50 protein-coding genes and 1 tRNA gene (2 of these 51 only partly in view) are annotated in these 57,671 nt (G+C 61.7%); 25 read left to right on the top strand and 26 right to left on the bottom strand.

All coding sequences use genetic code 11. The features are described 5' to 3' along the window. On the top strand, positions 1 to 1,772 hold the 3' portion of the coding sequence (locus EEB13_RS14055; RefSeq protein WP_141485617.1) for a penicillin-binding protein. Its footprint begins 571 nt before the window's first position; the window shows 1,772 of its 2,343 coding nt (coding positions 572-2,343); the start codon falls outside the window, past its left edge; it ends in the stop codon at positions 1,770 to 1,772. Positions 1,773 to 1,860: 88 nt separating this feature from the next. On the opposite strand, the gene EEB13_RS14050 is transcribed toward EEB13_RS14055, so the two are convergent. Further along, complete coding sequence (locus tag EEB13_RS14050) at positions 1,861 to 2,337, bottom strand: GatB/YqeY domain-containing protein (RefSeq protein ID WP_033235921.1); 477 nt, start codon at positions 2,335 to 2,337, stop codon at positions 1,861 to 1,863. A gap of 57 nt (positions 2,338 to 2,394) precedes the next feature. On the opposite strand from EEB13_RS14050, the gene EEB13_RS14045 reads away from it, so the two are divergent. The 3 genes from EEB13_RS14045 (at position 2,395) to EEB13_RS14035 (ending at position 3,901) form a co-directional block, all read left to right on the top strand. After that, complete coding sequence (locus EEB13_RS14045) at positions 2,395 to 3,363, top strand: metallophosphoesterase (RefSeq protein WP_033235920.1); 969 nt, start codon at positions 2,395 to 2,397, stop codon at positions 3,361 to 3,363. A gap of 54 nt (positions 3,364 to 3,417) precedes the next feature. Next, positions 3,418 to 3,491 (top strand) — tRNA-Pro (locus EEB13_RS14040). 86 nt (positions 3,492 to 3,577) lie between these two features. Continuing rightward, positions 3,578 to 3,901, top strand: coding sequence for a hypothetical protein (locus EEB13_RS14035; protein WP_045066546.1), 324 nt, complete (start codon positions 3,578 to 3,580; stop codon positions 3,899 to 3,901). On the opposite strand, the gene EEB13_RS14030 is transcribed toward EEB13_RS14035, so the two are convergent. Genes EEB13_RS14030 through EEB13_RS14020 form a run of 3 tightly spaced genes read right to left on the bottom strand, consistent with a single transcriptional unit; the run spans position 3,882 to position 8,422 of the window. Then, positions 3,882 to 5,195 carry a wax ester/triacylglycerol synthase domain-containing protein gene (locus tag EEB13_RS14030; protein ID WP_187328545.1) on the bottom strand — a complete coding sequence of 438 codons (1,314 nt, stop codon included), beginning with the start codon at positions 5,193 to 5,195 and terminating at the stop codon, positions 3,882 to 3,884. The two genes, EEB13_RS14035 and EEB13_RS14030, sit on opposite strands and share 20 nt — an antisense overlap. A gap of 59 nt (positions 5,196 to 5,254) precedes the next feature. Beyond that, positions 5,255 to 6,808 (bottom strand): SIR2 family protein, encoded by a 1,554-nt coding sequence (locus EEB13_RS14025; RefSeq protein WP_187328544.1) that lies wholly within the window; start codon positions 6,806 to 6,808, stop codon positions 5,255 to 5,257. A 57-nt stretch (positions 6,809 to 6,865) separates the two neighbouring features. After that, the gene (locus EEB13_RS14020; protein ID WP_141485487.1) at positions 6,866 to 8,422 is read right to left on the bottom strand and encodes an acyl-CoA synthetase; all 1,557 of its coding nucleotides are present in this window, start codon (positions 8,420 to 8,422) and stop codon (positions 6,866 to 6,868) included. A 168-nt stretch (positions 8,423 to 8,590) separates the two neighbouring features. Between EEB13_RS14020 and EEB13_RS14015 the strand changes: the two genes are divergently transcribed. Next, entirely contained in the window at positions 8,591 to 9,622 is a 1,032-nt protein-coding gene (locus EEB13_RS14015; RefSeq protein WP_141485486.1) for an ABC transporter substrate-binding protein, read from the top strand. A gap of 77 nt (positions 9,623 to 9,699) precedes the next feature. Continuing rightward, positions 9,700 to 10,266 (top strand): AAA family ATPase, encoded by a 567-nt coding sequence (locus EEB13_RS14010; RefSeq protein WP_141485485.1) that lies wholly within the window; start codon positions 9,700 to 9,702, stop codon positions 10,264 to 10,266. A 37-nt stretch (positions 10,267 to 10,303) separates the two neighbouring features. On the opposite strand, the gene EEB13_RS14005 is transcribed toward EEB13_RS14010, so the two are convergent. Then, positions 10,304 to 10,738, bottom strand: coding sequence for a MarR family winged helix-turn-helix transcriptional regulator (locus EEB13_RS14005; RefSeq protein WP_202026646.1), 435 nt, complete (start codon positions 10,736 to 10,738; stop codon positions 10,304 to 10,306). Between the two features lie 161 nt (positions 10,739 to 10,899). Between EEB13_RS14005 and EEB13_RS14000 the strand changes: the two genes are divergently transcribed. Beyond that, the gene (locus EEB13_RS14000) at positions 10,900 to 12,516 is read left to right on the top strand and encodes a DHA2 family efflux MFS transporter permease subunit (protein WP_141485483.1); all 1,617 of its coding nucleotides are present in this window, start codon (positions 10,900 to 10,902) and stop codon (positions 12,514 to 12,516) included. A 26-nt stretch (positions 12,517 to 12,542) separates the two neighbouring features. Here the strand turns inward: EEB13_RS14000 and EEB13_RS13995 are convergent, their stop codons facing one another. From EEB13_RS13995 to EEB13_RS13985, 3 genes are all read right to left on the bottom strand, one after another. Next, positions 12,543 to 14,288, bottom strand: a complete 1,746-nt coding sequence (locus EEB13_RS13995) for a cholesterol oxidase substrate-binding domain-containing protein (RefSeq protein ID WP_261984522.1) — start codon at positions 14,286 to 14,288, stop codon at positions 12,543 to 12,545. 122 nt (positions 14,289 to 14,410) lie between these two features. Further along, a complete protein-coding gene (locus EEB13_RS13990; protein ID WP_033235971.1) occupies positions 14,411 to 15,211 on the bottom strand; it encodes a metal-dependent hydrolase in 801 nt (266 codons plus the stop codon). A 269-nt stretch (positions 15,212 to 15,480) separates the two neighbouring features. Continuing rightward, complete coding sequence (locus EEB13_RS13985; RefSeq protein WP_033235913.1) at positions 15,481 to 15,945, bottom strand: hypothetical protein; 465 nt, start codon at positions 15,943 to 15,945, stop codon at positions 15,481 to 15,483. A gap of 167 nt (positions 15,946 to 16,112) precedes the next feature. Here EEB13_RS13985 and EEB13_RS13980 point away from each other — a divergent pair, with 167 nt between their 5' ends. Both EEB13_RS13980 and EEB13_RS13975 read left to right on the top strand, forming a co-directional pair. Further along, positions 16,113 to 16,817: a response regulator transcription factor gene (locus EEB13_RS13980; protein ID WP_033235912.1), complete on the top strand. Its 705-nt coding sequence runs from the start codon at positions 16,113 to 16,115 to the stop codon at positions 16,815 to 16,817. Then, positions 16,814 to 18,193, top strand: a complete 1,380-nt coding sequence (locus EEB13_RS13975; protein ID WP_141485481.1) for a sensor histidine kinase — start codon at positions 16,814 to 16,816, stop codon at positions 18,191 to 18,193. The genes EEB13_RS13980 and EEB13_RS13975 overlap by 4 nt, the downstream gene beginning before the upstream one ends. Here EEB13_RS13975 and EEB13_RS13970 read toward each other — a convergent pair. The 7 genes from EEB13_RS13970 to EEB13_RS13940 all read right to left on the bottom strand — a co-directional run bounded on the left by EEB13_RS13970 (position 18,090) and on the right by EEB13_RS13940 (position 25,968). Then, entirely contained in the window at positions 18,090 to 19,079 is a 990-nt protein-coding gene (locus tag EEB13_RS13970; RefSeq protein ID WP_033235910.1) for an LLM class F420-dependent oxidoreductase, read from the bottom strand. The two genes, EEB13_RS13975 and EEB13_RS13970, sit on opposite strands and share 104 nt — an antisense overlap. A 295-nt stretch (positions 19,080 to 19,374) precedes the next feature. Beyond that, complete coding sequence (locus tag EEB13_RS13965) at positions 19,375 to 20,826, bottom strand: catalase (RefSeq protein ID WP_095887735.1); 1,452 nt, start codon at positions 20,824 to 20,826, stop codon at positions 19,375 to 19,377. A gap of 52 nt (positions 20,827 to 20,878) precedes the next feature. Next, positions 20,879 to 21,367: a Fur family transcriptional regulator gene (locus tag EEB13_RS13960; protein ID WP_033235908.1), complete on the bottom strand. Its 489-nt coding sequence runs from the start codon at positions 21,365 to 21,367 to the stop codon at positions 20,879 to 20,881. Positions 21,368 to 21,619: 252 nt separating this feature from the next. Further along, on the bottom strand, positions 21,620 to 22,267 hold the full coding sequence (locus EEB13_RS13955; protein ID WP_141485480.1) for a hypothetical protein: 648 nt from the start codon (positions 22,265 to 22,267) through the stop codon (positions 21,620 to 21,622). Continuing rightward, complete coding sequence (locus EEB13_RS13950) at positions 22,251 to 23,966, bottom strand: GMC oxidoreductase (protein WP_045066534.1); 1,716 nt, start codon at positions 23,964 to 23,966, stop codon at positions 22,251 to 22,253. The genes EEB13_RS13955 and EEB13_RS13950 overlap by 17 nt, the downstream gene beginning before the upstream one ends. After that, entirely contained in the window at positions 23,963 to 25,447 is a 1,485-nt protein-coding gene (locus EEB13_RS13945) for a flavin-containing monooxygenase (protein WP_141485479.1), read from the bottom strand. Before EEB13_RS13945 ends, EEB13_RS13950 begins: the two co-directional genes overlap by 4 nt. Further along, positions 25,444 to 25,968, bottom strand: coding sequence for a TetR/AcrR family transcriptional regulator (locus EEB13_RS13940; RefSeq protein ID WP_261984548.1), 525 nt, complete (start codon positions 25,966 to 25,968; stop codon positions 25,444 to 25,446). The genes EEB13_RS13945 and EEB13_RS13940 overlap by 4 nt, the downstream gene beginning before the upstream one ends. Before the next feature lie 177 nt (positions 25,969 to 26,145). Here EEB13_RS13940 and EEB13_RS13935 point away from each other — a divergent pair, with 177 nt between their 5' ends. Continuing rightward, the gene (locus tag EEB13_RS13935; RefSeq protein ID WP_141485477.1) at positions 26,146 to 27,396 is read left to right on the top strand and encodes an oxygenase MpaB family protein; all 1,251 of its coding nucleotides are present in this window, start codon (positions 26,146 to 26,148) and stop codon (positions 27,394 to 27,396) included. Between the two features lie 10 nt (positions 27,397 to 27,406). Continuing rightward, positions 27,407 to 28,462, top strand: coding sequence for a lipocalin-like domain-containing protein (locus tag EEB13_RS13930; protein ID WP_095887731.1), 1,056 nt, complete (start codon positions 27,407 to 27,409; stop codon positions 28,460 to 28,462). A gap of 33 nt (positions 28,463 to 28,495) precedes the next feature. Here EEB13_RS13930 and EEB13_RS13925 read toward each other — a convergent pair whose 3' ends face one another. Continuing rightward, a complete protein-coding gene (locus EEB13_RS13925) occupies positions 28,496 to 29,047 on the bottom strand; it encodes a TetR/AcrR family transcriptional regulator (RefSeq protein ID WP_033235901.1) in 552 nt (183 codons plus the stop codon). Positions 29,048 to 29,434: 387 nt separating this feature from the next. On the opposite strand from EEB13_RS13925, the gene EEB13_RS13920 reads away from it, so the two are divergent. Continuing rightward, complete coding sequence (locus tag EEB13_RS13920; protein ID WP_315985026.1) at positions 29,435 to 31,063, top strand: multicopper oxidase family protein; 1,629 nt, start codon at positions 29,435 to 29,437, stop codon at positions 31,061 to 31,063. Between the two features lie 14 nt (positions 31,064 to 31,077). On the opposite strand, the gene EEB13_RS13915 is transcribed toward EEB13_RS13920, so the two are convergent. The 3 genes from EEB13_RS13915 to EEB13_RS13905 are packed head-to-tail and all read right to left on the bottom strand — an operon-like array spanning position 31,078 to position 35,004. Then, positions 31,078 to 31,974: a hydroxymethylglutaryl-CoA lyase gene (locus EEB13_RS13915; protein WP_033235900.1), complete on the bottom strand. Its 897-nt coding sequence runs from the start codon at positions 31,972 to 31,974 to the stop codon at positions 31,078 to 31,080. 1 nt (position 31,975) lies between these two features. Continuing rightward, the gene (locus tag EEB13_RS13910) at positions 31,976 to 33,190 is read right to left on the bottom strand and encodes a CaiB/BaiF CoA transferase family protein (RefSeq protein ID WP_095887728.1); all 1,215 of its coding nucleotides are present in this window, start codon (positions 33,188 to 33,190) and stop codon (positions 31,976 to 31,978) included. Between the two features lie 38 nt (positions 33,191 to 33,228). Continuing rightward, positions 33,229 to 35,004: a multicopper oxidase family protein gene (locus EEB13_RS13905; RefSeq protein ID WP_187328560.1), complete on the bottom strand. Its 1,776-nt coding sequence runs from the start codon at positions 35,002 to 35,004 to the stop codon at positions 33,229 to 33,231. A gap of 267 nt (positions 35,005 to 35,271) precedes the next feature. Here EEB13_RS13905 and EEB13_RS13900 point away from each other — a divergent pair, with 267 nt between their 5' ends. Continuing rightward, the gene (locus EEB13_RS13900; RefSeq protein ID WP_141485475.1) at positions 35,272 to 36,588 is read left to right on the top strand and encodes an HNH endonuclease signature motif containing protein; all 1,317 of its coding nucleotides are present in this window, start codon (positions 35,272 to 35,274) and stop codon (positions 36,586 to 36,588) included. Positions 36,589 to 36,671: 83 nt separating this feature from the next. Here the strand turns inward: EEB13_RS13900 and EEB13_RS13895 are convergent, their stop codons facing one another. Beyond that, positions 36,672 to 37,604: an oxygenase MpaB family protein gene (locus EEB13_RS13895; RefSeq protein ID WP_141485474.1), complete on the bottom strand. Its 933-nt coding sequence runs from the start codon at positions 37,602 to 37,604 to the stop codon at positions 36,672 to 36,674. A gap of 147 nt (positions 37,605 to 37,751) precedes the next feature. Between EEB13_RS13895 and EEB13_RS13890 the strand changes: the two genes are divergently transcribed. Together EEB13_RS13890 and EEB13_RS13885 are read left to right on the top strand one after the other, a co-directional pair. After that, entirely contained in the window at positions 37,752 to 38,393 is a 642-nt protein-coding gene (locus tag EEB13_RS13890) for a TetR/AcrR family transcriptional regulator (RefSeq protein WP_141485473.1), read from the top strand. A gap of 43 nt (positions 38,394 to 38,436) precedes the next feature. Next, positions 38,437 to 38,778: an Imm51 family immunity protein gene (locus tag EEB13_RS13885; RefSeq protein ID WP_033235895.1), complete on the top strand. Its 342-nt coding sequence runs from the start codon at positions 38,437 to 38,439 to the stop codon at positions 38,776 to 38,778. A 62-nt stretch (positions 38,779 to 38,840) separates the two neighbouring features. Here EEB13_RS13885 and EEB13_RS13880 read toward each other — a convergent pair whose 3' ends face one another. From EEB13_RS13880 to EEB13_RS13865, 4 genes are all read right to left on the bottom strand, one after another. Further along, positions 38,841 to 39,875 (bottom strand): aspartate-semialdehyde dehydrogenase, encoded by a 1,035-nt coding sequence (locus EEB13_RS13880; RefSeq protein WP_033235894.1) that lies wholly within the window; start codon positions 39,873 to 39,875, stop codon positions 38,841 to 38,843. A gap of 6 nt (positions 39,876 to 39,881) precedes the next feature. After that, positions 39,882 to 41,147 (bottom strand): aspartate kinase, encoded by a 1,266-nt coding sequence (locus EEB13_RS13875; protein WP_019746567.1) that lies wholly within the window; start codon positions 41,145 to 41,147, stop codon positions 39,882 to 39,884. 49 nt (positions 41,148 to 41,196) lie between these two features. Further along, on the bottom strand, positions 41,197 to 41,433 hold the full coding sequence (locus EEB13_RS13870; protein WP_233364838.1) for a hypothetical protein: 237 nt from the start codon (positions 41,431 to 41,433) through the stop codon (positions 41,197 to 41,199). Between the two features lie 112 nt (positions 41,434 to 41,545). Continuing rightward, a complete protein-coding gene (locus EEB13_RS13865; RefSeq protein WP_141485472.1) occupies positions 41,546 to 41,914 on the bottom strand; it encodes a hypothetical protein in 369 nt (122 codons plus the stop codon). A 271-nt stretch (positions 41,915 to 42,185) separates the two neighbouring features. Here EEB13_RS13865 and leuA point away from each other — a divergent pair, with 271 nt between their 5' ends. Both leuA and EEB13_RS13855 read left to right on the top strand, forming a co-directional pair. Then, positions 42,186 to 43,994: a 2-isopropylmalate synthase gene (gene leuA, locus EEB13_RS13860; RefSeq protein WP_033235892.1), complete on the top strand. Its 1,809-nt coding sequence runs from the start codon at positions 42,186 to 42,188 to the stop codon at positions 43,992 to 43,994. A gap of 207 nt (positions 43,995 to 44,201) precedes the next feature. Continuing rightward, a complete protein-coding gene (locus EEB13_RS13855; RefSeq protein ID WP_033235891.1) occupies positions 44,202 to 44,582 on the top strand; it encodes an SHOCT domain-containing protein in 381 nt (126 codons plus the stop codon). 72 nt (positions 44,583 to 44,654) lie between these two features. Here EEB13_RS13855 and EEB13_RS13850 read toward each other — a convergent pair whose 3' ends face one another. Continuing rightward, positions 44,655 to 45,548: a LysR family transcriptional regulator gene (locus EEB13_RS13850; protein WP_033235890.1), complete on the bottom strand. Its 894-nt coding sequence runs from the start codon at positions 45,546 to 45,548 to the stop codon at positions 44,655 to 44,657. A gap of 72 nt (positions 45,549 to 45,620) precedes the next feature. Between EEB13_RS13850 and EEB13_RS13845 the strand changes: the two genes are divergently transcribed. The 6 genes from EEB13_RS13845 (at position 45,621) to EEB13_RS13820 (ending at position 53,182) form a co-directional block, all read left to right on the top strand. Beyond that, positions 45,621 to 46,562, top strand: coding sequence for an EamA family transporter (locus EEB13_RS13845; RefSeq protein WP_141485471.1), 942 nt, complete (start codon positions 45,621 to 45,623; stop codon positions 46,560 to 46,562). A 25-nt stretch (positions 46,563 to 46,587) separates the two neighbouring features. Next, the gene (locus EEB13_RS13840; RefSeq protein WP_141485470.1) at positions 46,588 to 47,841 is read left to right on the top strand and encodes a Mur ligase family protein; all 1,254 of its coding nucleotides are present in this window, start codon (positions 46,588 to 46,590) and stop codon (positions 47,839 to 47,841) included. Beyond that, complete coding sequence (locus EEB13_RS13835) at positions 47,834 to 48,547, top strand: type 1 glutamine amidotransferase (protein WP_033235887.1); 714 nt, start codon at positions 47,834 to 47,836, stop codon at positions 48,545 to 48,547. Before EEB13_RS13840 ends, EEB13_RS13835 begins: the two co-directional genes overlap by 8 nt. A gap of 106 nt (positions 48,548 to 48,653) precedes the next feature. Continuing rightward, a complete protein-coding gene (locus EEB13_RS13830) occupies positions 48,654 to 49,337 on the top strand; it encodes an IclR family transcriptional regulator (RefSeq protein ID WP_141485469.1) in 684 nt (227 codons plus the stop codon). 157 nt (positions 49,338 to 49,494) lie between these two features. Continuing rightward, entirely contained in the window at positions 49,495 to 51,798 is a 2,304-nt protein-coding gene (locus EEB13_RS13825) for a cytochrome P450/oxidoreductase (protein WP_141485615.1), read from the top strand. Between the two features lie 40 nt (positions 51,799 to 51,838). Beyond that, entirely contained in the window at positions 51,839 to 53,182 is a 1,344-nt protein-coding gene (locus EEB13_RS13820; protein ID WP_045066516.1) for an MFS transporter, read from the top strand. A 207-nt stretch (positions 53,183 to 53,389) separates the two neighbouring features. Here the strand turns inward: EEB13_RS13820 and EEB13_RS13815 are convergent, their stop codons facing one another. Beyond that, entirely contained in the window at positions 53,390 to 54,559 is a 1,170-nt protein-coding gene (locus EEB13_RS13815) for a low temperature requirement protein A (protein WP_095888105.1), read from the bottom strand. A gap of 170 nt (positions 54,560 to 54,729) precedes the next feature. Here EEB13_RS13815 and EEB13_RS13810 point away from each other — a divergent pair, with 170 nt between their 5' ends. Then, a complete protein-coding gene (locus tag EEB13_RS13810) occupies positions 54,730 to 56,877 on the top strand; it encodes an acyl-CoA dehydrogenase (RefSeq protein ID WP_141485468.1) in 2,148 nt (715 codons plus the stop codon). Continuing rightward, positions 56,870 to 57,671 carry the 5' portion of a 3-oxoacyl-ACP reductase gene (locus EEB13_RS13805; RefSeq protein ID WP_141485467.1) on the top strand. Its footprint extends 116 nt past the window's final position, so the window shows 802 of its 918 coding nt (coding positions 1-802); its start codon is at positions 56,870 to 56,872; the stop codon falls past the right edge of the window. The genes EEB13_RS13810 and EEB13_RS13805 overlap by 8 nt, the downstream gene beginning before the upstream one ends.

The raw sequence follows: 57,671 nt of genomic DNA, 5'->3' as shown, positions 1-57,671 counted from the left end.
TCGGGATCCAGGATGCCGCTCAGACGTACTTCGGCATCGACGCCAAAGACTTGAGCGTTCCGCAGTCCGCGATGCTCGCCGGCATGGTTCAGTCGAGTTCGGCCTTGAACCCGTACACCAACGTCGAAGGTGTCACCGAGCGCCGCAACACCGTGCTCGACACCATGATCACCAACATTTCCGACCGGGCCAACGAGTTCCGGGCGGCCAAAGACGAACCGTTGGGTGTTCTACCCACCCCCAACACGCTCCCGCGCGGATGCATCGCGGCCGGTGACCGCGGATTCTTCTGCGACTACGCACTCAAATACCTCTCGGACGCCGGGATCAGTCGCGAGCAGATCAATGAGGGCGGCTACCTCATCAAAACCACGCTCGACCCGGCGGTGCAGGCATCCACCAAGGCTGGTCTCAACGCAAACGCCAAGGCGGACCTCGACGGCATCGCCAACGTCATGAGCGTGATTCGGCCCGGCCAGGACTCGCACAAGGTCGTGGCGATGGCCAGCAGCCGCACGTACGGTCTCGACGCCGACGCCAGCGAAACCGTCCTGGCTCAGCCGTATTCACTGTCCGGTGACGGTGCCGGCTCGGTGTTCAAGGTCTTCACCACCGCCGCCGCCATGGAGAAGGGCCTCGGCATCGACGCGATGCTCGATGTTCCCCGCCGCTTCGACGCAAAGGGCTTCGGTAGTGGCGGCGCGGCGGGATGTCCGGTGTCCACGTACTGCGTCGAGAACGTCGGTAACTATCCGGCGACGATGTCGGTGACGGATGCTCTCGCGCAGTCGCCCAACACCGCGTTCGTGAAGCTCATCGCAGCAACCGGTGTGACGCCGACAGTCGATATGGCCGTGCGTCTCGGCCTGCGTTCGTACGCCGAGCCCAATACGTCGGGCTTCGACGATCGCAGCATGGCCGACTTCCAGAAGGAACAGAATCTCGGCTCGTTCACGCTCGGCCCGACCTGGATCAATCCGCTCGAACTGTCGAACGTCGCGGCAACATTGGCGTCGCACGGCAAGTGGTGCCCGCCCAGTCCGATCGATTCCGTCGTCGACCGCAACGGCAAGCCGGTGACGGTCACGGAACAGGGCTGCGAGCAGGTAGTCGAGCCCGGATTGGCCGATACCCTCGCCAATGCGCTCAGCCGCGACGACGTGGGTGCAGGTACATCTGCGGGTGCCGCAGGCAGCGCTGGATGGTCTCTGCCGATGTCCGGTAAGACCGGTACCACGGAGACCCACAAGTCTTCGGCGTTCCTCGGCTTCACGAACAATCTGGCCGCGGCCGTCTACATCTTCGGCGACTCCCCGACTCCGGGTGAGATCTGCTCGACTCCGCTTCGCCCGTGCTACAGCGGAAACCTGTACGGCGGTACCGAACCGGCTCGGAGCTGGTTCGCCGCGATGATGCCGGTTGCCAACAATTTCGGTCCGACGGCGCTTCCGCCGATCGATCAGAAGTATGCACGTGGCTCGCAGAACGGACAGGTTCCCGAGGTTGTCGGACTGAGCCAGTCCGCTGCCACGTCCCGCCTGCAGGAGTCGGGATTCACCGTCAACGCGGTGACGTCCGCATCGGGCGCGCGTGCCGGAACTGTCACCGGCGCGTCTCCGTCGGGCTCGGCGATACCGGGTTCCACCATCACGATCTACATCAGTGACGGGTCGGTACGCGCACCGGCGGCACCGGCGGCACCGGACGGCTCACCTGCTCCGGCCTCACCGGCACCCGATTCGCCGGCACCCGGAGCGCCACAACCGCGCTAACACCCGCACGAAAGAACGGCCGCACCCTCACACGAGGTTGCGGCCGTTCTCTTTTGTCGGTGGAGCTGACAAGCGCTGTCGGTGACGCCTACAGGCGAGACTTCACGGCAGCGGAGATACGCGCGCCATCAGCCTTACCCTTGGCCAAAGCACTGGCGGCCTTGATGACCTGACCCATCTGACGCATACCCGGACGCTCGCCGAGCTCCTCGGCTACCTGAGCCATCGCCGTGTCGACGACGTCGACAAGTTCTGCGTCGGTCAACGGCGTCGGCAGGTACTCGTCGATGATCTGCGCTTCGGCGCGCTCTTTCGCGGCAAGTTCACCACGGCCGTTCTCGGTATAGATTTCGGCGGATTCCCCGCGCTTCTTCGATTCCTTGGCAAGAACCTTGATGATTTCTTCGTCGGTGAGGACTCGCGCTTCCTTACCGGCAACCTCTTCGGTCTGAACTGCTGCGATGAGCATCCGGAGGGTGCCGGTGCGAAGCGGATCCTTGGCCTTCATGGATGCGACCATGTCGGAACGGAGTTTGTCTTTGAGCGTTGCTGTCGTGTCGGACATGGGGGAAACGCTACGCGCACGCCCCGCCTCCCGTCCCCTTAGTTATATCCTTGACTGGTGTCTGACCAGTTCCGCACCAACCTGACCCGCACCGCACTTGGTGCCGCGGGCGTCGCTGCACTCGGAATCGGGTACGCATCCGGCATCGAACGCAATGCTTTTACGTTGCGCGAGGTGACGATGCCCGTACTCGAGCCGGGGTCGTCGTCGTTGCGGGTTCTCCACCTCAGCGATCTGCATATGATGCCTAACCAGCGATTGAAGCAGAACTGGTTGCGTGAGCTCGAAAGCCTCGACCCGGATCTCGTGGTGAACACCGGCGACAACCTGTCGCACCAGCGCAGTGTTCCCGCAGTTGTCCAGGCACTGGGCGACCTGCTCGCACGCCCAGGTCTATTCGTGTTCGGCAGCAACGACTACTTCGCTCCGAAGCCGAAGAACCCGTTGAGCTACCTCTTCGACAAGAAGAAGCGCATCACGGGCGATCCGCTGCCGTGGGGAGACCTGCGGGCTGCATTTACCGAGCGTGGTTGGCTCGACGTGACGCATGTACGACGCGAACTCGAGGTGTCTGGCATCAAGATCGCGACGGCCGGCGTCGACGATCCGCATCTCAAGCGCGATCGTTACGACACCATCGCGGGCCCGCCCAATCCCCTGGCTCAGCTCAAGCTCGGTTTGACGCACTCCCCCGAACCCCGGGTGTTGGATCGGTTCGCCGAGGACGGCTACGACCTTGTTCTCGCCGGCCATACACACGGCGGGCAGCTGTGCCTGCCGTTCTACGGCGCGCTTGTCACCAACTGCGAGTTGGACCGCTCCCGCGTGAAGGGCCCGTCCAAGTGGGGTGCTCACACACAGCTTCACGTGTCTGCCGGCATCGGAACCTCGCCGTGGGCTCCGGTACGTTTCTGCTGCCGCCCCGAGGCAACCCTGTTGACGTTGGTGCCGTCTACCGGCCGCGAACCGGAGCACTCCACCGAGCGCGGTTCCGCTCACTCAGCTGCGCCGGTTTTACGCAACTGAACTGCGGATTTAATGCCTGCCGACTTCGTGCTGTAAGCTAACCGAGGTTCGACACGGGGTGTGGCGCAGCTTGGTAGCGCGCTTCGTTCGGGACGAAGAGGTCGTGGGTTCAAATCCCGCCACCCCGACAGTGAAGAACTTGAAGAAGGCACTTTTTCCTCGCGGAGAAGGTGCCTTCTTTTGTTGTACCGTGCTCTCCAGGAGGTGGTTACCCATGGGCAAGAACGAGGACTTCGCGCACAACGACATCGCCAGTCGCAGTCGACGTGAGAAGGCGGTGGGTCTGGCCAAGTTCGCATGGAATCGTGGGATCACCGCCGCCGAACTACTCGACATGCCCGACGATCGACTGCGCAAACTCGCGCGTGCCGCCGACGCGAATCCCCCGAGCACCCGGGAGACCTGGACCATCGCAGCCGGTCTCATCGACGAGAAGGATCAGTGGGCAGCGGCGCATCCTGATCGCGCTGAGGCGCAGCGCACGCACGCCGACGAGAAGATCATGTGGGTGAAGAAGCCTATCGAGCCGTGGCTTTAGTACTTCGTTCCTCGAGGCACGCCAGGACGCGGGCCGCGTTCTTCTCCAGGACAGCCGCGTAGACGTCGATGTCACCGCTGTCCGGGGTTCCGCTGAGTACCGAGATCGCAAGCACGTCACCCACCGAGTAGATCCCGTGATTGAACGGGCTCCGCGGCGACACGTACGGAAATGACGTGGTCGAAACGATTCTTGAATCGCCGAGAGTCATGACGGCCGGTCCACGATTGACGCTGCTCGCTACAGTTCCCAGTTTCGGATCCGATGACAATTCAGGTTTGACCGCAATAGCCGGAAGTTCGTATTGCAGCGCACGTACGGCCCGGTATGCGTCAGGATATTCCGCTTTGCCGTGGTTGTTGTTTGTGGTGATCGCGGCAAGTCGTTCCGCAATATCTTGTTTATCCATCGCCAGATCGACGTGATAGCAACCCATGTGATTTTGTCCGCGCACCTCTGCCCCTGCGGGGGCGCCGGACATCACCTGCATCGAGCGTGGACTCTTGTCACCAAAATGTTCTTCCAGTGATAACGAGATGATCGTCTGGGCGATAGCCGTCACTGTCACGCCTGGCCACATTTTCTTGGCTTCTCGAATCGCCACCAGATCGAGCATGATCGCGGCAGCCGACCGCTTGCCCGTAAAGGTCACGGCACCACCGCCGGAATCCGGTGCGTCGTATTTCCGGGTTTCCGGAAGAGCACGAAATGCGCGGACATACCGGCGCGGAGTTCCGAGGAGTCCTTTGACGGACGACCACCACGGGTTCGGCGCCGTGAGTTCCGGAATGAAGTCGGGTAAATGCTTCGACGAGAACAGGTCGTGAACAATCGCGTTGTACACATGCCCGTCACCTAATGCATGCGAGCCCTTGAGGATCACCACCGTTGCTTCACCCTGCACCCCTGGGGCATCACGAACACCTCGAACAACGTGCAGCCGCCACAGACATTCGTAGGGATCGACGATCCGTGCGGCAATGTCGGCGAAGTATTCGAAAACACCTTTCCACGAGGATATTTCGACATTGTCTTCGACATGCTTGGTGATATCGAAGGGTGCGGAGTCGATCCAATAGGGAAACCCGAACCCGCCGGGAACTGTGGTCACGGTCCACCGCAATTGTGGGATCCTCGACGCGCGTGCACCGAGGAACTCGAGTAGTTCCTTCTTGTCGAGCGGAGTCGAGTCACCCGAATCGAACAGGAAAATCGTCAGGACATCAGTGGAGCGGGTTTCCATATTTGCGGGAATCAATTCGAAATCCACTGAGGTCAGTTGTTTGGCAGGCACGACAAATCTCCGATCCAGCCTAATCGAGACAAAGCGGGCATGAAAAGGGTAAACAACCACTACCCGCTTCGCGAAATGTTCGCCCGATCGTTTACACCCCGGCGACGACGCATAGGCCGCGTTTCCGCACCCAACCTGTGCAGCGTCGCTTCCAGAACTCCCCATCGTTCGCGACTTGATTCCGGCAGAGAACGAACGATCTTGGCAACTTCGCGCAAGGAATCTGCAAGTGCGATCTCTTCACCATCGAGCAACCCGCTGTAGTTCACATCCAAGAGATACGGCGTGTCGACGGTTGTCAGAATTGCAAGGTTGTCGAGAAATATCTCGAGATCGCGAGCGGCAGCAGAGTCGTTATCTGCTTCCGACGCCGCGACATAGTCGAAGTCATTCTTCCATAATTCAGTTCGCAGATTGTCTTGGCGCAGAGTTATCACTGTTCCGATCTTTCTCTGTCGACCGTTATGTTCGTCGAGAGCGAGCACCTCGTGAGCAAGCCTGAGCACGTTGTCATCGGTCATTGAAGCCCCGACAACAACCAGGTGACCAGTAGCCATGAGGGACTGAACAATTGATCCCAGCGGGCGCCGCTCCGCGTCGTATCTGACGAAATCTCGTCTGCTCAGCACGATACTGTCCGGGTCTCCGCTGTCGCCATGCATCTTGAGTATCCAGGGGCGGCTTGCGGTTGCTTCCTCCCTTGGGAGCACCGCTATCGAACCTCGGCCGTGAGCAGATTCGAAAGCTTTCTCGTAGAGCGAGTCGTAGTTGGTGGTGACCACTTTGGTCACGCCCAGTGAAGCAAGTAGGCAATGAGACAGCGTCGGCTTGGCGCCACCCCCGGTCAACTCGACAACGCTGGCGCCCAATCCTTGAGGATGCAATGCCTTGGACAGCAGTTGTGCGCGATCCAAAACTCCGAGGCCGGAGAACAATTCGGCATCGATAGACGGAAGCGCTTCGCTTCGAATCCGGTCAAGGAGACTGTCCCACGAAGGCAATCCAGCCGGAATACTGACTCCCGCACCCAACAACAACGAGACGTCACCGGCACGCAGTCGATCTGCTAGCTGCTGGACCTGCGGAGGTACTCCGGCGCTACACAGATGCCCACGCCGAACAGATTGGTAGGCAGCATAATCGGCGGCATTGGCAACGACAAATGCTATATCGAAGTCGTATTTGTCGGCGCACACTGCTGCGGCGTCGATCAGTGCCTTGATTACGTGGCCGCGTACTCCACCCTGGCCCCCCAACCCCACTCCGAACGTCGGCAATGCAACGAGCGGTTTCACTCGGCTACCGCCCGGCTGAATTCCAGTTCTGGCGATCACGTCAAGGACTTCGTAGACGCCCTCCACCAACCAGTCCACCGAAATCCGCGACGCGACATTCAACAGCCAAGCTGGACGCCCCTCCTTCGGAAAGGACCGAACCCGACCAGCGCCGGCCGGTGCGAAGTCCAACTGTGCAGTGAGTCCAAGCACAGGCCACCAGTGCTCGCGTGGTAGGAAACTACCGCTCGTCGAGACGACAGCTGCGTCCCAGTCAACCGATTCGAGCCGTCCGCGGACAACAAACACATGCCCTGCACTTGCATCGTTCCCAGCCACGCACGACTCCCAGCGATCGATCTCCAGCACAGGTGTCCGCAAACCGCTGCGCGGCGCTTACACCCCAGCGACGGTTTCCTTGGCCCAACGGTAATCCGCTTTTCCGCTCGGTGAGCGAAGGATCGCCGGAACAAGAACGATCGAACGGGGAATCTTGTACCCCGCCACATGAATCCGGCAGTGCTCGGACAGGGCATCTGGTTCCACATCTTCGAACCCAGGCCTGATCTGGACAACCGCAGCCACTTTTTCACCGAAGCGCGCGTCGGGTGCACCCGCCACGAGGGCGTCGAAAACCGCTGGGTGAGTCTTGAGCGCCTGTTCCACCTCTTCGGGATACACCTTCTCTCCGCCCGAGTTGATGCACATGGAACCGCGTCCGAGCAGCACGATCGTGCCGTCCACTTCCATCGTTCCCATGTCGCCGAGAACTGCCATCCGTACACCGTCGACAACGGGGAACGTCGCGGCTGATTTCTCCGGATCGTCGAAGTAGGCCAGTGGCACATGCCCCGCTCGTGCGATGTAGCCGACGATATCCGAGCCCGGTTCGATCCGACGGAATTCCTCGTCGACCAGAATCATGTTGGGGTTGGAGCGAATTCGCTTCGTTCCGTCCTCGCCGAATTCGACGACGCCGTCGTTACCGGATTCGGAGGCACCGAACGCATCTTTGATCACCAACCCGGGAATTCGAGACTTCAACTCTTCCTTGAGGTTCGGCGAGAACAGCGCGCCGCCGGATCCGATCAGTTTCAACGAAGAGATGTCGTACTTACCGTCGGCATCGGCGATCGCATCGGCGATCGGACGGGCGATCGCGTCGCCTACAACAGTGATGCCGGTGATCTTCTCGGCCTCGACGAGCCTGAGCACGTCGAGGGGGTCGAAGCTCCGGGTCAGGACTCGCGGCGCTCCCATCAGAAAGGCAGTGAGCAGCGAGTAGATGGCAGCACCATGCATGAGCGGTGGAATAAGCAGCAGCACAGTGGGATTGGTATTCGCAATCGCAGCGTCGACCACTTCTTCGAGACTACGACGCGGCGGTCCGCTGAGGTTGGCTCCGGACAGAGCAGCGAAGAAGAAGTCTTCGTGCCGCCAGACAACTCCCTTGGGCATCCCCGTAGTTCCGCCGGTGTAGATGATGAAATGGTCATCGTCTGAGCGAGTCTCGAAATCCCGGACGTCGGACGCTGCGGCCAGTGCAGTTTCGTACTCGTCGCCGACGATGAGAACGTGGTCGATCTCGGGGCACTGCGGTACAACACCCAGGGCAATCTCCGCGAATTCATCCTCGACCAGTAATGCCACCATCTTCGAGTTGGTATAGACGTACGCAAGTTCGACGTCGGTGTAGCGGAAGTTGACGTTGATCGGAACGGCCCTGATCTTCATGCAGGCCAGTAGCGCTTCCACATATTCAACGCAGTTCCTCATGTGGATTCCGACGTGCTGCCCCGGTTTGACGCCGACGGACTGAAGGTGGTGCGCCAATCGGTTGGACCGTAGTTCGAGTTCCCGATAAGTGAGACGCCTTTCCTCGAGAATCAGCGGTGTTCGATCGGGAATCGCATCGGCAACGGCCTCGAACAGATCGGCAACGTTCAGGGTCATCGGGTTCCTCACGTGTCTTCGCTCACAATTGGCAGGTCTTTCGCGAAGCTAACACTTTTACCGAGTCGCCGAATGCAAAATGCGGAGTAGGTTCCGTTAGTCGGGATCAGCAATGTTCGCCCCGAGACCAGCTAAAAGTGCCCAATACCACAAGCGTAGCCTTGCCTAATGCTCACTCGTACTTCATTCCGGACCCGCACATCGGTCCGGATCGCCATGGTTGCGCTGGCGACAGTATTTGCAGCAACAGCCTGTGGAACTTCCGACGCCGGAAGTAACGCCAACGGAAACACCGACGTCGCGACCGGCGGCAAGCTGTTCAGCACCGCCGACACGGAAACCGCGAAGCTCGGTAGTGACTCCGCTCCCGGCGAGTTCCCGCGCACCGTCACACATGCACTGGGCGAGGTCACACTCGAGACGAAGCCGACCCGAGTCGTCGTCCTGGACAGCGGAGAGTTGGACGAAGCCCTCTCACTCGGCATCACCCCGGTCGGTATCGCCAGCCCGGAAAGCGCAGCCGGCCAGCCGTCGTACCTCGCCGACAAGTTGGTGGGCGTCCCCGATGTCGGCACCACTAACAATCTCAACCTCGAAGCCATCACCGCACTGAAGCCCGATCTGATCCTGGGCAGCAAACTGCGCCAGGACAAGCTGTACCCGCAGCTGTCCGCGATCGCGCCGACGGTCTTCAGTATCCGTCCCGGATTCCCGTGGAAGGAGAACTTCCTCCTTGCCGGTGACGCACTGGGTGAAGAGACGAAAGCCGAGCAGATCCTCAACGACTACCAGGCCCATGCCGACGAGGTCCGCACGTCGATCGACGGTTCCCCGACCATCTCGCTGGTCCGCTTCATGTCCGGCAAGCTGCGTCTGTACGGAAACCTGTCCTTCATCGGCGTCATCCTGAAGGACGTCGGACTCCCCCGTCCGGCAATCCAGGACATCGACGAACTGGCCGTCGAGGTCAGCCCGGAAACGATCACCCAAGCCGAGGGCGATCAGATCTTCTACTCCAGCTACGGAAGTCCCGCTGACACCGGTCAAACCACCGTCACCGCCGGCCCCTTGTGGGCAACGATGGACGCCGTCAAGGACGGTCGCGCCAGCGAAGTCAGCGACGAAACCTGGTTCCTGGGTCTCGGCCCGACAGGCGCCAACTTGGTTCTCGAGGACCTGCAGGCCAAGCTCGGAAAGTAGTTACGACAGAAGACGGCGAGGGGAATTGCTATTTCCCTCGCCGTCTTTTTGATTCGGCCAATGGCTACAGTGTTCTCGTGCCTCTTCTCGGTCCAGAAGATCGCTTGCCCGGATGCCCAAAGCGCATTCTCGTAGCGGGAACATCCGGTTCCGGAAAAACGACCTTGGCCTCCCGAATCGGAACGCTTCTCGGCATCGAACACGTCGAGATCGACGGTCTCTATCACGGCCCGAACTGGACACCGCGAGAGCAATTCCTGTTCGACGTCACAACATTCAGTTCGGCGCCGCGGTGGGTGACGGAATGGCAGTACCGGTCCGTTCGCGATCTACTCGCCGATGAAGCGGATCTTCTTGTGTGGCTGGACCTGTCGCGCTGCACCGTGATGCGCCAGGTTATCGTTCGGACGGTACAGAGGCGGCTGGGGCGAAAAGTCTTGTGGAACGGCAATATCGAGCCACCACTACACACGTTCTTCTCCGACCGAGATCACATCGTTCGCTGGGCCTGGAACACGCACCGTACGAGTGCACTCCGGATCGCGGCACTGCGAGATCGGCGACCGGACCTCACGATTGTCCGCCTACGGACCCATGCCGACATCGAACGGTGGATCGCGGGACCGCTGCAAACTAGGGCGTGAACCGGTCGACTCTCCGGAGTCGAGCGGCATTTTTTGTTCAGCGAGTGTCTTGCTCGAGGTGTTCGTTCATCGTCGAGTGCAGGTCGACGAGAAATTCCTCGAATCGACTGAGCAGTTCAGGCGGGTATTTCTCCATCATGGCGTCGAGTCGTACGGCGAGTGGTCCGAAGAACTCGTCAGCCAGGTCCTGCACATGCGCACTGCTGTGCAGCGTGACTACCCGACGGTCTGCATTCTCGCGGGTCCGGACGATATGTCCAGCCTTTTCCAGGCGGTTGAGCAACGCGGTAGTGGCGCCCGACGTCAGTGAGATCCGCTCTCCAAGACGTGCGGGCGAGAGCGGCGCACCTTTCTCCTCAGCCGCGGTGATTTCCATCAGAGCAGTTGCGTCGGTGGAATGCAGACCCAGCCACGACGCGAATCGATGGCTGAATTCGGTGAACGTCGCACCGTACGCGCGGAATTCATCCATCAGCCGCTCCCGCTCCACGGAGATGTCGCGCGGTGCTTCCACCTCGGTGATCCCACCTTTCCTGTGCCAGACGGCGGCCGGTCGAGCCCAGCGCGCACATTGACAACTTACCGTCCAAATATACCTTCATCATGAAGTTACTTCACAATGGAGGTTTATTCATGAACATCTCACCCACCACCCGCAAGTGGTTGGGCCTGATCGCCATTGCACTCGGCGTGGCACTGATCGTCGTCGACACCACCATCGTCAACGTCATAGTCCCCTCGATCATCGAAGATCTCGGAATCAATTCCGTTCAGGCTCAATGGATCCAAGAGTCCTACGCAATCGTGTTCGCGGCACTCCTGCTTCTGGTCGGCAGAGTTGCCGACCTGGTCGGCGCCCGTCGCGTCTTCATCGCCGGTGTCGTCGTGTTCGGCGCAACGAGCCTGCTGGCCGGACTGGCACCGAACGGCGGCCTGCTCATCCTGGCACGATTCCTGCAGGGCGCCGGCGCGGCCATGATCCTGCCCACCTCACTGTCGCTTCTGAACGCGATGTTCACCGGCAAAGCCCGCGGACAGGCCTTCGCAGTGTGGGGTTCCACCATCGGTGCAGCTTCCGCCCTCGGCCCATTGCTCGGCGGCTGGCTTGCCGAACACGCTTCGTGGCGTTGGGCATTCGGGATCAACATTCCGCTTGCTGCGCTCATTCTCATCGGCGCAGTGCTGTTCATCGCGCCCTCACCCCGCATCGCTGGGCGCATCGACGCCACCGGAGCGGCACTGTCCATCGCCGGCCTGGGCCTGCTGGCCTTCGGCCTCGTCGAGGGACGTACGTACGGGTGGCTGACCACGAAGCAGCCCTTCGAACTGTTCGGCCTGTCATGGTCCAGCGGACCGTCACCGGTTCTGATCGCGCTAGTTCTCGCCGTCATCTCGCTCGGCGCATTCGCCTACCGGCAAACCATGCTCACCCGTAGTGACGATCCGTCGCGGGCACTGATGGACGTGCGGTTGTTCTCCATCTCGTCGTTCCGCAACGGCAACATCGCGACGCTGATCATCGGACTCGGTGAGTTCGGAATCGTTGCGGTGCTTCCACTCTGGCTTCAGTTCACGCTTGGATACAGCGCACTCCAAGCCGGACTCGCCCTGGTCCCCATTGCCATCGGCAGCTTTGTCGCCAGTGGCGCCAGTTTCGGACTGGCATCGAAGGTCTCGCCGTTGGGCTTGGTCCGTATCGGCCTGGCTCTCGAAGCGCTCGGCCTCGCTGGTCTCGGATTCATCGCTGCGACAGACAGCCCCTGGTGGACCATTGCCGCAGTGCTGTTCTTCTACGGCATCGGCGTCGGTTTCGCGACGGCGCAGGTAACCAACGTCGTGCTCGAGGAAATTCCCGAACAGAGCGCCGGTCAAGGCTCCGGCATTCAGAGTGCGTTCCGCCAACTCGGATCCGCACTGGGTATCGCCATCCTCACCACGGTCTTCTTCAGCACTCTCAATTCCACTCTGAACAACGACCTCACCGAATCCGGTGTCGACCAAGCTCAAGCCGATCAGTTGACGCGGGCGGTCACCGACAGCGCCGGCGCGGCCATCGACTCGCTGGCCGGCTCGCCGAGCACTGCCTTCGTTGCCGACGCGGCCCAATCCGCAATGACACATGGCATCACACTCGGCGGATACCTTGCGGCCGGATTTGTTGTAGTTGGCCTGATCGCCACGGCGCTCATCCCGAACAAGACGTTCTCGTCACCCGAGCAGGAAACGAAGGCAGCAGCGGACGTCGGCTGACGCCAGAAAAACTTGCACGGTGAGACTCAGGCAGACGGCATGAACCGGTCGATGAAGGTGTTGCTGAAGACTCGGTGCGGATCGTATTTGTCGAAGGTCGCGAGGGCGGAGTCCCAATTTCCGTCACCGCCGGCCCGGAAGGTGGCAGGGATTGTGCGCGTGAGGAATTCGTCGTCCTGATAGGCGGCGTCGTTGGTGAATGCCCAACCCTTCGACCATTCGGGCCGGAAGGTGGCGTAATCACCGGAGTAGTTCGCGACCATCCACCGTTCCATATCCCGAAGGAACGCCGGCAAACCCGGAGTTCCGGGAATGGACACCACATTCATCCAGATGGCGGTGTCCCAGTCGTCGCGATCCGACCGCGGCCGCACCGCCGATAGATCCGGCACGCCGGCACTGTCCACCAGGACTTCGCCGTTGTCGTCGACGCCGCACAGGCGCACTTCGAAGGGCATGTTCACGGGATACTGCCCCATCGACGCGAGGTGCGTCATCCGCTCGTTCAACCACGTTGTCATCTCGTGGATGACACGAGCGATGTTGGAACGCTTCGTGATGACCGCACCGCCGCCCGCGACTACTCGCACCGTGGTGTGTCGCAGATAGAACAGCACGTCCTTGGACCAGCCCCACAGGTCGTCGGTGTCCGTGAGCACCAATCCGGCTGCAACAGCGCCGAACTGGGAAGCGCCGAACAGTGGCGTAGCCGCTTGCAATCCCTTGGCCACCATCCCGAGTGGGGTGGTGACTGCTTCGGGGAGTGCATCGGAGAAGAAGTAGTTGTACGGGCCGTGCACTTCCCTCGACTCGGGCGGTTTGACCGGCGTCGGTGTCCAGATTTTCAGCCACGGAGTGGACGTGAAGGGGAACCAGATAGCTTCGACGCGTCCGGACGCTTCGACAAAGCTCTCGTAGGTGCGACCCGGCGATCCTGGCGGTGCAAAGAGTTCCTGCCACGGGATATCGGTGAAACTCTGGCAGCGCAGCCGGTAGTTCTCGCCGGCTTGCAGGGTGACGGAGGTGACGAATGTGCGCCCGAGATGGGTCAGAAATGCCGTGCTCTCGACATCGGAGCGGGCGAATTCGCGGAGCGTGTAGCTCCCCGAACTGCTGTCCCACACCACGACGGTCATGGCCGTGATCAGGTTGCTCAGTGATCCGAACGACTGTCCGGGGGTAATGGTTTCTCCCGCTGCAGGATAGGTTGCGCCGTGGGCTCCGATTGCGAGCGCGCCGGCAATGGACAGATCCCCGATGGCCGGAGAGTTGGCCCAACCCAAGCCATGGTCCTGCAGCGCCGTGAGGATCGACTCGATGCTGGCACCGGCACCGGCGGTTACGACGGATTGCTCTCCGTCGCTGTGCACCTCGACGGAATTCAGGTGAACCATTGTGTCCACCAACAGCACTCGATCCACTGGTGCACCCGGGACCACTGTCAGCGGGCTCCACCCGTGCATCGTGCCGCGAGCGCGGACGGTGTACCCGTTGCGGTGCGCCCAGTTGGCAAGGGTCACCACGTCATCGGAGCTGCGAGCCGTTGCCGTCCACACGTGATCGAGAACGATCTCCTTGGACCAGTTGGCGTAGGCCTGCTGGGAAAGCGGGATACCGGCCGGGAAGTCGGGCGGCGGGGCGAGGGTGGATTGTGGGCCCCATGGCACCGCTCCGGCCGGCGACCAGGTCAGCCCTGCGAGCGCAGCGGCGCCGACACCGGCCGCCAGGAATCCCCGCCTGCTGACGGATCCGGCGTTGGATGGTCGATCCACTGCGCTTTGATCTGCTGAACCGCTGCGTTCCACGGACTACTCGTCTCTGCCGAATCGGACTTACGTTAGAGATGAACCTAGAACAAGTTCCATTACGATGCCAGTGGTTCCGTAATAAAAAGTTACGGAGTCGGTGAGAACACCGCATAGATGGCTTCGGACGCACCGTCGAACGCACCGACGATCAGCCAGACAGTGAGGAGCGTGAGCGCCGGGCCGATCAACACCTTTTCGAGGTTGCCACCCGCGCGGATCGACAGGAACGACGGAAGTCGCTGTTCCCACCACCGTTTGCCACCCAACGGAATGAGCGGCGCAAGAAACGGCACGCCTTCCTTGGTGATGGCATCACCCAGACAATGCGTCGCACATCCGAGCGCAACTGCGACGCCCAATCCAGTGGACCCAGCCTCGCTCGGATACTGCTGCCACGTCACCGCAGACAGGACCAGCGCCAACGCGGAGACGACCAGCCAGCCCTTGTCCTTCGCAAAGTCCCCCGCCAGACCGCGAATCGCCAACCCCAGACAGAAGAACAACGTGATGATGATTGCGGGCTTTCCGAACTGGACAACCAGCGCGGAAACGCCGGCGCCCAACCCGGCCGCAAACAAAGCCGTGTGGGTGAGTGTCCGGTGACCACCACGCCGCTTACCGTCCTTCTTGCCTTTGGTGATCCGATAGAAGGCAACCGATATCGCGTCCACACCCTGTGCCAGCGCCTTGCTCAGTGGTCCGAACGACCGGGAAACCGTCGACTGGCTCGTGTCGAGATCCGGAAGCAACGCAGCACCCGCGCACACCCCGGCAAACGTCAGGGTTTCGGCAGTGGAGGTAGGCCCACCCCAGTCGAGGGGCAAGAGTTCGGCAACCACCAGACCCACAGCAGCACCGGACATCGCGTGGGTGGGGCCCATGACCATGAAACACAACACCTTTCGAAACGCGCCCTGGGTCGAGTCCATCGGACTCGACACAAGACACCACACACATGACGCCGACGGCGACGGCCTCGGCATGCTCGCCGAGACCGCCACGAACGTAGCAAGTGCTACCGACAGACTTCACCGTCGTCGTTCTCGAGTTCAGTACGGTCGTACCGTTCCCGGTCAAAACGGTTCATGCGTAGCTCCTTTCACGTGTTACCCCGCTGAGTCCCTTCGCGTGTCACCCCGCTGAGACCTTTCGCGTGTCACCCCGCGGCGACAGCGCAAGACAGAGCAACCCCTTCAACCAGCGGAGCGACGCCCGCCACGTCGAGTACTTCTGCCGGAACACCCTCGATCGTCGGGGCCCACTCGACGGTCGGCAGCGCCGGCATTCCCTCACGTGCAATGAAGATCGCAGCTTCGCTCGGTACTTCAATCGTGAGCGCCGCTGTACCGGCCTCCTCCGCGCGCACAACCTTGCCCTCGTCGATGAGCTTCTGCAGCTCCTCGTCGGAAATCGGCGTCGCGGCACCGCACGCTACTTCCGCTGCCACACCGGCCTCGGACGGAGCAGTCGCGATGGATCGCACGGCCACCGGCGATCCATCGGCAATGGGGTTGGAAGCCCAGGCGATTCCCGGAGTCACGGCCAGCCCGAGTACCGCCATGGATGCCACCACCACACCGGTCCGCCTGGCCCGCTTGCCGTTCACTGTCAATCGCGTCATCGTTGTTCTCCTTGATCGAACGTCCTCGAATTCTCGGCGCGGTCGCATCCGAGAAACCCGAGGCTATGAAGCCAACCCTGCAGATCTGTTGTCGGTTTCTTAGGAGTTGATGAGAATGCGGTGGCGCTCGCTCGGCGCGAGACCGTCGACCGAAATCCGGTGGCACTATGGCTGGGGTGAGTACACGCGAGCGCATCCTGATCGTTGACGACGACGCAAAGGTACTGAATTCGCTCGAACGTGGACTGCGACTGTCCGGCTTCGACACGGCAACAGCGGTAGACGGCCGTTCTGCCTTGGCCTCGGTGAGCAAGCAGTGCCCGTCGGCCCTCGTTCTCGATGTCAATATGCCCGGCCTTGACGGTGTCGGGGTAGTGACAGCCTTGCGGGCGATCGGCAACGACGTTCCGATTTGTGTACTCAGCGCCCGAAGTTCGGTGGGCGATCGCATTGCCGGGTTGGAGGCGGGCGCCGACGACTACCTCACCAAGCCTTTCGAGTTGGCGGAGCTTGTTGCCAGACTGCGCGCCTTGCTACGACGCACGACGCGAAGCGCCCCGACTCTCGATCACCCGATCACAGTGGGACCTCTGACTGTGGATCTCCGCGGTCATCGCGCCCATATCGGCGGCCGGCGAATCGAACTCACCAAACGAGAATTCGACCTGTTGTCCGTCCTCGCCGAGCATGCCGGCGTGGTGCTGAACCGCGCACAACTCCTGCGACTCGTCTGGGGCTACGATTTTGCCGCCGACACCAATGTCGTCGATGTGTTTGTCACCTACCTACGCAAGAAACTCGAGATCGACGGTGCACCTCGGGTAATCCACACAGTCCGCGGGGTCGGCTTCGTCTTGAGGGCCGAACGGTGAAGCGGCCGCTGTCACTGCAGACCCGAGTAGCCATCGCGTCGGGTCTGGCCGCCGGCATCGTCATTGCCGCGATCGGAATTGCGTTTGCGGTCTTCCTGCGCGTGGGCGGCTCCGAACAACTGGAACGCACTCTCGATTCGGTCACTCTCGGCATTGCGTCGACTTCTCCGGCTGCAATTCTGTTCGAGTCACCCACCGCAACAACACAACCGCTCGTAGTCGACCCCGGCTTCAATGCCACGGGTATCAGCGCGTTGGCTACTACCGACGTCCGCAGTCGAGATGTGCTCCTCCCGGGCGACAGCGGAGCTGCACTCGCCGTCACCATCCCCGAAGATCCACTCGCGCAGGCAATCCGCGAGCAGCAGTTCCAGGTGGCGGCTGCGGCAGTGGTCGCGATTCTCGCCGCGGCCGGGCTCGGTTGGTTCCTCACCGGCCGAGCTGTCCGCCCCCTGCAGCAATTAACCGAGACCACCAGTTCGATCGGCAACAACCTCGACGTCGAAGGACTCTCCCTCCGGGCACCGTCAGTCCGTGGGACGCGCGAAGCCGAGGAACTGTCCGAAGCAATCCACAGCATGCTCAGCCGGATCGAAAGCGATCGAAGCCGCACCGAGGAAGCGTTGGAGTCGGCACGCGATTTCGCTCGCGTCTCCGCTCACGAGCTGCGTACCCCGCTGACGTCGATGCGCACCGATCTGGAAGTTCTCGCGACGCTGGACCTCACGGAAAGTCAACGCCGCGAACTGGCCGGCGAGTTGTTGGAGGCGCAGCGCCAGATCGAGCGCACCCTCACCGATCTGGAAACACTCGCCCTGGGTGACGTGGCCGATCCGAAGGACTGCGCCGACGTCGATCTCGTGGAGGTAGCCGATCGCGCCGTCGCAGATGTCGCTCGACTGCACCCCCAGGTCTCCGTCCGTTTGAAAGCGCCGGACGAGCTTTCGGTCCAGGCATTTCCCGCAGGCATTCGTCTGGTGCTGACCAACGCCGTCACCAACTCCGTCCGGCACGGCCACGCCGACGCGGTCGAGATCACCGTCCGGGCCGGGGTGAGCACGGGATCCGCCACGATCGTCGTCGACGACAACGGTGCCGTGATAGCCCCGACCGAGAGAGAAGCGATGTTCGAGCGCTTTGTTCGCGGAACCGGTGCAGGCGAGTCCGGAAGCGGCCTCGGACTTGCCCTTGTCGCTCAACAGGCTCAATTGCACGGTGGCAGCGCACGACTCGACGCAAGCCCTCTCGGCGGAACCCGATTGACCTTCTCGATCAACCCAATTCGACGTGCAGGGCCTCCAACAGCGGTTTTGCAGCCTCGTCGAAAAAGCGGTCTTGCGTATCGCCACCGATCTGCACCAGCGCCACATCGGTGAAGCCCGCATCCTTGTAGGCTTTGACCGCTTCGACGATCGCGTCGAGATCTGGACCACACGGGATGTTTTCTGCCACATCTTCTTTGCGGACGAACTGCGACGCGGCAGCAAACCCGGCCGGGGTCGGCAGCTCGGAGTTGACGGGCCAGCCGAGGCCGAACCATCGGAATTGCTGATGCGCCCTGGCGATGGCGACGTCTCGATCGTCATCCCAGGAAATCGGAATCTGACCGATTGCCGTGCGCGCCGGAGGAAGTCCGAACGCGCGACCATGAACATGCTTCCACTGATGAACGAGCCGCGAATCAGGTTCCACACCGATCAGATCGTCCGCCATCGGCCCGAATCGCTCGACGGACTTGTCACCGGACATCGCAATCGCGAGTGGGACAGGAATTTCGGGCAAATCCCAGATACGTGCCGACTGAACGTCGAAGTACTCACCCTTCCAGGTCACCAGATCTCCGGAATGCAGCGCCCGAATGATGGCAACCGCTTCCTCCAGCATGTCCATCCTGGCATCGATCGACGGCCATCCGTCACCGACCACATGCTCGTTGAGACACTCGCCGGTCCCTAATCCGAGCGTGAACCGCCCGTCCGCGAGTATCTGCACCGTCGCGGCCTTCTGAGCGATCACCACCGGGTGATAGCGAATACTCGGACACGTCACATACGTCATCAGATCAACCGATCCGGTGGCGTGCGCAATCGCTCCGAGAACGGACCAGGCGTACGGGGCGTGCCCCTGTTCGGTCAGCCACGGCGAGTAGTGATCACTCATCACCTCGAAGTCGAACCCGGCCTGCTCGGCCCGAACCGCATGTCGGACCAGATCCTTTGGCCCAGCCTGCTCCGTCATCAACGTGTAGCCGATACGCATCATGGCCGATCATCTCCTCAACCCGAGTGCCGAAAGGGCTGCGCAGTGCCGAATTGGCCGCACTGACAGTCCTACGACTCGACTGCCCGCCGAAGCCTCAGTCGAAACAGTGTCGGCTGGCGCGGATCATGGAATGTACGTGAAAAGTGAAGGAGAATCGTCGTGGATTTTGTCGTCGAATTCATTCTTGCAACGCTGTTCTACTGGTGGGGGCTGCTCTGAAACGAGAAAAAGCGGGCCGCTGCAAGGAGTTGGATTCCCTTGCAGCGGCCCGCATTCTTACGTACGAGGTTGCCCGTTACTGACCGGCGCGCACGCCTTCTTCGACGCGCTTGCCCAGATCGGCGTCCACGTTCTTCCAGTACTCGAAGACGCGCAGCAGAACTGCTTCGCTTACTCCGGCACTTGCGTGACCGACGATGTTGCTCACGAGGCGCTCACGTGCTGCGTCGTCGAGGACCTCACGGACCAAGGTTCCGGCCTGAGTGAAGTCGCCGTCCTCAGCGTGCTCGATGTATCCGGCGCGAACTGCTTCACCGTCGAACGACCACAGGCCTTCGTCACCGGCAACCGACGGATCGGCGTGCGGTCCGCCGTACGAGTTCGGCGCGTACACCGGCGTCGACGGCGAGTTGAAGCTGTAACGCATGGCGCCCTCCTTGGAGTAGGAGTTCACCTCGTTCTTCGGTGCGTTGACCGGCAGATCGGCGTAGTTGGTGCCGATGCGGTAACGATGGGCGTCGGCGTAGGAGAACACACGGCCGAGGAGCATCTTGTCCGGGCTGAAACCGATGCCCGGCACCACGTTCGACGGCTCGAACGACGCCTGCTCGATCTGCGCGAAGAAGTTCTCCGGGTTGCGATTGAGAGTCCACTTGCCGACCTCGATGAGGGGGTAGTCCTTCTGAGACCACACCTTTGTGAGGTCGAACGGGTTGAAGCGGTAGCCCTCGGCCTCGTCGACCGGCATGATCTGAACGTTCATGGTCCAGCTCGGGAAGTTGCCGGCTTCGATTGCGTTGTACAGATCCGCGCGGTGGTAATCGGGATCGCTGCCGGCGAGACTGTCTGCCTCGGCCTGCGTCAGGAACTCGATGCCCTGATCGGTCTTGAAGTGGTACTTCACCCAAAACCGCTCACCGGCGGCGTTGACCCACTGGTACGTGTGCGAGCCGAAGCCGTCCATGTTGCGCCACGTCTTCGGAATTCCGCGGTCACCCATCAGCCACGTCACCTGGTGCGCGGATTCGGGACGCAGAGTCCAGAAATCCCACTGCATGTCGTGATCGCGCAGACCCGAACCCGGCAGACGCTTCTGCGAACGGATGAAGTCGGGGAACTTGATGGCGTCCTTGATGAAGAACACGGGAGTGTTGTTGCCGACGAGGTCGTAGTTGCCCTCTTCGGTGTAGAACTTCATGGCAAAACCGCGCGGGTCGCGCCATGTGTCCGGAGAACCCTGCTCACCGGCAACGGTCGAGAAACGCACCAGCGACTCGGTCTTCTTCCCGGGCTGCAGGAACTTGGCCTTGGTGTACTTGCTGACGTCGTTCGTGATGACAAGTTCACCAAAAGCGCCGCCGCCCTTGGCATGAACGACGCGCTCCGGGACGCGCTCACGGTTGAACTGGGCCAGCTTCTCGATCAGGTAGTGGTCGTGAAGCAGGACCGGTCCCTGAGTACCTGCAGTCAACGACTCGTCGTCGCTGGCTACGGCAATACCGAAGTTGTTCGTGGTGGGCTTGGTCATGGCGAAGCCTCCTAAAAGTCAAATGGGCTGTGCGGCAATATGGGCCGTACTGCTAGCGGGCTGCATCGTGATTCTGTGAAACCGCGTCGGAAACAATGCCCGACTCGGCAGAACTCTTCAGGCAATCGTTGCAACGGCCCCAGAACACGACCTCGGCTTCATCGATCTCGAAGCCGTGATGGTCGGACGGTTCAAGGCAGGGAGCTTGGCCGACAACACAATCGACGTCGACGACCTTGCCGCAGCTACGACAGACGAGGTGGTGATGGTTGTCCCCGGTTCTCGTCTCGAATCGTGCGGGTGAACCCGCAGGCTCGATGCGTCGTAGCAACCCTGCGCTTACGCATGCCTTCAGCACGTCGTAAACGGCCTGGGTGGATACGGATCCCAACTGTTGCCGCACCTGCGCTGCAACAGAATCTGCGTCCGAATGCGGTTGGGCTGTAACCGCATTCAGAACTGCAAGACGAGGCGCAGTGACTCGCAACCCGGCCGCACGCAGTTGCGCCCGGAGGTCGAGATCCTGCCCGTCATCTTGCATGGTTCCAGTATGCGCCTTTTCTGGAATTAGTCAAGAAAAGGGTTCCCTAACCAAATAAGTGACGCGGCTCATAGCCTTGGCCAGGGAACAAAACAGCTCGGGCGTCCGTTGATCACTCCGTCGGCGCCCGAACAAGCCCCGGGCCCCACCCCATTGTCGCTGCGAGCGACCTACCGCCGAGAGGCGCCTGTGGGGCGTCGACGCCGAAGGCCGTACAGCGTTTTGCTGTACGGCCTTCACCTTTTTCTCGGTCTAGACGCGCTTGGCGGGGCCCGTCCTCATCCTTCCGTCCGTGATGACGATTCCGTGGTGCGAGCCTGCTACCAGCCAGTTCGGCAAGGTCGATCCCTCGGATTCGACGTCGACGCGCGCGTAACGGAATCTGCCCGTGAGCCGCGCCGACGCGAGAGCCAACCGACCACCCTCGGTGGGTTGCGCAAAGCCCAGAGCTCCCATGATGGGCAGGCGCGGCCCCTTTGCCCGCGCAGTGCTGTTCACCTGCCAACCGTGCCCCTGCGCAGCCACACGGCCCAGGACATCCCCGTCGAACTGCGCGAGAACCTTCGGTAGTTCCCAATGGGTGCGGCCACCGTGCACCGAAGATTCCGAATCCACCGCGATGTAGGGCACCGCCATCCGAGGCATCGGCCCGATCCGCCTACCCGGCGCCCGCAGGACCGGACTCGCCAAGATTTCTCGATACGGCCCCACCGGAGAGTCCAGATAATCGACCATCATCGCCAAGGTCATCGGGATAGTTCCGCCCTCCGGCCCGAGTTCACGTGCCGCCGACGTGCTCCGATGCCACCACAACGTGGCCCGCACCCGCGCCGGCCACGGCGGCGGATCACTCGCCGGCCAGTCCGTGCGTTCGCTTGCAGATTCAGGGACGCTCCACATCGGGCACCTTCTCGGTTGGAAAAATCAGGGGAAGTCTCAGGGCGCCCGAAGCATGCTCGGGCACTACCGGATTGGACGGCGGCGTCGGGACGAGCCGAACGTACGGATCACCTACAGCCGGCCGGGCGTCATCGCCGCCGGCGTTCGGCCACAGCGCGCACGCCCGCTCAGCTTGAGCGGTGATGGTCAGCGAGGGGTTCACACCGAGATTGGCACTCACCACCGAGCCGTCCATCACGTGTAACCCGTTGTGCCCGTAGGCGCGCAGATAAGGATCTACCACGCCGGTCGACGGCGAATCACCTATCGCGCACCCACCGAGGAAGTGTGCCGTCATCGGAATATTCACGATTTCGGCGATGGAACCACCTGGATCACCGTCAATCTTCTGCGCAACTTTACGAATAGCAGTGTGACCTTGTGGAATCCACGTCGGTGGCGGATCACCGGGGCCGGGGCGACTGGTCAGAGAACGCCCGAACCTTCTTGTGTTCTTGGACAGTTCGAGCGAATTGTCGTCCGTCTGCATGACCAGCGCGATGACAGTCCGCTCGGACCAGTTCCGCACAGATAAAGACCGGGCAAATGCGCTCGGGTGACGGGCGGCAACTGCCAGCGTCTTCAGGACTCGCGGCACCTTGCCGCCGCCGTCGCTGAGAACAGTCTGCAGGAGACCTATTGCATTGCTGCCCTTGCCGTATCGCACGGGTTCGATGTGCGTGTGATCGTCCGGATGGAACGACGACGTGATCGCAACGCCCTGCGTGAAATCGCGTCGACGGGACTTCGATGTTGCCGCAAGCACCGCTTCGGAATTGGTGCGAACCACAGTGCCCAGTGCATTCGACAGATGCGGCAGCGCTCCGGATTCCTTCATCCCGAGCAACAATCGCGCTGTCCCGTAGGTACCAGCAGCCACTACCACCTGGTCGGCGGTGAAAATCTGTTCGCGCTTTCGAATACCGTCGGTCCGGCGCGCGAGAAGTTGATACCCACCGCCCTTGCGTGGCCGAAGTTCCCGCACAGTGGTCAGCGGATGAACTCGCGCCCCGGCATGTTCGGCCAAGTGCAGATAATTCTTGACCAATGTGTTCTTCGCACCGACACGGCACCCCGTCATGCAGCCACCGCATTCGGTACACCCGGTTCTCTCCGGTCCTTTGCCTCCGAAGAACGGATCGGGCACCGACACTCCGGCGTCCCCGAAGAAGACGCCCACCGGGGTAGACGTGAATGTCTCGCCCACACCCATTTCTTCCGCGACTTCCTTCATTACGGCGTCGGCGGGCGTGAACGAAGGGTTGGTTCGCACCCCGAGCATTCGTTTCGCCTGGTCGTAGTACGGCGCCAACTCGTCATGCCAGTCGGTGATGTGCGCCCATTGACGATCCTCGAAGAACCGCTTGGGCGGCTGATAGAGGGTGTTGGCGTAGTTGAGTGATCCGCCACCAACTCCGGAACCTGCCATGACCAGAACATCCGGGAGCAAGTGAATACGTTGAACCCCGTAGCACCCGATCCACGGTGCCCACAAGTACTTTCGCAGACGCCAGCTGGTTTCGGGGAGCTCGTCGTCGGCGAATCTGCGACCAGACTCGAGCACTCCGACGCGATAGCCCTTCTCCGTCAGACGAAGAGCGGCGACGCTACCGCCGAACCCCGACCCGATGACTACGACGTCGTAGTGCGTTGCCGTCATGCCTCGACGCTTTCGATCTTCCGGGCCGAGTAGTTCTCCCGATCGAAATTCCCCAGCAGAGAACGGAATGTGAAAGTGAACGTCGGCCACTGCACCGAGTTACGTCCCTCCGCATCGATGTACCAACTCGAGCAACCACCCTTGTTCCACACCGTGCGCTTCAATTCGTGCTGAATTCCCTTGTTGTACTGCACCTGTGCCGACTCATCGACGTCGAGTGCATCGAGCCGCTCCCGCTTCATGGTGTTCAACGCGTCGTTGACATACTCGGCCTGAGACTCGAGCATGTACACGATCGAGCTGTGGCCAAGGTTGGTGTTGGGACCGTACATCAGGAACAGATTCGGGAAGCCGCTGACCGTCGTTCCCTTGTACGCCCTGGGGCTACCGTTCCAGTGTGCGGCCAGCGTTGCGCCTTTCTTCCCTGTTATCAGGTGTGCGACAGGTGGTTCCGTCGGCGTGAATCCCGTCGCAAAAATGATGGTGTCGACTTTGTGCTCGATTCCGCGCCCGTCCACCACTCCGTCTTCAGTGACCGAGACGAGCCCACTGTCGACAAGGCTCACGTCCGCCCGATCGAGAGTTCGCAACCAGTCATTGGACAGGAGCATTCGCTTGCAGCCGATGGTGAAATCGGGGGTCAATTTCCGGCGCAGCTCGGGGTCTTTCACCTGCTTTCGCAGGTGCGCCTTTGCCACCATCTCGAAAGCCGGTAAAACCCAGGTGGCATGCGACATCGCCGCACCCAAAGCTTCCCGAAAGCCGTAGACGGTACCGCGAACAGCCTTCTGCGCAGCGGGGACCTTGGTGTACAGAGCCTTTTGAATTGGGGGGAGTGATCTATCCGCCCGCGGAATCACCCAGGCAGGAGTTCGCTGGAACACGGTGACATGAGTAGCCTCGTCCACAATTTCGGGAACGAATTGCACTGCCGAGGCGCCGGTACCGATCACCGCGATGCGCTCACCGCGCAGGTCGTGCTCGTGGTTCCACGTCGCGGAATGGAAAGTGGTACCGGAGAATTGGTCGAGACCGGGAAAGTCGGGAACCTTGGGCGTGGACAGCGCTCCGGTCGCAGCGACCAGAGCCTTCGCCGTCAACGCTCCTTGGGACGTCTGTATGTGCCACAGTGACATTCCCTCGTCCCAGATCGCGGCCTCGAGTTCGCAGTTCAGAACCACTCGATCTCCCACGCCGGTATCGGCGGCCACCTTCTTCAGGTAGGCATAGATCTCGGGCTGACGTGCAAAGGTATGACTCCAGTCTGCGCTCGGGGCAAAGGAATACGAGTACAACGCCGTCGGCACATCACACGCACAACCGGGGTAGGTGTTGTCTCGCCACGTGCCGCCGACGTCGGCGGCTCGCTCGATCAACACCACATCCGCTGCCGGGTCATCGCGAAGAACTCTGGCCGCCAGACCCATACCGGCGAACCCGGCACCGACGATCAGTGTTTCGACATGTTCGGGAAGTTTCACTTGTTCTCCACTCGGGATTGCCAGGCCGGTAGCAGCCGCGCGCGCAGCGCTTCGTCGGCTTCCGGGGTACGGAACAGGGCTGACACCGCAAGCCCTCGGACAAGTTCGACAGTCAATTCGACTGCCTCGGAGCCGAAGCGATCACCGAAGACTTCGGCGCTACCGAACTCGAGCGCCTCACTCACCTTGCGCTCGAGTGGCACAGTCGCCGCATGCAGTGCGGGGTCGGTGCGCGCCGCCACCCACAGTTCGAGGGCTGCATAGAACAGTGGACCGGAAAACGCGTCGGCCAGTATCTCCAGTCCGCGGCCACTGTCCACCTCTGCCGAAAGGATTTCCGCCAGCCGTTTGTCCACCAGGTATTCGACAGCGGCGACGACCAGCGATTCCTTGGTCGGGAAATGATGGAGTTGAGTACCGCGGGATACACCCGCTCGACGAGCGATCTCCTGAGTACTTGTCCGTGCGTAGCCCAGCTCGACCAGCGATTCAATGGCAGCGTCAAGCAGCCGCCCTCGCATCGTGGCTGTACGTTCTGCCTGCGTACGGCTTACTTTCACATCGGAAGTGGTCTCGGTCACATAGTGACTGTAGATCGAAAACAGAAAACAGTCCAGGCTGACTTCAAATAAACTTTCGCAATCAGTACCATACGGTATAGTATGGTTGATCTCGCGACTCTGCTATCAGGCGGTGACATGACAGCAAGCGATCGAACCCCTACGGCATTCCCCTATTGGGAAGGCATACAAAAACCCGGAATCGCGCGAGCACGCACAATCGTCAAAAAGCTGACCGGTGCCGACATCTTCCCCACTACCGAACAGGCACAACAGTTCTGTAATGATCTCTTCACCGGAGATCCCGTCGCCGAACGATTTGTCGACGAGGTCTATCGCGGCGAGACCGGGGCGAAAACCGGCCGCGCCATGCTCGAAACCGCCCTTACCCATGGCATCGACGCCGTGCCGGAGGCTCCGGAATCCATGCGCGCACTCTTCGAGGAATTCGAAACGGTACCGGCCTGGGTTGATCCGGCACTGGTCGAGCAGGGCGCTGCAATCTGGCGGCGCTGGGGCACAATGCTGTTCAGTTTCGCGGGCGCGGAAACACTGGAGATCTACACCGAATCCGCAGTTGCCACTCCGCTCTCCCTCGCCGGCGGGTATGCGGGCGACAACGCATTACGCCGGTTCCTCGAAACCTGCCGATTCTGGATCGACGTATCCCAACCGGGCGCACTGCTCCAACCTGGATCCGCAGGTCGCGCAACAGCTCTCAAGGTTCGCGTGATGCACGTGTCCGTGCGGTCGCGAGTAGCCAATCACCCGGAATGGGATACCTCGAAGTGGGGGCTTCCTATCAGTCAGAGCTACATGCTCCTGACTTTGATCGCCGGCAGCGTCACCCCTGGCCTCGCACTGTGGACACTCGGCTACCACACGACGCCGTCCGAGATCCGGGCTCTGATCCACTTCCAGAAGTACATGGGACACCTTTTGGGGGTGCGCACCACGTGGTACCCGGAAACTGCCACGGATTCCCTACGCGCACTGGCCATGACGATCGTGTCGCGGTCCTACGACTCCGGCAAGCACGGCAGTGAGTTGATCGAGAGTTACCCGAAGGCTTTTGCGCCACGCGACGGCCACCGCGGACTCACCCGGCTACGAGAGGCGTACAACTTTCGCATCAATTCGGTGTACGCCGCGATGTTCATGGCCCCTGGTACACGGCGCAAGTACCGGATGCCCGGTGTCATTCCCTGGCTACTCATACCCGTCCTGAGATTGCCACTCATCACCGCGATGGAATTGATCAGGCGCTGCGTCCCCGGAACCGGCGCGATCGTGGAAAAGGTGATGGTCAAGCACCGCGAAAACTGGTACCAGGCACAAATGAAGGGCCGCGAGGCCACATTCGATGCAAGTGGCGCACTACGACGATAGGAGTCGCTCGATGACGACAATGAATATCGTGGAAGCGTGGAACGGACCGGGACGCAAAGACGGTGAGATCACTCGAACGCACCCGAGCGACAACGGCGCGCATCCATCAGACAACAAGTTTGCTTTCGAACACTGGTACTTCGACGCTCACCTCGACAGTGGGCACATCGTGGTTGCGATGCTACAACTGCGCGAACTCGTCAATCGCAAACCCGGAATCGAAATCCATATCTATTCCCCGGACGGTACGCGCCGGGAAGTCGTCAAGCCGTATTCCTCCGCCGACGTCAGTGCATCAACGGACAAGTGCGATGTTCGGATAGGCCCGAACAGCGCTGTAGCCGAATTCGATTCGGGAGACCTGCCGGTACACAGAGTGCATCTCGAAGAAGAAGACATTGTGTTCGATCTCGAATTTCGCAACGAGGTACCGAGTTGGATGCCCGGACGCGGACAGACCACGTACGGGGACACCGAGTTCTTCGCCTGGGTTGTCGGCGCACCGCGCGCCTCGGTGACGGGCACCGTCACTATCGGCGGCGCCACACTCGATGCCCGTGGTCGCGGCTATCACGACCACAACTGGGGCGTCGGGGACATGAAGCGGATCATCGATCGCTGGTACTGGGGGCGGTTGTATGTCGACGACTTCTCACTGGTCTACGCCACCGTGCACACCCAGAAGAAATACGGCGAGCACTGGTCGCTGCCGCTGATGCTGGCCCGCGGTGACAGTGTCGTTCTGAGCAACGGTGAACTGGAAATGACCGAAGGGCCGACGGTCTTCCACGACGTCGCGAATCGCTCGTTTCCGTCGACGCTGCGTCTGCACATTCCGGGGTCGGTGGATCTCACGCTGACGGTGCGCGAGGTAGTTCATGCGCACGACTTCCTGGCTGACGTTCCGGTAGCCCGAACCCGACTGGTCAAGCCCGTACTGAATCGACTTCTCGGCCGCCCCGGATATTTTCGTTTCCGTTCCGACTTCGTTCTGAAGGTGACGATCGACGGGGAAATGATCGAGCGGACAGGATCAACTCTGCACGAGATGGTTGCGCTCAAATGAGCGATGAGGCATTCGAGTGTGGACGTTGCGCCATCAGCTTTCCTGCGTCAGCAGCGTGAAGATTTTTCGGAGCTCGGCGCTGGTGGGCGTCGGGAGACTGCCTCGGCCGTGCACGAATCCGATTCCGGCATACACCAGAGCACCTGCCCGCAGGCGCGCACCTTCGGCGTCAAAATTCAACTCCAACAGTGCTTCCTGGATGATATCGAAGATTCGTTGATCGAGCTGACGTACGGCCTCGGCTACTTTCTCGTCACTTCGTGCCCATTCTCGCACCGCGATTTCGACGGACCAATTGCGCTCGTCGATCAGCAGTTGGGCCATCATCTCGAATCGCTGCTCCACCGGAATGGATTCGACGGACGCGAGCCCTCGCACAGCGTCGTTCTGTGTGCCGCACCAATAGTCGGCCATCGCTTCCATCAGCGCGCCGAGATCGTCGAAATGCCAGTAGAAGCTGCCTTTGGTGACTCCGAGTTCGTCGCACAACGTGGAAATCTTGACCCCGGAAACCCCCTCTCGCACGAGAAGATCAAAGGCCGCGTCGAGCCAACTCTCGACGCTCAGACGGTTGGCCCGCGCCATCAGCGTAGGCCGTTCTCGCGGGCGCGTTCAGTTCTCACTCTCACTCCTCGATCATAGATGCCTACGGCTGGTCCATCGCATCACTGCGTGACACCACGTCCACCTTTACAGCGCCAGTTCGTTGCCTGACCTACGCAGCGGATGTTTCGAATTCTTCTGCACCGAGCTGTATTTCACCGAGTTGTGGACATAGCTGACGTCCATACCATACGGTGCGGTATGGAATACTGAATCTCGGAGGAGGTGCAATCGGTGAGCCACAGGTTCACGAGGCGTGCTTTGTTTCGTGCGATCGGCCTCGCTGGAACCAGCGCGGCTTTGGTCTCGGCTACGCATACTCCGACCCGGAGCGAACTGCGCAGTCCACTGATCTTTCACTCACCTCCCATGACGCCCTTCGTCGATGAACTCCCCCGGCCGCGTGTTATTTCCGGAACCACTCTCTCACTCGACGCCGCTGTACACCGCCACCAATTCCACCGGGATTTCGATGCTGTGCCGTCGCTGGGGTTCGGCGGTGACCACTACCTGGGCCCCACCATCGAATGCCATGTCGGAGAGGCACTCACACTGAATTTCACGAACCGGCTCGAACGCCATCCACTGGCAGACGACATGGACACCAGCATCCACGGAGTCACCGAAGATCACCGGCTGGCTCCCCCGTCGTCGCTGCACCTTCACGGCGGTGTCACACCACCCGGCAGCGATGGGCATCCGCTTCTAGCCATAGCTCCCGGACGCAGCATCACTCACCATTTTCCGAACGAACAGCACGCGGGCCATTTGTGGTACCACGATCACGCCATGGGCATCACCCGCTTGAATGTCTACGCCGGGTTGGCCGGTCAGTATTTCCTGCGTGACGAATTCGACACCGGCCGAGAGGGAAACCCACTGGGACTACCCGCCGAAGAGTACGAGATGCCCCTGATTCTCCAGGAGAAGATCTTCACGGCCGACGGGTATCAATCCGTGCGTTCCACCCCGATCGTCCCGCAGGGTTCCTGGGAGGGCGGTGCCGTCGGAGACGTCGGTGTGGTTAACGGCAAGGTATGGCCGCGGATGAATGTGGCACGCGGTTTGTACCGTTTCCGCATCATCAATGCCGGGTCGTACAGCGTGTGGAACCTGCACTTCAGCAACGGGATGCACTTCGCGGTCATCGGCAACGAACATGGCCTACTCGACGCTCCGGTACGCACGACAAGCTTTCGGCTTTCACCCGGCGAACGCATCGACGTGCTCGTGGATTTCACCGGCTTCCGCGCAGGTGATGCCGTCGAATTGATCAACGACGAGCAACCACCCTTCCAGGCTGCAATGCTCGGCGAGGTAGCGATGCCGGTGTTCTGCCGTTTTGTCGCCGATTCCCGTCGTGGGTTCATCGGCACTGTGCCGAACTCGCTTCGCGGCGGCGCACGGCAACCGTCGGCGCTTCCGCCGCTCGAGGTTCCCACAGTGGTCCGAACGGTGACCGTCTCTCAGCCGTACGCACTCCGCCTGCCTCCGGCCATCATGTCGCTCAACAATCTGCGCTTCGACAGCACCGACATCGAAATGCCCAGGCAGGGCACCGTAGAACAATGGGACATCGTCAACATCACGCCCGATCCACATCCCATCCACCTTCACCTTGTGATGTTCCGCATTCTCGGACGCGCACCCTTGAAGACCCTCGAATATCAAGCGGCACATCCTCAACCGCCTATCGGTTACAAGTGGACGCCTGCTACCGACGGATTTCTCGGGGGCCCCATGATCGGGCCGGCGCCGTGGGAGTCCGGATGGAAGGACACCGTGCGGATCGACGGCGGCACCGTCACCCGAATCATCGTAAGGTTCCCCACCGCCGAGGAACTCGGATTCGATCCGGACGCATTATTCAGCCCGGACGACTCAGCTCACCCTGGCCATCACACTGCGGCACAACAGATCCAGGGCTATGTGTGGCACTGCCATATTCTCGACCACGAGGACCACGACATGATGCTGAAATATCGTACGGTCCGATGACCTCGACGCTCCCGCTATCTGATCCGGTCACCCGCTCGCAGGAGGTTGCTGGGAACGGCATGACCCACAATCTCTTCCGCGACACCTGCCGCGCGGATGGACGCGTCCAGATCGATCCCCGTCGCAATGCCCATGTCGCCCAGCATGTAGACCAGTTCTTCGGTGGCGATGTTTCCACTGGCGCCGGGAGCAAACGGGCAACCACCCAGCCCACCCGTGGAGGCGTCGAGGTTCCGAACTCCGTGCTGCACCGCTGTCAGCGCGCAGGCAAGACCACTGCCGCGTGTGTTGTGGAAATGAACACCTAAATTGAAGTCGCCGACATGGGTGTCAACCGCATCGATCAACTGCGCGACGCGTCCCGGAGTTGCCGTGCCGATAGTATCCGCGATCGAGAACTGATCGGCGCCGAATTCCCTGGCCTGCTCCGCAATCCGCAACACTCGATCAGGATGGGTAGGTCCGTCGAACGGGCAGTCCCACGCCGTCGAAACGATGACTTCGACTCGACCTCCGGCGTCGTGAACAATCTTGACCACCTCCCCGATACGCTCGGTAGCCTGCTCGGTGGTGGATCGAGTATTGGCTTCACTGTGACCGTTCGAGGCCGAGACGACATATTCGACGGTTCCCATACCGGCCGCTACCGCCCGTTTTGCGCCGCCGATTCCGGCCACCAACGCGGAGAACTCGACACCTGGCCACCGGTGCAGTTCTGCTGCCAGCGCTTCTGCGTCGGCTAGAGCCGGAACGGCGCGCGGTGACACGAATGACGTGGCCTCGATGCGCGGAACACCGGTTGCAACAAGAGCTTCTACGAGTCGAAGTTTCTCCGACAATGGCACCGGGGCCTCGATCTGGAGCCCGTCGCGCGGACCCACTTCACGAATGCTGACTTCGGTAACCGTCATGTCAGATCACTCCCTTCTCGAGCAACGTTGCTTGCTCGTCGTCCGAAAGCCCGAGGAGTCCACCCCAGACGGAGGCGTTGTCCTGACCCGGCGACGACGCTCCCGCATTCCGCACAGAACCTGGTGTCTCACTGAAGGTCGGCACAACGCCCAAGCCCAGGACGTCCTCACCGATCCGGTCGTCGTAGTGACCGACCAGCATTCCGCGCTCGATCAACTGTGGATCCTTGACCACGTCTTCGACGGTATTGATCGGTCCGGCAACAACTCCCACCTCCGTCAGACGCTCCACCAGACTGTCGGGGTCCTGCAGCGCGACCCACGCGCCGATCAACTCGTCGAGCTCGTCCTGATGTTTGCCGCGCGCAACATGATTGGAGAATCGGTCGTCCTGCGCCAGTTCCGGTCGACCCATTATCGTGCACAGCCGCACGAAGAGCGTGTCCTGATTGGCCGCGATGACCACCCAGTTTCCCTCGGAGGTCTGATAGATGTTGGAAGGCGCGATTCCTTCGAGCCTGGTTCCCGAGGGTTGACGGATGATGCCGCCGCGATCGTAGTCGGGAATCGTCGATTCCTGCACTGCCAGACACGATTCTGTGAGTGCAACGTCCACAACCTGGCCGCGGCCGGTTCGCTCACGGGACAGAAGCGCCGCCAGCACACCTTGTACCGCGAACATCCCGCCGAGCGAATCCCCGAGTGAGAGTGCGATACGCGGCGGTGCCTGGCCGGGATAACCGTTCAGGTGCCGGAAACCGCTGACAGCTTCGGCCACCGAGGCATACCCAGCGCTCTTGGCCTTCGGCCCGGTCTGCCCATACCCGGATACTCTGGCCAGCACCAGTTTCGGATTGCGCTCGCTGAGCACGTCGAACCCCAGACCCCACTTCTCGAGAGTGCCCGGGCGAAAGTTCTCGACCACGACATCCGCGTGTTCGACCAGATCCAGAAACAGTTCCCGACCTTTCTCGACCCGCAGATCCAGCGTGACACAGCGCTTGTTGCGGGCGTGGACCGTCCAGAAGAATCGGTGACCGTCCTGCTCCGCCTGTCCCCAGGTGCGAAGCGGGTCTGGGCGATCCGGCGACTCGATCTTGATCACGTCGGCACCCATGTCGCCGAGCAGTTTCCCGGCGAAGGGTCCGGCAATCAACGTGCCGAGCTCGATTACCCGGTATCCGTCCAGGGGCCCGGTGGGCGCACCTTCCGACACAGCAGCCTCCTCGTGGGAACGTCTCTCCCTACGAAAGGTTACGTCACCAGCCGATACCTCAACATCATGTCGTGATCCTCGTGATCGAGCATGTGGCAGTGCCAGACGTACCCTTGCAGATCGCCTGATCCACCACCGTGTCCACTGTGTTCCATCGCAGGTTCCTCCATCGCAGGATCTACCACCGCAGCTCGGGGGAACGTGGCGTCGGGATCGAAGCCCAGTTCGTCGGCTGTCGGGAAGCGCACGATGATGCGCGTGATGGAGTTGGCATCCACGATGACGGTATCCTTGGCGCCCGTCTCCCACACTTCCGGCGCCCGCATCGGCGAGGTCACGAAATCGTCCGCCGACGGCGTCCAGCGCGTCCCGAGATCCGGCAACGGGTACGCAGCCGTGTACGCAGGTGTGTTGATGCTCTGCCTACCCAAGACCCGGAAAGTCACCAGGTGTAGGTGAATCGGATGCGGCTCTGTTGTGACGTTGATCAGATTCCACTGCTCGACGGTTCCCTGACGCGGCAATTCGATATCCGAGTCGGTATACCGCAAGTTGTTGAGCGACATGGTGATCGACGGATAGCTCGACGGCCGGGACAGTTGCATGATCGTCAGATTGCGGACTACGTCGGGCACGGCCGGGGGCGGTGGGGCAGCGGAACTCAATTGCTGCGGCACCGACCCGGTGAAACCCTTCGCGCTACTCACGTCGAACCGCGCGAACAGGGGCATCACCTGCGTACCGCGTTGCGCCACAGCCAAAGGCACCGGTTCATCGTTGCGCAGTTCCACACTGGTACCCGGTTCGAGCAAGCCGAAGTCGACCAGGAGATCAACCCGCTCGCCCGGGCTCAGACGCACATGATCCGTCGGCGCTGACGCTGCGAGCAATCCGGATTCGGAGCCGATCACCCAGAATCGCATACGATTTCCGAAGTACAGATTCCACACCGAGTACGACGCGGCATTGAGGACACGCAGGCGGTACAACCCCCGCGCCACTTCGATTCTGGGCCACACAACGCCGTTCACCACGCCAACGTCTCCGGGCGTCGCTGGATCCCAGGCACCCTGTGGTGTTGTCCACGTCGACCTGACGCTTTGCCGTCCGTCGGAGGTGAATACCTTGTCCTGCAATATCAGTGGCAGTTCGAACTCCCCCGACGGTAAGCCGAGCGGATTGCCGGCCGTACCGGTGTCGTAGTTGTCGCGAAGCAGATACATACCGGCCAAGCCCGCGTAGACGTTCAGCCGAGTCATCCCCATGGCGTGGTCGTGATACCAGTGATTACCGCTACCGCTGGGATTCCCGTTACCGGGGGCATTGCCGAACTCGTGCACCAATCCTTCGCCCGGACGCTGAATCAACTCGGGATTCCCGTCGTACTGCGGCGCGGTGACACCGCCATGCAGGTGCAGCGACGTGGGAACCTGTGTCCGATCGTTGTCGCTGAGACCGTGCAGACGCGAATCCACGTCAGCGGCAAGAGGATGCGTGGTGATGTCGTTGGCGTACCGCAGCGTTAACGACTGCTCGACATGAGCCTCGATCGTCGGCCCGAGGTAGTCCATCCCGCCGTACCCCAGCGAAGGCGAAGGCGCCAGGTCAGGATGGAACCGGTGCATCGACGACGCGGCACGAAGCTCCAGGTCGCTACCGACCATCGTCGGCGGAAATACCAGCGCCTCACGAAAGGGTTCCAACCGTGGCGAAGGCAATTGGAGCGGCCGCAGCGGGTCGATGTCAGGCAAAGCTGCGTGCGCAGATTCCCGAGCTGAAGCGGACCCCACCGACAGCGCGCCAAGTCCTGCCATCAATCCCAAGCCCTGCAGCACCGCGCGTCGACGGATCTTGTGCGGCTTGCCCACCACAGGTTCATCCACTACAGGCCCCTATCGCTGACGGCATCCGGACCGGATTACCCCTGCGGCTTCGAGGTCAAACACCTACTGCCTTCCGCCGAGGACTCGAAATCCTGATCGACGAGACCGAGTCGAGAGTTCGAGAAAACCCTTGAACTCGAAACTGTGTTCGATTACAGTGGAGAGATGCGGATCGGGGGATCCGAATCGGGGGAATCTATGAGTATCGATACGTCAGATGTGGTTTCCGGTTCTGCCGTGGGATTACGGTCCAGGCTGTGGCAAGCGCCGGTAGCTGACCTTCGTTCGGCCGCAATCGAGGCGAGCGCGGAGATTTTGCGACTCGAAGCGATCCGCGTGGCCGTGGTCGACGAACTCTCGCTGCGCCCGGACGAATGTGTGCTCTGCTACCGCGGCGTCGGCCGATGGCTGGCAGCAAATACGATGCTGCAGATCCCTGCCGGAAACAAGATCGCCGCCCTTGGCGTCGCACTGCGGGCGTTTCCCGCAGTCGCACAACGCTTCGACGCCGGAGATTGCTCGTTCGATCATGCGGCACTGATTATTTCGTTCTGCGAGTCCCCACCAAAAGGAATGCCGGCCGAGGCACTTCCGCAGTGCATCGACGTTCTCCTGGCGGCGGCATCAGGAGTCGACGCGACAACAACCAAGCTGCGGTACGTCATCGCCACGTTGGAGCGAATGTTCGAGTCCGACAACATTCCACCGGCCGAAGATATCGACCGGAACGAGCTCCGGATCGCGTCGACGTTGAACGGTCGGGTTGTCGTTCGAGGCGATTTCGACGCCGTCACCGGCGAAATGCTTCTCTCTGCCCTGTCGAATCTGACCATGCCCACCCCAGCACCGGACGGAACTCCTGATGCCCGTTCGGCAGCCAAGCGAACAGCCGACGGATTCACCGAACTGATCCGCCGCTATCTCGATTGCGCAAAAACCGGTATCGACGGCGGCCAGCGGCCGCACCTGAACGTGCACATCAATGCCCGAGATCTCGCCGAACATCGCGACTGCGCGGCGCAAGAAGCCGTTCCGGAGGAAGAAGCTTCACTCGATCCGGACCTCTCCGATCTCGACGTGGGTCACATGCCGTGGATGGGACCACTGTCGGTCTCGCAGACCAGACTGCTCGGCTGCGACTGCTTCCTGTCGACAGTCCTACTCGACGACCACGGAGCGCCACTCGATGCGAGACCCGGAAAACGATTGGTCACAGCCGAACAACGGGTCGCATTGATCGCCCGGGACAAAGGCTGCGCCTTCCCAGGGTGTGAGTGCGTGCCGGCATGGACCGACGCCCACCATATCCGTCACTGGTCGAACGGCGGGCCGACGGTGATGAACAACCTTGTCCTGCTGTGTCGTTCACATCATCGGCTCATGCACCGCAAAACCGGATTTGTTGGCAAATGGGAGATCCGGATGGGCGCCGACAACAAACCCTGGTTCATTCCGCCACCGGCGATCGACCCGCAGCAACACCCGAGACCGGCGAACCACACCTATCGAACCTGAGAAAACGTCTCAGGCACAACAGAACACGGCCGAGCACCGCATCGAAGGAGACCTCGATGCGGTGCCAAAAGCCGTGGGTTCAGTCAGACTGCCTGCGGAACTTTGGTGATGCGCGGGAATCGCTCCCGAATTTCCGCCGGCGTGACAACCCTCGGGTCGAGGGGTTGCTCGTTACGCAGGTGGCGCTCCAGCACCTTGCCGGTCATCGGCGCAATGACTTTCAGAGCAGCGGTCATATTCTTCGGCGAACTACCCACACGCACGGCAGTTCGCACGGCCGGTGCAATTGCCTTGTCCAGCAACGCCGGTTGATCGAATCCACCCATGGTTCGCATCCAGCCAGGCAATGTCGCAATTGTTGCCGGCGCGACCAATCGGCTGAAAGTCGCGAACTTCGTTTCCCCCTGCGCCCTGGGCGTTCTCAGCAGATAGTGCATCGCTCGGTTGGCACGTTCGGAGGTACACAATCTGGGCCTGACTTCTGCAAAGTACTCACGTACCTCTTCGCGGGAGCCTGGGACGTCGGATGCCTTGCATGTCTGCAACTGCGCGGCAACTACACATTCCTCCCAGTACCGCTGCTCTTCGACGGCAGAAAGTGGACCAGGACCGTACATTTCGTAGCACTTGAGCACCGAATGCCAACCGGTCACATGGATCCAGAGTTGCGAGGCCGGATTGTTTGCACTGTAACGAGTTCCGGTGATCGGTTCGATGCCCGTGGCCTGAGCATGAACCGTCATGAGATGGTCGGACAAGGCCATCGCCGTCCGCCCATCGGCGGTCGCGACGGTCAGGAAGTATGCCAGTGTTCGGTCGAGTCGCCCCGCTGGATCACTGTAGATACCACTCATATCTGCCACCGCCGCGGCAAGGAAGGGGTCGAAGTGCTCGAGCACCACCGACCGCTGGAAGCCGATCAATGCTGTCGGCGCGGCCCAGATCTTCCAACTGGGTGATCCTGGGCCGAAGAAGCCGTAATCCTCGCGCGGTCGATCCATAGCCAGTCCAGACATTCGAGGTCCCCTTCATCTCTGCCGCCCCACCAACCACCATTGAATACAACGCCACCGTAACAATTGCGGACGCCGAATACAACGGTTGCGTATTATTCACGAAGAAGTGGCAGGCAGATTAGGGTGGGAGCGGAGGTGAGGCACACGATGACCAGGTCACAGGCAGACACAACGGACACACCGCGACGCAAATACGCCCCTCGCATGGCGCCGGAGCAACGACGCGAACAGCTCCTCGACGCAGCATTCGAGATCACCGGCCGCGTTGGCCTGCACAACCTCAGCATGGAATCCGTCGCTGCCGAAGCCGGCGTCGGCAAGCCTGTCCTCTACACGATTTTCGACACCAGGACCGATCTCGTCGCCGCACTCCTACGCCGCGAGCACGAGCGAGCCATCACTCAGGTGCTCGAAACCATGCCGACAGATCTGAGCGAGCTCGGCCCAGCGGCGTCATACACCGGGACCGTTGGCGCCTTCGTCGACGCCGTACTGGAGAACCCGACGCGCTGGCGCCTGATTCTGACGTCTGTCGAGAACGCCCCCAGCGAGTATCACGGCTTGCTGAAGCTCTCTCGCGGAGCTGTCTTCGCCCGCGCCGAAGAACTGGCGCGCGCCGGGATTGCCCTCGAACCGAAGCTTGAGAACCTTGATCCGGTCCTCCTCGCACACACGATGATGTCGTTTGCCGAAATGCTCGGACGACTGGCCGTCAGCGACCCCGAAACGTATACCCGAGAACGACTTTCCACCTTTGCCGTTGCGCTCGCCCAGTCGGTCGGGCGTTAGCAGACCACTGAAACCTGTCGGTCGGATCTGCTTCAATACACGCATGACATCACCATCGATCGAACCGCTGCAGCTCTTCGAAACATCTCCCGGAAACTGGTCACTGATGCTCACCGACCAGCACTTCGGCAAGGTGGCAGCGGTATTCGAGCAGGTAGAGGGCTTCGAAGGTTCCGGCTACGACTGGGCTTCGGTGGCCCATGCAGTGGTGGGTCGCGACGCACCACATCTGGAGGGCCGATTCGGCACCGATCCCGAAGCGGGCATGTTTGTTGCGTACGGCGGCGACCACGAAGCTCTTGGTGAACTCGGTGTGCTTCTCGCCAAGGCGTATTCGGATGCCGAGTACCTCGGCGGACTCGTCGCTATTTCCGAACTCGACTAGAACTCCCTATCGAAACGACATCGGCCCCACACCTAGGTGCGGGGCCGATACCGAACAAAGGACTAGCCGACCAGCAGCTCGGCAATCTGAATCGTGTTGAGCGCGGCACCCTTACGCAGGTTGTCGCCCGAGACGAAGAGCGCGAGTCCGCGGCCTTCGGGGACACCCTCGTCCTGACGGATGCGACCGACCAGCGACGCGTTGCCACCGGCGGCGGCGAGCGGCGTCGGAACCTCGACCAGCTCGACGCCCGGAGCGTCGGCCAGCAGTTCCTTGGCGCGAGCGACCGAGAGCGGGTTGGCGAATTCCGCGTTGATCGCGAGCGAGTGCCCGGTCACGACGGGTACGCGCACGCAGGTGCCCGAAACCAACAAATCGGGAAGCCCGAGGATCTTGCGGCTCTCGTTGCGGAGCTTCTGATCCTCGTCGGTCTCGCCGCTGCCGTCATCGACCAGCGAACCTGCCAGGGGCAGGACGTTGAACGCGATGGGGGCGACGTAGTTGTTCGGGGCCGGGAAGTCGACAGCGCTGCCGTCGTGAACCAGCTTCTCGGCGTCACCGACAACGGCGCGCACCTGGCCGAGGAGTTCCTCGACGCCGGCGATGCCGCTACCGGACACAGCCTGGTAGCTGGAGACGATCAATCGCTGCAGACCGGCTTCGTCGTGCAGAACCTTGAGCACCGGCATCGCTGCCATGGTGGTGCAGTTCGGGTTCGCAATGATGCCCTTGACCAGGTTCTTCGCGTCCTGCGGGTTGACCTCGCTGACCACGAGGGGAACCTCGGGATCCTTGCGCCATGCGGAAGAGTTGTCGACAACCGTCGCACCGGCCGCGGCAAAGCGCGGAGCCTGCGCACGGGACAGCGTCGCACCGGCGGAGAAGAGGGCGATGTCGATGCCCTTCAGATCCTCGTCGGACGTTGCTGCGGCATCCTCGACAACGATCTCTTCGCCGCGGAACGTCAGCTTCTTACCGGCGGAGCGTGCCGATGCAAAGAACCGCACCTTGTCCGCGGGGAAGTTACGTTCTTCGAGCAGAGTGCGCATGACGATGCCGACCTGACCGGTCGCACCGACAACAGCGATTGTTGTCATCAGAAATTACCGTCCTGTTCCTGCGTGTACTACAGCTTCTTCGTCGCCGCCGAGACCGAAAGCGGCGTGGATAACGCGCACGGCGTCGTCGAGTTCGGTGTCCTTGACCAGCACGGAGATGCGGATCTCGGAGGTCGAGATGAGGTCGATGTTGATGTCGGCCTTGGCCAGTGCCTCACAGAACGTGGCCGTGACGCCCGGGTGGCTCCGCATTCCGGCACCGACCAGGGAGACCTTGCCGATGTGGTCGTCGAACAAGATCTGTGTGAAGCCGATGTCTTCCTGACGCTTGGTCAGGATCTCGACGGCGCGGGGGCCGTCGGCGGTCGGCAGCGTGAAGGTGATGTCCGTCTTGTTGGTCTCCACCTTGGAGATGTTCTGCAGCACCATGTCGATGTTGATCTCGGCATCGGAGACAGCGCGGAACACCTTGGCAGCATGTCCCGGCGTGTCCGGCAATCCGACAACGGTGATCTTGGCTTCGCCGCGATCGTGCGCGACTCCGGTGATCAGGGCCTCTTCCACAGGAATGTCCTCCATCGATCCGGACACGATTGTTCCGGGCTTGGTGGTGTATGACGAACGGACGTGCACGGGCACGTTGTAACGACGGGCGTACTCGACGCACCGGAGCATGAGCACCTTGGCACCACACGCTGCGAGTTCGAGCATTTCCTCGAAGGAAACCGTCTCGAGGCGGTGAGCGTCGGGGACGATGCGCGGGTCGGCGGAGAAAACGCCGTCGACGTCGGTGTAGATCTCGCACACGTCGGCGTTGAGCGCAGCTGCCAACGCAACGGCGGTTGTGTCCGAGCCACCGCGTCCGAGCGTCGTGATGTCTTTACTGTCCTGGCTGACGCCTTGGAATCCGGCGACCAGAACGATCGAGCCTTCGTCGAGCGCCGTGCGAACACGGCCGGGCGTGACGTCGATGATCTTGGCGTTTCCGTGGCTGCCGGTCGTGATGACTCCGGCTTGTGAGCCCGAGAACGAACGAGCCTCAGCGCCGAGAGAATGAATTGCCATCGCAACCAAGGAGTTGGAGATGCGCTCACCCGAGGTCAGCAGCATGTCCATTTCACGGGCCGGCGGGGAAGGGCACACCTGCTGAGCCAGGTCGAGCAGCTCATCGGTGGTATCGCCCATCGCAGACACCACGACGACGACATCATTGCCGGCCTTCTTGGTCTCGACGATCCGTTCAGCGACTCGTCGGATGCGCTCGGCGGTTGCCACCGAGGATCCGCCGTACTTCTGGACGACGAGAGCCACGCGTTTCTACCTCCAGGTCGAAATTGTTTACAGATACCAGAGGTCGAGCTTACCGACGTGGTCCTGGGACTTCCCGACGCGTACTGACCTCGGCCCTTACCTCGGGTTCGGATTCACGCCGGATCAGTTGCGAGATCCCGTTTCGCATTGACGTCGCGGAACGTGAACCACCGGCAACGTAACCGACAACGGCGACAGCAACTCCGCAGGCGAGGAGGATGCGGATGCTGCTGACCAGTGAACTCGCGACGGTGTCGAACACTGCAACAGCCGCATCCGGGGACACGATGTCTTGATTGTGTAAATAATCCCGGCGCACGACAGTCAGCGCCAGGCCGCGGTACTCAACGCACCGGTCACGATCAGGACACAGCAGAGTATCCATCGCGACACTCGGGTCACGGGCGATTGCCGCGAGTGGGCTTGATCTTGGCCGTGATGCGGTGGATACGGAGGTCGTCGGGAGGGATCCGGAAGGTCTCGTGCACGTTGACCGTCATCAGATTCTTGCCGAACAACCCTGCGTCGAGGAGGTACTCGGCTACGACATTATCGCCGTCGACGCTCCATTCCACATCTCGGATCGCACGCACCAGACGAAACTGTGGACCGCCGGACAGGCTGCGCCGCAAGTGATTTCCCGAAAACCCGGTTTTGATCCCCGCCTCGTGTCGCACGGCATCCGGAGCCAGCGGTACTGAATTACCGTCGTGTGAGAGAAGCGCATCGAGGTATGCGCGCGCCACAGCAATTCGAGGATCATCCATGCGATCAGTCGATCATTTCGGAGCACGAAACAACAGCACCGTTCAACGACAATTTCGGCATGTCGCCGATACCCCACCTCATTCGCCGACATTCCAGGAGTAGAGTGCAGTGCATGCAGCGCGCACTCCTTCTTGGTTGCCGCGACGGGGTCTGATCCAGACTGGCCTCCCGTCGCGGGGTTTTGTGTGCGCCGGTCGACCAAGCCTTCCGGACTTTCGGTCTTGACCAACAGGTCATCAGGCCGGGTCCACAATCGTTGGAGATCACCCCATGTCCCCCGCTGACGCATTCACCACCGGCACTCGCATTATCACGCCTCCCACCAAGCCGGCACCGGCCGACCAGCCTGCGTGGAACACGCAGAAGAACTCGTCGATGCCCACGTTCCGTTACCGGCCATTCTCCGAAGAAGTCGAAACGGTCACGCTGCCGGACCGCACTTGGCCGGACAAAGTCATCGACCGCGCCCCGCAGTGGTGCGCGGTGGACCTGCGTGACGGCAACCAGGCCCTGATCGACCCGATGAGCCCGGCGCGTAAGCGTCGTATGTTCGATCTGCTGGTCCGGATGGGTTACAAGGAGATCGAGGTCGGCTTCCCGTCGGCAAGCCAGACGGACTTCGACTTCGTCCGCGAAATCATCGAAGACGGCGCAATCCCGTCCGATGTCACCATCCAGGTGCTGACGCAGTCGCGTCCCGAGCTGATCAAGCGCACGTTCGAGGCGTGTGAAGGCGCTGAGAACGCGATCGTGCACTTCTACAACTCCACCTCGATCCTGCAGCGTCGTGTCGTCTTCCGCGCCGACAAGGCCACGATCAAGAAGATCGCCACCGACGCCGCCGAACTGGTGCTCGCCGAGTCGAAGAAGTACCCGGACACCAACTGGCGATGGGAGTACTCCCCCGAGTCCTACACAGGCACCGAGCTGGAGTACGCCAAGGAAGTATGTGACGCCGTCACCGAAACCCTGGGTGCCACGCCGGCAAACCCGGTGATCCTGAACCTGCCCGCGACGGTCGAGATGGCCACGCCCAACGTGTACGCCGACTCCATCGAGTGGATGCACCGCAACCTGGCTCGCCGCGACTCGGTCATCCTGTCGCTGCACCCCCACAACGACCGCGGCACCGGCGTCGCTGCAGCCGAGCTGGGCTACCAGGCCGGCGCCGACCGCATCGAAGGCTGCCTTTTCGGCAACGGCGAGCGCACCGGCAACGTCTGCCTGGTCACCCTCGCCCTGAACATGTTCACGCGTGGCGTCGACCCGCAGATCGACTTCTCCAACATCGACGAGATCCGTCGTACGGTCGAGTACTGCAACCAACTGCCCGTCCACGAGCGTCATCCGTACGGCGGCGACCTGGTCTACACCGCGTTCTCCGGTAGTCACCAGGACGCCATCAACAAGGGCCTCGACGCCATGAAGATCGACGCCGACGGCCAGAACGCCGACGTCGACGACATCGTGTGGCAGGTTCCGTACCTGCCCATCGACCCCAAGGACGTCGGCCGCAGCTACGAGGCCGTCATCCGCGTGAACTCGCAGTCCGGCAAGGGTGGCGTCGCGTACATCATGAAGGCCGATCACGGTCTGGTGCTGCCGCGTCGTCTGCAGATCGAGTTCTCGCAGTCCGTCCAGAAGATCACCGACGGCGAGGGCGGCGAGGTTTCGCCGAAGGAAATGTGGGACGTCTTCCACGAGGAGTACCTGGCTCCCGTCCGCCCGCTCGAGCGCATGAAGCAGAAGGTCACCGCGTCCGAGGAGGACGGTGGCACTGATGCGATCACCGCGATCGTAAAGGTGAACGGCAAGGAGCAGGAGATCTCGGGTACCGGTAACGGCCCGCTCGCTGCCTTTGTCGACGCTCTGGGAAGCATCAACTTCGACGTTCGCGTTCTCGATTACTCCGAGCACGCCATGTCCGCTGGTGACGACGCTCAGGCTGCCGCATACGTCGAGTGCGCCGTGACCGGCCCCGACGGTCAGAGCACCGTCGTCTGGGGCGTCGGTATCGCTACCTCGATTACGACGGCGTCGCTGCGAGCAGTGGTTTCGGCAGTTAACCGCGCTAGCTAGGACAACTGTTGAGTGTGGCTCCTATCCATTCGGATAGGAGCCACACTTGTCTGAACTTCACATCGATTTTCGATGAACGACGTACGTCCTGAATCGGATATCAAAGAATTCATTACCGTTATTTCATCCTTTGAGGATGATGCGGATGTGGTCACCGCGTGAGATAGTTCATCTCAGACAATTCCGACCTGCGAAATGGGGCTCGACATGGATTCCTTCTGGGATTTCCTCTGGGTGATACTCGTCAGTTTTGCGTTCGTCGCATACCTGATTCTGCTGTTCTCAATCATTACGGACCTGTTCCGCGACCACAAGACTTCAGGCTGGAAGAAGGCTATCTGGGTATTCTTCCTCTTCGTCATTCCCTGGCTCACGGCGCTCATCTACCTGATCGTCAAGAGCGACGGTATGGCTCAGCGCTCCATGGAGGCAGCGCACCAGGTCAAGCAGGCACAGGACAGCTACATTCGTGAGGTAGCGGGTAAGTCTCCCGCCGAGGCAATCGCAGACGCGAAGGCACTTCTCGACGCCGGCACCATTACCGAAGACGAATTCGCCTCCTTGAAGGCCAAGGCTCTGGCAGCCTGATTCATCTTCAGTTCAATTGCAGGTTGCACCATCAAAGCGGGAGCGGCACTAATCGTGTCGCTCCCGTTTTGTTTATTCTCCGACGGCCCGTGCAACGTCGCGGAACGCCGCGAGCACCACTGCGATCGCGGGACTTCGATCGGCGTGCAATCGCGTGGCCAATTCATAGACCCGGGCAGCACGCACACCGGCGATCGGTTTCCTCGACACTGCAGGATGTGTGATCGCGTGCCGCGGCATCAACGCCACTCCGTGTCCGGCGGCGACCAGCTCCTCGATAACCCGGAAATCGTTTATCCGATGTCCGACGCGAGGTTGCACACCGGTAACAGCCGCGACTGACATCAGTACGTCGTCGACCGGAAATCCTCCGCGCACACTGATCCAGTTCTCGTCCACCAACTGATCCAACCGAACCGAATCCTGCTTTGCCAGAGGATGATCCGGCCGCAGCACCAAGTCGATGGGCTCACGCATCAGAGGCTGCACGCTCACCCGCGGAAACGACGTCTCCGCAGCGCGTTCGTCGCGATGGGTGAGGATCACGTCGTGATCGGCCAGAAGCCGCGGCACCGCAGACGCCGGCTGATCCACGTCGCACGCATCGATGTCGACGCCGGACCCTTCGAGTGCCGTCAACACCCTGGGCAGCAGCAGCGCCGCCCCGGACGGAAAGAACGCCACCCGCACCTTGCCTCGCGGCGAACCCCGGTACGACGCCATCTCCGCGTCCGCACGTTCGAGAGCGGCCACCACGTCGTCGGCGCGCAGCACCAACGCACGGCCGGCGTCGGTGAGCCTGAGTTTGCGCCCGTCCGGTTCCAGGAGCGGCACACCGGCCTCGCGGGCGAGGATCTTGAGCTGCTGCGAGACTGCGGACGGAGTCATGGAGAGGGCGTCGGCGGTGCTTCCGACCGTTCCTCTGTCCGCCAGCTCACGCAGCACTCTCAACCGGGTTGCATCCATGTAGAAAAACTACATTAATGGTCCATCTTTATTCGCTTGTCCTGATGCTTTACACAGCTCACGATTAACGACATGACTCCTCGCGACCGCCTTCTCGGATTGACCGTCGCGATCATGTGGGGATTGAACTTCCTGGCGATCCGGGTGGGACTCGACCACTTCCCGCCGTACTTCTTCGCCGCGCTGCGCTTTTTGCTCATCGCGATTCCCGTGATGATCTTCGTGCCGCGCCCTCAGGTTCCGGCGCGATGGCTGTTGCTCTACGGCTTCGGTTTCGGTTTCGGCCAATTCGTCTTCCTGTACTGGGCGATGCACACGGGTATGCCGACCGGTCTCGCCTCGTTGGTCCTGCAGTCGTCCGCTCCCTTCACTGTTCTGCTGGGCGCAGTTCTGTTGCGGGAGAAGCTCAGCGCGTGGCAGGTGTCCGGCATCGGTGTTGCCGTGGCGGGCATGGCCCTGATCGGATGGGATCGCTCGCACCAGGCCGCGTTGTTACCAGTGATCCTGACCCTGCTGGCCGGCTTGTCCTGGGCTTTCGGCAACCTCGGTAGCCGCCTCGCGGCCGCGGGTACCACCGGGGACCCAGCGCCCATGCGCCTGATGTTGTGGATGTGCGTCATTCCTCCGCTGCCGATGCTTGCCCTGTCCGCTGCCGTCGAAGGTCCGAGCACGGGCTGGGAGGCCCTCGGAACCTCGTTCAGTGCCGACGGGTGGCCGGCGCTGATCGGACTCGCGTACATCGTGTTGATCGGCACCATCGCCGGGTCGGGCATCTGGACCATCCTGATGGGACGCTATCCCGCAGGCACGGTCGCACCACTCTCGCTGCTCGTCCCGGTAGTGGGAATCGGCGCATCCTGGCTGTTCCTGCACGAAAATCCCAGCGCATTGTCACTGGTGGGAGCCGTAGTCGTGATCGCCGGGGCAAGCGCCGCCCAGATCCGACGCACCCCCAGGGCCGCTGTTCCGTCGAACACACCCGTACGACAAGCACCTGCACGACTCGAAGTCTGACGGCGCGCTGTGCCAAACTCGGGCCGTGGGAACTGGACTATCGATCACGACACGCGGAAAGCTCGCCCTGCGCGCTGCCGCCACAGCCTCCTGGGCATCGCAGAAAGCCGGCCGCGGCAAGGGCTCCATGATCGGTGGGCTCATCGCCCTCAAGATCGACCCGACGCTGATGACCCAACTCGGACGCGGGAAGCGAACCGTTGTCGTCACCGGCACCAACGGCAAGTCGACAACAACGCGCATGACGGCAGCGGCACTCGCGACGCTTGGTGACGTAGCAACACAGGCCGACGGCGCCAACATGGACGCCGGAATCGTCGCGGCACTGGCAAACCGGATGAACGCGCCGGTCGCGGCACTCGAAGTCGACGAACTTCACGTTCCCCATGTCGCCGACGCCGTGAACCCCGAAGTGATCGTGCTCCTGAATCTGAGCCGCGATCAGCTGGACCGCGTCGGCGAGATCAACATGATCGAACGCAAACTGCGGGCATGCGTCAACGCGCACCCGAAAGCGGTCATCGTCGCCAACTGTGACGACGTGCTGGTCACCTCCGTGGCATACGACGCCCCCAACGTCGTGTGGGTTGCGGCCGGCGGCGGCTGGGCAAGCGATTCCGTCAGCTGCCCGCGCACCGGCGAACCCATCGTGTGGGAGGGAAAGCACTGGCGCAGTACCGGTTCGGACTTCGCGCGGCCCGAGCCGGCGTGGTGGCTCGACGACGACAATCTCTACGGCCCTGATGGCTTGAAGATTCCGATGACGCTGACGCTTCCCGGAAAAGCCAACCGCGGCAACGCAGCTCAGGCCGTCGCTGCTGCAGTGGCCTTGGGCGCGGATCCGGTCGGCGCAGTTGCCGCCGCGTCGACGGTCCAGGAAGTTGCCGGGCGATACAGCACCGTCCAGGTGGGCTCCCATTCCGTCCACATGCTCCTCGCGAAGAATCCCGCCGGCTGGCAGGAAGCACTGTCGATGATCGACCCTTCCGTCGACGGCTTGGTCATCGCCGTGAACGGGCAGGTCCCCGACGGCGAGGATCTCTCCTGGCTGTGGGACGTGAAGTTCGAACACTTCGAAGGCGTCAAGGTAGTCGCAGCGGGTGAGCGCGGAACCGACCTCGCAGTGCGCCTCACCTACGCCGGCGTCGAGCACACCTTGGAGCCGGATCCCTTGCGCGCCATTGCTTCCTGCCCGCCCGGTCGCGTCGAAGTTCTTGCCAACTACACGGCATTCCGCGATCTGAACACCGCAATCGCCAAGGAGACTCGCGATGTCTGATTCGACAGTGCGCATCGGGCTTGTCCTCCCCGACGTCATGGGCACCTACGGCGACGGCGGTAACGCCCTGATCCTGCGTCAGCGCCTGCGCATGCGCGGCTACGACGCCGAGATCGTCGACATCACGCTCAACGACCCGGTGCCGGATTCACTCGACGTCTACGCCCTCGGCGGTGCTGAGGATTCTGCGCAGCGCCTCGCTACCCGGCATCTCGCGAAATACCCCGGACTGCAGCGCGCAGCCGAGCGCGGCGCACCCGTCCTCGCTATCTGCGCTGCCATCCAGGTTCTGGGCAACTGGTACGAAACCTCGAGCGGCGAGCGCGTCGACGGCGTGTCGATGCTCGACGTCACGACCGCACCGCAGGAAAAGCGCTCGATCGGTGAAGTCATCACGAAGCCCTTGATCAAGGGGCTCACCGCACCGCTGTCTGGATTCGAAAACCATCGTGGTGGAACCACTCTCGGCGCCGACGCGTCCGGCTTCGCACGCGTCACGCACGGTGTCGGCAACGGTGTCGGCGACGGCCTGGAGGGCGTCACCCAGGGTTCCGTCATCGGCACGTACATGCACGGACCGGTCCTGGCCCGCAATCCCGAGTTGGCGGACCTGTTACTGATGCGCGCTCTGGGCGTGGACTCACTCGAGCCCCTGCACCTGCCCGAGGTCGATCAGCTTCGCAAGGAACGACTCTCGGTTCGCTGATCTGTAGAGTTGGAGCGCTTCTGCATCCCGGCACTTCTGCTTACCGCACCAGGGCGCCTGGAAACGTAAAGTCGACACGGACCGCCCGACCACGAACAGGACGCCAATGAGTACCCTGCAAACTCTGGATCGTGGGCTGCGTGCGCTCGACATCATTGCCCAGTTCCCGAACGGGATTTCGGTTGCGGACCTTGCTCGTGAGCTCGACGTGCACCGAGCCATCTGCTATCGCATCGTTTCGACACTCGAAGCACATTCGCTGATCGCTCGCATCGAGGATGGACGGATTCGTCTTGGTGTCGGAGCCGCGGTTCTCGGTTCTTGCTTCGAGCCACAGCTCAACCGGGACGGGCAGTCCCTACTCCACTCACTGGCAAACACCACGCGTGCAACCGCCTTCATATCCGTTGCGCAAGGCCAGGATTGCGTTGTACTGATGGTCGCCGAACCCGAAGACACTCTCATCCGAGTGGGATACAGAACCGGCACGCGACACCCCCTCGACAAGGGTGCTGCCGGTATCGCGATATTGGCCATGCGGCCCGACGCTGCGTCTGATTCCGAAGAGGTCAAACGGGCACGCAAGGACGGATACAGCCTGACTGTGGGGCAACTCGAGCACGGCGCCATCGGCATTGCCTCCGGGATTGCACTGCCGGAGAACCTCGGATCGGCTACGAACCTCGAGCGCAGCGTCGGCGTCGTGGCGATCGACGGTCTCGACACCGAACTCGCTGCCCAAGCCGTGATGACCACAGCGCGAGAACTCGAACGCCTCATCTCTGCCTGATCGTTCCGTCGGGGAAATCTTCGCCCGACTGTGTTTTTCAGCCATCTTGACCTTTGAATGTGACCTCACTTACCCTGTGCGAAGTGCGCTCAAAGCACACTATGTGCGCTATTAGTAACTTCACAGTTCAGGACGGTTTATAGAGATGTCAGAAGTCATGAACGGATGCCCGATCGATCATGCGGCTCTTAACTCGGGATGTCCGGTATCCGGAAAGGCAGCCAGCTTCAATCCCTTCGGCGGCGACTACCAGGTGGACCCCGCTGCGTCGCTGCGCTGGTCCCGTGACGAGGAGCCCGTGTTCTTCAGTCCCGAAATCGGCTACTGGGTCGTCACTCGTTATTCGGACGTCAAGGCCGTCTTCCGCGACAACATCCTGTTCTCGCCGTCCATCGCACTGGAGAAGATCACCCCTGTCTCGGAGGAAGCCACCGCCACCCTCGCCAAATACGACTACGCGATGTCGCGCACCCTGGTGAACGAAGACGAGCCGGCGCACATGCCGCGTCGCCGCGCATTGATGGATCCGTTCACACCGGCGGAACTCGTGCACCACGAGCCGATGGTTCGGCGCCTCGTCCGCGAGTACGTCGACCGCTTCGTGAACTCAGGCAAGGTCGACCTCGTCGACGAAATGCTGTGGGAGGTCCCGCTCACCGTGGCGCTGCACTTCCTCGGCGTGCCGGAGGAGGACATGGACGACCTACGCAAGTACTCGATCGCGCACACCGTCAACACCTGGGGCCGACCTGCACCCGAGGAACAGGTCGCGGTCGCCGAAGCCGTAGGCAAGTTCTGGCAGTACGCAGGCACGGTGCTCGAAAAGATGCGCAAGGATCCCTCCGGCCACGGCTGGATGCCCTATGGTCTCCGCGTTCAGAAGGAACAACCGGAGGTCGTCACCGACTCCTATCTGCACTCGATGATGATGGCGGGAATCGTTGCCGCTCATGAGACCACCGCCAACGCATCAGCCAACGCATTCCGCTTGTTGCTCGAAAATCGGAGCGTGTGGCAGGAGATCTGTGAGGATCCCAGTCTGATCCCGAACGCCGTCGAGGAGTGCCTGCGGCATTCTGGCTCAGTTGCCGCGTGGCGCCGACTGGCCACTGCCGACACCCGAATCGGCGACATCGACATCCCGAAGGGCTCCAAGCTCCTGATCGTCACATCGTCCGCGAACCGCGACGACCGCCATTTCGAGAGCGGGGACGAGTTCGACATCCGTCGCGAGAACTCCAGCGATCACCTCACTTTCGGCTACGGCAGCCATCAGTGCATGGGCAAGAATCTGGCTCGTATGGAGATGCAGATCTTCCTCGAGGAGATCACCACACGACTCCCACACCTGGAACTCGTCCCCGATCAGGAGTTCACCTACCTACCGAACACCTCATTCAGAGGTCCGGATCATGTTTGGGTGCAGTGGAATCCGGACGCAAACCCTGAACTCCGCGATGCTTCGATTCTCCTGCGACGACAGCCCGTGAAGGTCGGCGAGCCGTCCAAGACCAATATCTCGCGCACGGTGCGAGTGGAGGCGATCACTCCCGCCGCCGACGGCGTGGTCACGGTGACCCTTTCCGATCCTTCCGGCAAAGCACTTCCGAAGTGGACGCCGGGCGCGCACATCGACATCGATCTCGGCGATCTGACGCGGCAGTACTCGCTGTGCGGCAACCCTCACGATCTGTCCCGCTACGAGATCGCCGTGCGCGAAGAGTCCGAGAGCCGGGGCGGCTCGCGCTACGTGCATCACACTCTCGAAGCCGGAAACACCCTCAAGATGCGTGGGCCCCGCAACCATTTCAAGCTCGATCCGGCTGCCGAGCGCTACGTCTTCGTGGCAGGCGGCATCGGTATCACGCCGATCGTGACAATGGCCGATCACGCCAAGGCCGCCGGCAAGGACTACGAGATCCATTACTGCGGACGCGATGTCGCCACGATGGCGATGCTCGACAGGCTGAATGCCGATCACAGCGACCACCTTGTCGTGCATTCCAGCGCCTTGGGCAACCGTCTCGACATCGCGACAGTGTTCTCCACTGCGACGGCACACACTCAGATCTACTCCTGTGGTCCTGAACGACTGCTCTCCGCGCTCGAGGAGGCTACTGCGCACTGGCCGGAAGACTCGCTGCACGTCGAGCATTTCACCTCGACGCTCGCGACACTCGACCCGTCCAACGAGCACGCGTTCGAGGTCGAACTCCGCGACTCAGGTCTGACAATCCAGGTCGCTGCCGATCAGACCGTCCTCGACGCGTTGCGTGCCTCCAATATCGACATCCCCAGCGATTGCGAGGAAGGCCTGTGCGGATCGTGCGAGGCCCCCGTACTCGACGGCGCGGTGGATCACCGAGACATGGTGCTCACGAAAACCGAACGCGCTCAGAATAAATCGATGATGACCTGCTGCTCGCGCGCCTGCGGACAGAAGATCACACTCGCGCTCTGACCCACATTTCCCCGTTTCTGCCCGACCCGAAAGGATCCTCATGGGATCACAGACAACCCAGGTCTCCGACCTGGAAGAACCTCCCGTCAGCGACGCCGTTCCCCGCAGTAGTTTCAAGCGCGTACTGACCGGCAGCATGGCTGGTGCCGTTCTCGAGTGGTATGACTTCGCGATCTACGGCATCCTCGCCGCAACCGTACTGGGGCCGCTTTTCTTCCCGGGCGACAGCGGCGTTGCGAAGCTGCTGCTCGCACTCGCCACCCAGGGCCTGGGCTTCGTTGCCCGGCCGCTCGGCGGCATCGTATTCGGGCACCTTGGCGACAAGTACGGCCGCAAGCCGATGCTGGTGACCACCTTCATTCTGCTGGGTACGGCGACTGCCGCGATCGGATTGCTACCCACCTACGAACAGGTGGGCATCTGGGCCACTGTCGGGTTGGTGGTACTGCGCATGATCCAGGGCTTCGCGCTCGGCGGCGAGTTCGGTGCCGCAGTGCTGCTGGTCAGTGAGTACGGCGAACCCAAGCGTCGCGGTTTCTGGGCCTCGTGGCCGCAGGCCGGTGCTCCGATGGGTACGGTTCTGGCCACTGTCGTGGTCTCGATTCTCGTATTCGCAGTCCCGGACGAGGCGTTCGACCAGTGGGGTTGGCGCATCGCCTTCCTGTTCGCGATCCCGCTGCTCGCCATCGGCTTCTGGGTGCGCCGCGGCGTCGAGGAATCGCCTGTGTTCAAGGCCGCACAGGAGCAAGCCGCACAGGCTCCGCAGGAAGAACGCTCGAGCATTGTCGAAGCCTTGTCGCGACCGAGTGTGGTGCTCATCGGTCTCGGTATGCGCATCGGTGAAAACATCGCTTTCTACATCTACACGATCTTCGTTATCGCTTACGCCACCACATATTTCGACTTTGCGCGCGGCGATGTCATCATGGCCGTTACCTTCGCCTCGGTGTTCCAGTTCGTTGGCATGATCGGTGGCGGAGCGTGGTCCGACCGTGTCGGCCGCCGCATCGCAATGCTCGTGCCCGCTGTCGTCCTCATGATCTGGGCGCCGGTCTTCTTCTGGCTCGTGCAGCTCGAGAGTCTTCCGATGCTGTGGCTCGGTGTGTGCGTCGGCGCACTGTTCCACGGCATGCTCGCCGGCCCGGAAGCAGCCTGGATCACCGAGTTGTTCCCGACCCGCTACCGTTATGCCGGCTCCTCGCTGGTGTTCCAAGGTTCGTCGATCCTCGCCGGTGCGCCCGCCCCGTTCATCGCCATCTGGCTCATCGAGAACCACGGCGTCGGCATGGTCGTGGGTTACCTGGTGATCACGATGTCGATCACTGTGATCGCCCTGTTGGCAAGCCGCGAGACCAAGGGAGTCGACCTCGACAAGGTCGAGTAGTCCCGGCAGCTGAAACTCCGAGGACGTCGAGAACGGCAACGAGGTCATTGGGCGGACCTTCTCCGACTCCCGTGTGGTGTCTGTAGAGACTCGGTTTGCAACGCATCGTCGGAAATCTGGATCTGCGCCTGGGATCTGGATTTTCGACGATGCGAGACTGAACCGACGGCCTTACTCTGGTCGTCATTTCGAGAACACGCCTCGCGATCAGTGCGCGGCAGAGTCCTTCGTTCCCTCGGTGAGAACCAACTCCACTGCCAGCAGTGCCGCGCAGGCCAGACCGGCCACCAATTCCGGGACGGCGGTGAAAGTACCGCCCAGGATCACCGCAATAGCGACGCCGAATGGCACGAGGGTTCGCGTCGACGAATCGTGCAAGCGGATGTGAATGAACCACAGCGCTGCCAAGATGATGGCCACCGGCACCGTGACGGCCGCACCGGTCACCAACGCGCTGCCTTCGGCGTGGCCGGTCCAATAGTCGACGCGGGAAGCCAGGCCGGCACCGATGGCAGCGGCGGACGCAAAGATGAAGTAGTGCCCGAAACCCCAGACGAAGGGCGAGACGTTGTCGCCGCCGAGAGCGTCGCCGGCGTTTCGCTGGAAGTACAGCCACCACAGGCTGAAGACGATCAGGATTCCGCCGACCACGACGTACGCCACTTTGGCCGCCGGATGTTCACCGGACACCGCGTCCTGAATCGCGACGGTGGTGGACAGAATCGTTTCGCCGAGAACGATGATGAAGAACAGTGAGTACCGCTCGGCGATGTGGTGTGGATGCCAGGGCGTCATTCCCGGCTTCTCCGACCACACCGGCACGGCAAATTCGCACAGCACCAGGAACAGGAACGTCGGGACGTAGATCGCGGCCGGTACAAAGTAGAAGCCGATCCACCCGAGTTGAACGAGCACGATACCGAGGGCGTATCTGCGGGCGGTGAGTGCGTGTTCGGGATCGTTCCTCGACACTCGAACCCATTGAATCACCAGGGCTATTCGCATGATGACGTAGCCGAGAATGATCAGCAGAGGATCGTTGTCGAAGAAGCGCGGAATCCCGGCTGCCAGTACCAGCGCGCCCAGAATCTGGAAGATCGTCAGAAGTCGCGCAATGCCGTCGTCGTTGTCGTAGGCGGAGGCAAACCACGTGAAGTTGAGCCACGTCCACCAGATTGCGAAGAACGCCATCGCGAAGTGCCCGACACCTGTGGCCGCGTGCCCTTCACTGATCGCGTGGTGAAGGCCCGTGGCTGCCTGGGCAACTGCCACGACAAAGCACAGGTCCGTCAGCAGTTCGAGTGGTGTGGCTACTCGATGTGCCTCATGCGGATCACGGGGAACCAACGGCCGGATGAATGAATTGATACGACTCACGGTTCGCAGAGTAGCGCTCCGATAGCGGATGCGCTGGACCCACTCAGCGAGATTGTCCACTACAGCCGGGTTTGTCGTGATACGTGTAGAGGGAACAACTCCTGTCTGCGGTAGTCCTGCGGCAGTGACAATCAGCCTGCGGGCTCAGTCGCGTAACGAGGTAGTTCTCCATGTCCATTGCACTTTCCGAAGACCAGCGCGCTCTTGCGCAGTCGGTTCGCAGTTACATCTCGCGAGCGGACCCACTCGCCGAGGCTCGCGAGAGTCTCGACAATCCGACGCACGAATTGCCGTCGGGGTGGTCGACTTTCGCCGAGCTTGGCTGGTTGGGCGTCCACCTGCCGGAGGAATACGGTGGCGCCGGGTTCGGCTTGCCTGAATTGTCCGTGGTGGTAGAAGAATTGGGATCCGCGGTGACTCCCGGGCCGCTGCTTCCGACGGTGTGGGCATCGGCGGTGATTGCCGCGGCAGGAGCTATCGAACAACAGGCCGAACTGCTTCCGGGTCTGATCGACGGAACCGCTGTCGCAGCAGTCGGAATCGCCGCGACGGTCACCCTATCGGGCGTCAGTGTCGAGATTGCCGAACCTGTCGAGGTTCTGTGCGCTGCGATGGCCGACATTCTTCTGGTCGCGATCGGTGAGGACGTTGTTGTACTACGGCGCGAACAGGTACAGATCACCGGAGCTCCGACGCTCGATCCGACGCGCCCGCTCTCTGCGGTGACCACAAACGGTAGCGTCGACGCCGTCGCGGTTCTGCCCGGCGCGAGTGCCAACGCAGTGTCGATCGGACGCACCCTGGCGGCTGCCGAAGCCGCGGGCGTGATCACCGCGGCCACGAACCTGGCTGGCGAATATGCCAAGGCCCGCTTTGCTTTCGGCCGCGCAATCGGCTCCTTCCAGTCGGTAAAGCACATCCTTGCCAACATGCTCGTGGACCGCGAAATGTCGACCGCTGCAGCGTGGGATGCGGCCCAGGCAGCCTCCGACAACAAGGATCAGAGCGCCCTCGCCGCAGCTGTTGCCGTGGTGACCGCCCTCCCCGCCGCCATGCGGGTAGCGCAGAAGTGCATCCAGGTGCACGGCGGAATCGGCTACACGTGGGAGCACGACGCCCACCTGTATCTGCGTCGTGCGGGCGCCCTGAACGCCTCCTTCTCCCCCGTTGTCGCGCGAGCCGATATCGCCGACGCCACCGCCGCCGGGATCCGACGCGAATCGAGCATCGAACTGCCCGCCGAGGCCGACGAGTACCGCACGCAGGCTCGGGCTTTCGTCAAAGAAGCCGTCGCGGCACCTGCTGATCAGCTTCGACGCCTACTCGTCGACTCGGGTTATGCCGTTCCCCATTGGCCGAAGCCGTGGGGCCGCGGCGCGGGCGCCGTTGAGCAGTTGGTTCTGGAGGAGGAACTGTCGGCACTCGAGTTGCCGCAGTACGGAATCGGTGAATGGGTGCTCCTCACCGTTGTCGGACACGGCACCGCGGAGCAACACGAACGCTTTGTCGACGCCAGCCTCATGGGCACCGTGAAATGGTGCCAGCTGTTCAGCGAACCCGGCGCCGGTTCCGACGCAGCAGGCATCACTACCAGGGCGCGGCGCGTCGACGGCGGCTGGATTGCCAACGGCCAGAAGACCTGGACCAGCGGCGGCGTGACCTCCACGCACGGCATGGCAACTGTTCGCACCGACCCGGAGGCACGAAAGCACAAGGGCATCACCATGATGCTGATCGACATGTCTGCGCCAGGAGTGCAGGTACGTCCGATCAAGCAGATCACCGGCGATTCGCATTTCTCCGAGGTTTTCCTCGACGACGTGTTTGTTCCCGATGCCGATGTGCTCGGTGAAGTCAACGGCGGCTGGGGAGTTGCGCGATCCGCACTCGGAAACGAGCGTGTCACCATAGGCCGGGAACGACTCGGTCTTGGCGTCACCTACAGCATCCACGATCTGTTCACCGTGGTGCGCGAACAGAACTCGGGCATGGATGACACGGTGGCCGACCTGGTTGCCGAGGATCTGGCGCTGCGGGCATTGACCACCCGAATCGCGGAACTCGCGGTGCTCGGCGCAGGACCGGGCCCCGAGGGCGCGGTCCTGAAACTCGTCGGCAGCGAACACGGTCAGCGACTCGCCGACGCCGGACTGCTGCTCTCCGGCTTCCTGCCCGCAGGCAGCGAACTGAAAAGGCCTGTCCATCATAGTTTTCTGGAAGTGCGCTTCCAGACCATCGCCGGTGGTACGTCGGAAATCCTCCGCAACCAGATCGGCGAACTCATTCTCGGACTACCCAGGGAGCCAGCTCTTGCCTAACTCAGTTGATACCTCGCTTACCGGCCGCACCGCTGTCGTCACCGGCGCCGGAGCCGGCTTGGGCCGCACCGAAGCACTCGCATTGGCCGCTCGCGGTGCCAGTGTCGTGGTCAACGACATCGGTTCCGCTGCAGACGATGTCGTGCGCGAAATCGAAGCTCTCGGATCCCGGGCTATTGCGGTGACCGGCGACGTCAGCGACTGGTCGCTGGGAGATCGCCTGGTGGAAGCCGCGGTCGATACCTTCGGCAGCTTGGACATCGTGGTCAACAATGCCGGAATCACCCGCGACGCGATGCTCTTCAACATGACCGAGAAGCAGTGGGACGACGTCATCGCGATTCACCTCAAAGGCCATGCGGCGCTCTCCCGCTCGGCTGCGGTGCATTGGCGCGCCGCGGGCAAGGCTGCTGGTGGCCCGGTGTACGGACGCGTCATCAACACGGCGTCCGAAGCGTTTCTGCTCGGCGGTGCTGGTCAAGCCAATTACGCTGCCGCCAAAGCGGGCATCGTTGCACTGACGCTGTCCACCTCACGTGGACTGGCGAAGTACGGCGTCACCGCCAACGCGATCTGCCCACGTGCCCGCACCGAGATGACGGCAGGCGTCTTTGCCGACGGTGAACCGGATACGGGACTCGACATCATGGCACCCGAACGTGTTGCTACCTTCGTCTCTTTCCTGGCAACTCCGGCAGCACAGACGATCAACGGCCAGGTGTTTGTCGTCTACGGCGACATGGTGGCGTTGATGGCCCCGCCCACCGTGCAACAGAAGTTTGTTGCCGCGGACG

The sequence above is a fragment of the Rhodococcus sp. WS3 genome (assembly GCF_003797085.1).
In the GTDB taxonomy this organism is placed as follows: Bacteria; Actinomycetota; Actinomycetes; order Mycobacteriales; family Mycobacteriaceae; genus Rhodococcus_F; species Rhodococcus_F globerula.
The sequence above is the reverse complement of the archived record's forward strand: the minus strand, read 5'-3'. Positions and strand labels throughout refer to the sequence as shown.

Bases quoted from the DNA above. Each gene is read 5' to 3' on its own strand.
- EEB13_RS13970 (WP_033235910.1), bottom strand. From the start codon at position 19,079: ATGATGCGTATCGGCTACACGTTGATGACGGAGCAGGCTGGGCCAAAG.
- EEB13_RS13980 (WP_033235912.1), top strand. From the start codon at position 16,113: ATGGCTGGGGTGAGTACACGCGAGCGCATCCTGATCGTTGACGACGAC.
- EEB13_RS13895 (WP_141485474.1), bottom strand. From the start codon at position 37,604: ATGTCTGGACTGGCTATGGATCGACCGCGCGAGGATTACGGCTTCTTC.
- EEB13_RS13905 (WP_187328560.1), bottom strand. From the start codon at position 35,004: ATGGCAGGACTTGGCGCGCTGTCGGTGGGGTCCGCTTCAGCTCGGGAA.
- EEB13_RS14020 (WP_141485487.1), bottom strand. From the start codon at position 8,422: ATGACCCTGAACGTTGCCGATCTGTTCGAGGCCGTTGCCGATGCGATT.
- EEB13_RS13820 (WP_045066516.1), top strand. From the start codon at position 51,839: ATGGGATCACAGACAACCCAGGTCTCCGACCTGGAAGAACCTCCCGTC.
- EEB13_RS13850 (WP_033235890.1), bottom strand. From the start codon at position 45,548: ATGGATGCAACCCGGTTGAGAGTGCTGCGTGAGCTGGCGGACAGAGGA.
- EEB13_RS13810 (WP_141485468.1), top strand. From the start codon at position 54,730: ATGTCCATTGCACTTTCCGAAGACCAGCGCGCTCTTGCGCAGTCGGTT.
- EEB13_RS13920 (WP_315985026.1), top strand. From the start codon at position 29,435: ATGACGCCCTTCGTCGATGAACTCCCCCGGCCGCGTGTTATTTCCGGA.
- leuA (WP_033235892.1), top strand. From the start codon at position 42,186: ATGTCCCCCGCTGACGCATTCACCACCGGCACTCGCATTATCACGCCT.
- EEB13_RS14050 (WP_033235921.1), bottom strand. From the start codon at position 2,337: ATGTCCGACACGACAGCAACGCTCAAAGACAAACTCCGTTCCGACATG.
- EEB13_RS13880 (WP_033235894.1), bottom strand. From the start codon at position 39,875: ATGACAACAATCGCTGTTGTCGGTGCGACCGGTCAGGTCGGCATCGTC.
- EEB13_RS13900 (WP_141485475.1), top strand. From the start codon at position 35,272: ATGAGTATCGATACGTCAGATGTGGTTTCCGGTTCTGCCGTGGGATTA.
- EEB13_RS13835 (WP_033235887.1), top strand. From the start codon at position 47,834: ATGTCTGATTCGACAGTGCGCATCGGGCTTGTCCTCCCCGACGTCATG.
- EEB13_RS13830 (WP_141485469.1), top strand. From the start codon at position 48,654: ATGAGTACCCTGCAAACTCTGGATCGTGGGCTGCGTGCGCTCGACATC.
- EEB13_RS13955 (WP_141485480.1), bottom strand. From the start codon at position 22,267: ATGTGGAGCGTCCCTGAATCTGCAAGCGAACGCACGGACTGGCCGGCG.
- EEB13_RS13935 (WP_141485477.1), top strand. From the start codon at position 26,146: ATGACAGCAAGCGATCGAACCCCTACGGCATTCCCCTATTGGGAAGGC.
- EEB13_RS13930 (WP_095887731.1), top strand. From the start codon at position 27,407: ATGACGACAATGAATATCGTGGAAGCGTGGAACGGACCGGGACGCAAA.
- EEB13_RS13940 (WP_261984548.1), bottom strand. From the start codon at position 25,968: ATGCGAGGGCGGCTGCTTGACGCTGCCATTGAATCGCTGGTCGAGCTG.
- EEB13_RS13985 (WP_033235913.1), bottom strand. From the start codon at position 15,945: ATGACGCGATTGACAGTGAACGGCAAGCGGGCCAGGCGGACCGGTGTG.
- EEB13_RS13845 (WP_141485471.1), top strand. From the start codon at position 45,621: ATGACTCCTCGCGACCGCCTTCTCGGATTGACCGTCGCGATCATGTGG.
- EEB13_RS14035 (WP_045066546.1), top strand. From the start codon at position 3,578: ATGGGCAAGAACGAGGACTTCGCGCACAACGACATCGCCAGTCGCAGT.
- EEB13_RS13885 (WP_033235895.1), top strand. From the start codon at position 38,437: ATGACATCACCATCGATCGAACCGCTGCAGCTCTTCGAAACATCTCCC.
- EEB13_RS14015 (WP_141485486.1), top strand. From the start codon at position 8,591: ATGCTCACTCGTACTTCATTCCGGACCCGCACATCGGTCCGGATCGCC.
- EEB13_RS14005 (WP_202026646.1), bottom strand. From the start codon at position 10,738: ATGGATGAATTCCGCGCGTACGGTGCGACGTTCACCGAATTCAGCCAT.
- EEB13_RS13855 (WP_033235891.1), top strand. From the start codon at position 44,202: ATGGATTCCTTCTGGGATTTCCTCTGGGTGATACTCGTCAGTTTTGCG.
- EEB13_RS14000 (WP_141485483.1), top strand. From the start codon at position 10,900: ATGAACATCTCACCCACCACCCGCAAGTGGTTGGGCCTGATCGCCATT.
- EEB13_RS13925 (WP_033235901.1), bottom strand. From the start codon at position 29,047: ATGGCGCGGGCCAACCGTCTGAGCGTCGAGAGTTGGCTCGACGCGGCC.
- EEB13_RS13825 (WP_141485615.1), top strand. From the start codon at position 49,495: ATGAACGGATGCCCGATCGATCATGCGGCTCTTAACTCGGGATGTCCG.
- EEB13_RS13865 (WP_141485472.1), bottom strand. From the start codon at position 41,914: ATGGATGATCCTCGAATTGCTGTGGCGCGCGCATACCTCGATGCGCTT.
- EEB13_RS13965 (WP_095887735.1), bottom strand. From the start codon at position 20,826: ATGACCAAGCCCACCACGAACAACTTCGGTATTGCCGTAGCCAGCGAC.
- EEB13_RS13990 (WP_033235971.1), bottom strand. From the start codon at position 15,211: ATGGTCATGGGCCCCACCCACGCGATGTCCGGTGCTGCTGTGGGTCTG.
- EEB13_RS13950 (WP_045066534.1), bottom strand. From the start codon at position 23,966: ATGACGGCAACGCACTACGACGTCGTAGTCATCGGGTCGGGGTTCGGC.
- EEB13_RS13915 (WP_033235900.1), bottom strand. From the start codon at position 31,974: ATGACGGTTACCGAAGTCAGCATTCGTGAAGTGGGTCCGCGCGACGGG.
- EEB13_RS13960 (WP_033235908.1), bottom strand. From the start codon at position 21,367: ATGCAAGATGACGGGCAGGATCTCGACCTCCGGGCGCAACTGCGTGCG.
- EEB13_RS13890 (WP_141485473.1), top strand. From the start codon at position 37,752: ATGACCAGGTCACAGGCAGACACAACGGACACACCGCGACGCAAATAC.